Raw genomic sequence first — 55,818 nt, 5'->3', positions numbered from 1 at the left:
CGGGATCAGGCCCTCTTCGTCCGTGGGGTCCCAGTTGGAGCCGCTCATGTCGGCGCGCGTGAGGTTGGCCAAGAACAGCGAGGTGTGGTCCTCGGCGGTGACGTCGCGGAAGTCCGCGCCGGCCAGATCGGCCAGCGCGAAGTCCTCGTGCACGATGTCGGCCCCGGTGAACAGCGCCCGGCGCAGCGGCGCCGTGGCGAACGTCGTCGTCGTGGCCACGCGCGTGCCCGAGATCGTGGTGCCCGAGAAGTCGGCGTCGTTGAGGTTGCGCGCGCGCATGATGCTGTTGTCCAGCGTGCCGTTGGGCATCGACAGCTGCGGCGCCCACGCCGTGACCGCGGTGACGTCGGTCAGATCCGCCGTGTCGGCGTCCAGCCCGCCCAGCGCCGCGCCGTCGAGCAGGACGGCGTCGAGGCTGCCGCGCTGGAAGGCCGATCCCGTCAGGTCGGCGAAGCGCATCGACCGCGTGTGCAGGTCGGCGGTGGTCAGCGTGGCGCCGGCCAGGTCGCAGGAGTCCAGCGGCCGCACCGAATCGGCGTCCAGCGCCACGCGGGAGCAGTCGAACCGGCCCACGCGCCCGCGCCCGGGCCCCTTCTGCAGCGTCGCCACGGTCACGTAGCTGATCGTCGTGTGGCCACCGCCGGTGGCGAACGCCTGATGCTGCGTGGCGGTCAGCACGACCCGGTTGCCCGGCCGCATCGCGGCGAGCTTGTCCGGGTCGGAGATCGTGATGTCCGTCGCGCTGGGACCGATCACCGTCGGCGTGCTCACGTCGGCGACCGGCAGCTTGCGCAGCACGGTGGGCACGCCGGTCGTCCCGTCGATGGCCACCAGCCGCAGGTCGCCCAGGCGCATCTGGCGCGTGCCCGCGGACTGCGCGTCCCAGGTGATCTTCGCCTTCACCGTGCGCGCGCCCGGCCCATCGCCCAGCGACGCGTCGGTCACCGCGACGTACGGCGTGGCGCGCTCGGGGTTGTCGATCGGCTTGGTCGGCGCCTCGACCGCGCTGCGGCAGTCGCGCTGCGGATCGGCCGTCGACCCGGACGGGAGCGTCGTGTTGCACAGGTAGCTCCACTGCAGCGTCCCGTCGGTGATGCCGGTGGTCTGGCGCAGCTTGGCGTTGGTGAAGTCGGCGAAGTCCAGGTTGGCCTGGGGCAGCTGCGTGCGGCTCAGGTTGGCGTCGCGGAAGGTCGCGGCCTGGCCGTCCAGCGCGATCCACACGGCGTCGGTGGCCTTGACCCCGTTGAGACGCGCGTGGTCGATCGAGACGCCGTTGAAGTGCGTGTTGCTCAGATCGGCACCGGTCAGCTTGGTGCCGAAGAAGTTGGCCGCCGTGTCCTTGGAGTCCTGGTCGCTCTGCGCGCCCGCGGCGTTGAGCTCGGTCGCCTCCGCCCCGGCCAGCGACAGGTTGTCGAGGTTGGCGCGGCGCATGTCGGCGCCGTTGGCCCGGCCGCCGGCGAGGCTCGCGCCGGACAGGAACGCGTCCTGCAGCGTCGCGCCGGTCAGATCGGCGCGCTCCATGCGCGCGCTGCCGCCGGTCAGGTCGTGCTGGGAGACCTTCGCGTGGTCGAGGTAGGCGCCGGTCAGGTCGCAGTACTGGAGCTTGGCGCCCGGCTGGATCGGGGTGGCCGAGCAGTCGTCGGTGCCGATGTGGGGCTGCGGCGACCCGTAGGCCTGCACCTGGCCGACCTTCACGTAGGTCGGCTGCGTGAGCAGGCCGGTGTACGGCGGGTGCTGGCTGGCGGTCAGCACGACGCGGTTCCCGGTGCCCATCGCGGCCAGCCCGTCGGCGTCGACGGTCAGCTCGACGTCGCGCGTGCGGCTGCCGCTGGTCAGGTCCTGGCGCTTGGTGGCCAGCACCGTGGGCAGATGGCCCTGCTCGGTCACCGCGACGAGGCGCAGGTCGCCCTGGGTGATGCGCGCCGCGTCCGTTCCCGAGTCGATCCAGGCCACGGTGGCGGTGACCGTGGCCCCCGTCTTGGTGGGCTCCACCTTGATGCCCTCGACGCGTATACGCTCCCCGGCGGCGTGAGCCGGCGCGGCCACGATCGCGGTCGCCGCGAGCATCAGGCCCGCGATGACCATTCGGCGCGCCATCCTGGCCTGGCCTATGCAGCTTGCGTCCACTTCCACTATGTTACCGATCATCGTACGGAAACGCGCACATCGCACGGTGGCGATCGCCGCAGCACTCGTTGTCGCTGCGCTGGCCTCCTTCGCCACGCCCGCCATGGCCGACGAGGTCCCCAGCGGCTTCAGCTGGACCAACTACGGCCCCGAGCTGATGGCCACGTCCTGCTTCCGGGCCAACTCGTGCGTGGCCGTCGGTCAGGGCGGCGCCGTCCTGCGCTCGCCGGCGACCGACGAGATCCCGCTGGCCTGGACCTTCGTCGACATCTCCAACCCCAAGCAGCCCGACGCGCCCGTCGACTTCGTCGACGTGAGCTGCTCGGAGCTCAGCTGCATCGCGATCGCCAGCCCGGCCAACCCGAGCGACATCACCGGCTCGGCGATCTACCGCAGCCTCGACGGCGGCGAGACGTGGGCGCCGGCCGGCCCGCTGCCCCCGCAGGCGCCGCACACGACCGCGTTCGCCAGCGCGATCGGCTGTGATCCGGGTGAGGCCACGCTCGACACCCACGTCTGTTACGTGGCCGGCGTGCAGGGCGACGTCTGGCGCTCGACCGACGACGGTCAGACCTGGTCGGCCGTGCCGCTGCCCAAGACCGCACCCGCGACCAGCTCGTTCACCGAGGTGGCCTGCGCCAGCGAGGCGGCCTGCGTGGCCGCGGGCGGCGACACCGTGCCCAGCAGCGTCCTGCTCCAGGGCACCACCGTGACCCCGCTGAAGACGCCGGCCCGCATCCAGCGGCGCTTCGCGGCGCTGGCCTGCGACAGCGCCACGCGCTGCGTCGGCACCGGTGGCGTCGGCTACTACGCGCTGCTGAACATCGCCACGAAGACGTGGGGCACCGCGGTGCCGTTCCGCACGAACCCCGAGCTCAAGAAGCTCACGATCAAGTCGCTGTCCTGCCCGATCGAGGGCAGCTGCGTGGGCCTGACCGGCGACGGTCTGGCGCTGCGCAGCGACGCGCTGACCGACCCGACGCCGAACTGGGTGCGCCGCCCGGTCCCGCTGATCATCGGCCACCTCGGATGCTTCCAGACCACCTGCGTGGGCGTCGGCAAGATGGCCGCCTGGTATGCGACGTTCGACCTCGGCGGGCGCTTCCTGCGCGTCAACGAGGTGGCGAAGTTCGACGTCGCGCAGTGCTCCGCCGCGCTCAGCCCGACGTGCGTGGCCGGCGGCACGGAGAACGTGGGCCTGTCGCGCACCGGCGGCGAGCTGTGGACGCTGCCGATCGCCGACCGCGGCGCCTTCAACACGAAGTCCGTCAAGTGCACGGAGCTGTCGACCTGCCTGATCTTCGGGCAGTTCGAGGGCCTCTACACGACCGACTTCGACGCCTTCCGCCCACGCTTCGGCCCGGTCCAGTCGGCGACCGGCTCGGAGACCCAGCAGTGCGTCACCGACAACCTGTGCGTCGCCGTCAACGAGTCCGTCGTCTACACGACGTTCGACGGCGGCCTGACGCAATGGGGCTCCAACGCCTTCCCGAAGGTGCGCCCGAGCGCGATGGCCTGCATCCCCGAGCGCACGAACCCGGTGACCTGCATCGTGCCCATCAAGGACCTGATCCTGCTCGGCACGATGACCCAGGACGCCGCCGGCCGCCCCCACTGGGACTGGCGCTACACCAACGCCGACGCCGACAACATCATCAACGCCGTGGCCTGCAGTCCCGAGGGCTCGCAGTGCACCGCGGCCGGCGTCAACGGCATGGTCCTGACCACCACCGGCGACGGCAACGGGCTGATGGACTGGCGCGAGTTCACCGTCGTCGGCAAGCCCAAGCCGGGCGAGCCGGCCACCAAGCCGCTCTACACCTCCGCCAGCTGTCCGGCGGCCGGCTTCTGCCTGGTCGGCGGCGCCCAGGGCACGCAGTCGATCGTCGCCTCCACGACGAACAACTGGGCCGACTTCTCCTACGACCGCATCGGCGACCTGCGCGCCTCACCGGTGCTGTCGGGCTTCGGCTGCGAGAGCATCAACCGCTGCATCGCCGTCGGCAGCACCGTGCTGGTCGGCGTGCGCAACCCGCCGGCTAACGGGCCGAGCCGCTGACCGGGGCGGGCCGTCGGGCCCGCACCGTGACGCCCAGCGTGACGACGGCCAGCCCGGCGACCAGCAGCGGCGCGACCGCGTCGCCGGCGTGATCGGCCAGCGCGCCGCCGGCCGCTGAGCCCACGACCTGACCGGAGGCCCAGGCCAGGTTGACGAAGGCGAACCCGATGGCCAGGTGCAGGCCGACGGCCTCCGTGGCGTCGGCCAGCAGCGCGATCGCCGGCCCCCAGAACAGCGCCAGCGCCGCGGTCACCGCGACCATCGCGATGGCCAGCGGCGCGATCTGGTCGGGCAGCGTGAACAGCACGAGCGCGATCGCGCAGGCCAGCAGGCCGGCGCGGATCGGCACGAAGCGGCCGCGACGATCCGACAGGCGACCGACCCAGGGCGACATCGTCGCCTCGGCCGCGGCGCCGACCAGGAAGGCGGCGCCCACCACCACGCCGCTGGCACCGAGATCGTCGAGCCGCAGCGCGCCGACCACCGCGATCACGCCGAATGCGGTCGCGGGCAGCGCCACCAGCCACATGCCCAGGAGCACGGCCGGCTGGATGACGGCCCGGGCGATGTCGCCCAGCGGCTGGGGCGCGGACGCGGCGGGGGGCGGCGGCGTGCGCAGCGCCCACGCGGCCAGCGCCAGCGCGATCACCACGACCGAGCTGAACACGACCTCGGGCCCGGTGATCTCGGCGACCGAACCGACCACGGGCCCGAGCAGGCTGCCGCCGACCGCGGCGCCGAGCACGGTGCCGATCAGCTCACCGCGGCGCTCGGGCGGCGTGGCCCCGACCAGCCAGGTCAGCGAGCCGGCCCAGGTGAAGGCGCCGGCGAAGCCCTGCACCAGCCGCGCGGCGTCGAGCAGGACGATGTTCTGCGCGAACCCGAACACCAGGCTGGACACGGCCAGGAAGGTCAGCGCGACCAGCACGGTGCGCCGGGCGCCGAACCGCGCGGCCACCAGGCCCGCCGGGATCGACCCCAGCAGCGTTCCCGCCGGATAGGCCGCCGCGAGCAGCCCGGCCGATGCGTCCGACAGGCCCAGCGTGTCGACGTAGTGCGGCAGCAGCGGCGCGACGACCGAGTAGAACAGCGTGTCGACGAGCACGATCGCGCTGGTGAGCAGGACAAGGCGGCGCATGCGACCGCCCATCCTCTCAGGCGCGCGGCCGTCCTCGACCGGACGGCCTGTCGCCTTACAGCGTCTCGCGAACCTCCAGGGCGCCCTTGATGTGGCGACGGTCGCCGGCGGCGCGGGGCAGCAGGCGCAGCTCGCGCGCGAAGGACTGCGCCGCGGCCAGGTAGACCGCTTGGCGCAGCGTGACGCGCAGGGCGGCGGCGACGCGCGGTGTGGCCGGCTCGCTGCTCGGCGCCGGCACCGCGCGCACGCCGATCACCTCGACGTCCTCCAGCGCCAGCGTGGTCCGGCCGGCGGCGGCATCGCTGCGCTCGCGCGTGACCAGCACGTCGACCCGGCTGCCCGGCAGGATCGCGCCGGCGGTGCCGGTGGCGACCACGTCGACCACGCGCTGGCCCGGCCGCACGGGCGCGCCCGGCGCGACGTCCTCGCCGTGGTCGATCGCCGCGGGCGTCAGGTCCGCGCCCTGGGCCAGCGGAGCGGCGAGCTTCAGCCCGATCAGATCGCTGGGCCGGGCGACCGCACCGGCGGGAGCGAAGCGGGCCGGCACCCGGCGGACGGCCAGGTCGGCGGCCTGCAGCGGCCGGTCGGCGTCCAACGCGCGGCCCGCGACGACGACGTCCACCAACGGCCCCACCCGCCGCTCCAGCGCGCGCTCGCGCCCGGAGATGTCCGACGCGGCCAGCGCGGCCAGCAGCAGGGCCAGGCCGGCCAGGAGGATCGCTCGGCGGCGCCGGTTCATCGGCGGGCCCCGCCGGCCAGCACGCCATCCAGCGGCGCCGCGATCACCTGGAGCAGGTCGCGCCGCGCCGACGGCCGTCCGGCGCCGCGGGCCGGGACGTCGATCACCATCCGGCAGCCGCCGCCCGGCTCGCGGGCGATGTGCCCGCCGTGGTCGCGGGCGATGCGCGCGGCGATGGCCAGGCCCCGACCGCGCGCCCCGCGTCCTGCGCGCCGCCCGCGCACGAGCCGGCCCAGCGGCTGCGCCGGGCCGGCGCCGTCGTCGGCCACCTCGAAGCGCACGCGCCCGGCCCACGAGCGCGCGCTGAGCACGACCGGGCCGGAGCCGTGCTCCAGCGCGTTGCCGACCAGCGCTCCGAGCGCCTGGGCCAGGCGACGCCCGTCGCCCTCGACGGTGGCGGCGACCGCCGACTCGACGCGCAGCTCGCGCTGCGTCGGCCAGGCCAGCGGCGCCCAGCTCGCGCGCACGCGCTCCAGCAGGTCGGCGGCGACGACCTCGCCGCGCAGCGAGCCCGGTCGCCGTCCGGTCCGCGCCGCCTCCAGGTCGTCGAGCGCCAGCGCGGTCCGGTCCAGCTCGTGGTCGACCGGCGCCAGCCGCGTCCAGCCGCCTTGGCGCCCGGCGGCGTGCAGGCCCAGCCGAGCCGCGCACAGCGGTGCCCGCAGCTCGTGCGTGGCCCGCGCGATCCGCTCCAGGCGCCACAGCAGCCGCGCGCAGCAGGCCACGGCCACGACGAGCGCCAGCGTGGTGATGGCCAACGCGAGCATCACGCCGCCTCCGCCATCTGCAGGTCGAGCAGCCGGTAGCCGACGCCCCACACGTTGACGATCCAGTCCTCCCCGGGCCGCCCGCGCTCGCCGAGCTTGTTGCGCAGCCGGCAGGCGTGCGAGTCCAGCGTGCGCGTCGTCCCGAGCCGCTCGTGGCCCCAGATCGTGCGCAGCAGCTCGCCCTTGGTGAACACCCGGTAGGGATCGGCGGCCAGCATCTTCAGCAGCGCGAACTCCTTCTGCGACAGGCCGACGCGATCGCCGTGCAGATGCGCGGCCCGCGCGGTGGTGTCGACCACCAGCCCGCCCACCCGCCAGCGCCCCTGAGCGCGCCGCCCCTGCGTGCGCCGCAGCAGCGCCTGCACCCGCGCGCGCAGCTCCGGGTAGGAGAACGGCTTTATCAGGTAGTCATCGGCCCCCTTCTCGAAGCCGCGCAGCAGGTCCAGCTCGGCGGCGCGGCCGCTGAGCACCATCATCGGCGTGGCCGCCTCGATGCGCCCGGCGGCCAGGTCGGCGGTCCGCACGCGGCTGATCAGCTCCAGGCCGGATCCGTCGGGCAGGTTCACGTCGACCAGCACGAGGTCGGGGAACTTCTGCTCGATCAGGCGCAGGCCGTCGCGGGCGCAGTCGGCGACCAGCAGGTCGAACCCGTCGGCCGTGAGGTTGTCGGCGAGGAACGTCCGTGTCGCTTCGTCGTCCTCGACGACCAGGAGGGTGAAGGCGTCGCTCATGCCCGCCCTAGGTGGGCGCGCGTGAGAACTCGCCCCCCCCTGCGTCAGACGGCCAACGCGAGCCCGCGCAGCCGCGCGTGCAGCCAGTCGATCGCCAGCTCGTGCTCGGGCTTCATCAGCACGCTGCGCAGCACCCGCGCGCCGTCGGCGTCGCGCGCCACGTCGGCGCCGAACATGTCCGCCGACAGGCGCAGCGTCGACAGGTACACCGGGTCCTCGGGATCGGCCATCCCGGCGGCCAGCATCGCCTCGCCGGCCGCGTCGATCTGCGACAGCGACGCCCGGCGCGGGTGGTAGCAGACGATGTCCAGCTCGGGCTCGACCACCAGCGCGAGCGCGTCGTCGTCGCGCAACCGATCGGCCAGGTCCAGCGCGGCCCGCCGGCAGGCGGCGAGCATCGCGCCCAGCCCGCCGTCGGCGACCAGCGGGAAGACCTGCAGCGTCAGCCACAGACCCGCGGCCGCGGCGCCCGCGCGCGAGCACTCCAGCGAGATCTCACCGAGGTGCAGCTCGTCGGAGGAGAAGTACGTGTAGGGCGAGTCGTGCTTGTACAGGCGCCCGACCGCGGGGTCGGCGAACAGCACCGCGCCGCACCCGTAGGGCTGCAGCCCGTGCTTGTGCGGGTCGACGACCACGCTGTCGCAGGCGGCGATCGCCGCGAAGGGCGCCCCGCCGAGCAGCGCGTAGAAGCCGCCGTAGGCCGCGTCGACGTGCAGCCGGACGCCGTAGCGCTCGCGCAGCGCCAGCGCCTGGTCCACCCGATCGACCGCGCCCAGGCCGGTCGTGCCCGTCGTCAGCACCACGGTTCCCACGCCGCCCCGGCGACATTCGGCCTCGACCGCGTCCAGATCGATGCGCCCGAGCGCGTCCGCGGGGACCGCGCGCGACTCGACGCCCAACACGCCACACATCCGACCGTGCGTGTAATGCGCCGCCGCGCTGTGCACCACGGCCTGGCCCGGAGCGAGCTCGCGGGCCACCCACAGCGCTTCGAGGTTGGCGATCGTGCCCGACGACGTCAGGTGGCCCAGCGACGGCGAGGCGAAGCCGAACATCCCCGCCAGCTGCTCGACGACCTCGACCTCCAAGCCGCTCGTGCCCGGCCCGCCGTCGAGCGCGTGGTTGTTCGGATTGACCAGCATTGCAGCGAGATATCCCGCCGCCGCCACCGGATGCGGGGGCTTGAGCATCTGGCCGGCGAAGCGCGGATGGAAGAACGGATAGTGGTCGGCCATCCGCCCTTCGAAGGACTCCCAGGCCGCGGCCAGGGCCACTGCGTCGGGCGTGGAGGCCGGGTGCGGGGCGACCGCGCCGAAACGTTCCTCCCACGCCTCGATCATCGCCTCGGCCTGTGCCAGCATGCGCATTCGGCAGGACCGTAGCGGGCGCCGAGTGCAAGTTCGCGCCCATCCCTGGTCCTGAGGAAGGATTTAGAAAGAATGCCGCGACGGTTCATGGACACACAGCGACGCGGCAACTACGACTCCGGCGAAGACTTCGTTCTCGAATACGGAGAGCTCCGATTCACCTTCAACGAGCGCGACTTCCAAGAGCGCTGCGAGCAGGCGGCGATGAAGCTCGGCTTCGTCGGCGGCCGGCTGGGTGATCCCGAGCTCGAGGACCTGGTCAACCTCGCCGTCAACGGCGAGATCCCCGACCCCACCTCCGCCCTGGGCGAACACGTCAACGACTGCTGGCCCGAGCTCGTCGGCCCGGCCGATCGCAGCCTCGTGCACTGGCTGCGGCGCCTGGTGTTCCGCAGCGCCTGGCTGGACCAGCGCGTGAAGGAGGGCGAGCTCGATGTCTGCTTCGACATCGACTCGCACACCTTCGCCTACATCCAGCCCGAGCGCGACGGCGAGCCGATCGAGCTCGCCCCCGAGCCCTCCTGGGGCCGGGTCGCCTACGTGCCCCGCTAGCTGAGCTGCTCACGGACCTGCTGAACAGGGCAGGGCCGCGTATTTGATGGATGTGTCCGGCCCCGACCGGAGGCTGAGAGGTGCGACCCACCACAGCCCAAGAAGGGACCGGACACATGACAGACCGTAGATGTCGCTATGCGATGGCGGCGAGGATCGAGATGGTCCGCCGCCGCCAGGCGGGCGAGTCGTTGCGGCAGATCGCCGCGGCGGTCGGGTGTTCGCCAACCACGGTCAAGACGATGTGTGACCGGTTCGGCCAAGCCAGCGAGGCCGAGAGGGCAGATTTCTCGTGCTTGGCGCCGAGGCGGCCGGTTCCGCTGTCGTGTCCTTGGGCGCTGACGGCGGCCCAGGAGCGCGAGATCCTCGACGCGCGCCAACGCACGAACTGGGGGCCGATGCGCCTGGCGTTCTTGACCGGCCGTCACCGCTCGACGAACTGGAAGGTGCTCAGGCGCCACGGCGTCAGCCGCCGACGCCGCAGCGAGCGGGCGACCGTTGGCAAGCGCTATGAGTGGACCCAAGCCGGCGCCTTGTTGCACATCGACGCGTTCTCGGCAGCGAAGTTCGATGAGCCCGGGCATTGGGCGACCGGTGATCGCTCCCAGGCCCAGCGCTCGCGCGGGGCGGGCAAGACGGTGGTCATCGGAGTGATCGACGACCACACCCGCCTGGCCTACTGCGAGCTGCACGCAGCCGAGAACAAACACACCGTCTCAGCCACGCTCAAGCGCGCCGCGGCCTGGATGGCAGAACAAGGCTGCGGCCCCGTCCAGGCGGTGATGAGTGACAACGCCAAGTGCTACTCCGAGAGCCACCAGTTCGCCCAAACACTGCACCAGCTCGGTGCCCGCCACATCCTCACGCCGCCCTACACCCCCCGCTGGAACGGCAAGATCGAGCGCTTCTGGCAAACCCTGGACACCGAATGGGCCCACAGCCGCGTTTGGCCCAACAGCACCCAACGCGACCGCGCCCTGTCATCGTTCATCCGCTTCTACAACCGCCAACGCCCACACTCAGCCGCCGGCGGCCGACCACCCATCACCCGCGTTCAGCAAGTCCGCGAGCAGGACAGCTAGCCGAGCGCCGCGGCGCGCGCCTGCGCGATCGCGTCCGCCCCGGCCGCGCCGACCAGCAGCTCCGGCCGCAGCGTGCCCGAGGCGACCAGGTCCAGCGCCGGGAAGCGGCCGGTCGAGGTCAGCGTCACGTCCAGCGCGATGACCGTGGTCTCGCCGCCGACGGGCTCATCGGCGGTGGCCACGATGGTCAGCGAGCCGCCGTCGACGATGTCGCGCGCCGCGGCGAGCGTGCGCCGGGCGACGCCCGGAGCCAGCGCCGACAGCGAGTCGATCAGCACGACCGCGTGGCCGCCGCGGGCGGCGATGCGCTTGGCCGTGTCGATGGCGCGCTCGATCGCGCCCGCCTGGGCGTCGGCCGAAGCGGCCAGCGTGAGCGCGGCCACCGGGGCGGGCTCAGACGCCTTCCACTCGGTGATCTCCTCGGGGCGAGCGCCGGCCAGCACGACCGACAGCTCGACGCCCTCGACCTTGGCCAGCGCACCGGCCAGGCGGCGCAGCGCCTCGGTCTTGCCGGCGCGCGCGGCGCCGGTGATCGTCACGCGCGAGCCGCGACCCAGCGGGGTCAGCCACTCGATCGCCTTCAGCGTCGCGTCGTCGGAGCCCAGCGAGAAGCGCTGCGTCGGGAACTGCGCGGCGAGCTCGTCGAACGGAGTCCCCTCCGACACCTCGTCGGCCGGGCGGCCGTTGATCGTGTCGATGCGGATCAGCGACGGGTAGCGCTCCGAGCGGCGCGGGGCGCGCACCGGGCCGGCGACGATGTCGCCGGAGACGAGCTCGCAGCGGCGCACCTGGGCGGCCGACACGTAGACGTCGTCGTCGCTGGGATCGGGCGGGCTGACGCGCAGGAAGCCGGAGCCGTTGCCGAGCAGCTCGACGGTGCCCTCGGCGACCTTGTCGGTGCGCTCCTCCTCACCGTCGCGGTCGCGGTCGGCGCCGCGATCGCCGCCGCCGCCGCGGCCACCCTCGGAGCGGCCACCTTCGCCGCGCCCACCTTCGTCGCGCGAACGCGAGCGACGCGAACGCGAGCGACGCGACGGGCGCTCCTCGGCGTCCTCGTCGGTCGTGCCCTCCTCGGCGACCGGCGTGGCCGCCTCGGCGGCCTCCTCCTCGGTCTCCACGTCGGCGTCCTTCTTGCGCCGCGACCGGCGGGCGCGCGCCGGCTTGGGCGTCTCCTCGGCGGCGTCCGTCCCGGCGTCCGCGGCGGCCGGGGCGGGCTCGCCGCCCTGGCGCTCCACGATCGCGTTGATGATGTCCGCCTTGCGCAGGCGGCGGAAGCCGTCGATGCCCAGCTCTCGGGCGATGACGTGCAGGTCGGCGAGCGGGCTCTCCTCGAGGGCAGAGCGGTCGAGCACGGCCATGATGATGTGACTCCTTGGGTTGGTCGGTAGGCGTCCGGCCGCGTTGGGGCAGCGGCCGGCGACGTCTCTCAACCTAGCGGATCCGGATGACCCGTCGTTCCGTGGTGACGTTGCCCGCCTCGTCGGACGCGCGCACCGTGACCGTGTAGCGGCCCTTGCGGTAGACGTGCTGGGCGCTGCGTCCGACCTCGCTGCGACCGTCGCCGAAGTAGATCGTCGGCGTCTCGCTGCCCGACAGCGTGTCGATCGCCCGGACGCGGATGTCGACGGGGCGCCCGGCGCGCTGGCTCCCGCTGAAGGAGATCGTCACGTGCGGCGGATCGGGGTCCAGGCGCACGAGGCGGGTCGGCGTCGCGGACGTCTGGTCGCGCAGGTCGCGAGCCACGATCCGGTACAGGTGGACGCCCGGATCGAGGTTGAGCGACGCGGTCGGGTAGGAGGTGTTCGTCGTCTCGGCCACCGGCTCACCGTCGACCTCGAGCGTGTAGACGAGCTTGCCCCACGTCTCCGTCGGCGCGTACCAGGACAGGCGCGCGGGCGGCGTCGAGTACCAGCGCGAGTTGGACGCGGGCGAGAAGCCGCCGGGCTCCTGGTCGTTCATCGTCGCCACCAGGCGGCGGTCGGCGCCGCTGCCCTGCATGGCCACGATCGCGCCGTTGAAGTAGCGGTCGCCGGCCACGAACACGCCGGCGTTCCAGTCCACCGGGCCGAAGTCGCCCTTGGTCAGCGTGATCTCGCCGCCGAACGCGATGCCGGTGATCTGACGGCCGTGGATCAGCCCGTCGTTGCCCGGCCACAGCGCGATGCCCTGCTTGTCCTCGGAGTAGAAGACGGGTGCGCGGCCGGGCAGCGGCACCGGCACGGAGTCCAGGCGCGAGGGGAACTGGTTCCACTCGCCCTTGGCGTTGACGCCGCGGCCGAACAGCACGCCCGACAGGTGCGGCGTCACAGCGAACCCGGTGCCACCACCCGCGGCGGCGACGCTCGGCGGCCCGACGTCCTCCCCCGGCCAGTCCTGCCCGTCGACCGGGACCGGCGGCTCGAACAGCGAGCCGCGCATGCGCCGCGCGATGCCGCGCGTGCGGGTCACGCCGCCGTCGACGAAGGCCTGGCGGAAGACGACCTGCGCGAAGCTGGAGTCCGACTCGATCACGGCCATCGGCGCGTCGGCGTCGCCGCCCGGGCGGCCGTCGAGCACGCCGACGCTCAGGTCCGCGGGCGCGGGCGAGAGCTTGGAGCCGTCGATGCGCCGGGCGATCACGTGCGAGCGGCCGCTGGCGTCGACCTCACCCCAGGTGGCCAGCGCCAGGCCCTCGGCCGAGACGCTGATCGACGGGCGCAGGTTCTGCTGGGCGCCGGCGACGTCGGCGGGATCGAGGTCCAGCGGCCCGTCGACGGCCGAGAACGAGGTGGCCCCGCGAGGCATGCGCGCGGCGTACACGTCCTGTCCGTCGGACCAGGCGATGTAGGCGTTGTCGTTGTAGCCCATGTCGATGTCGGGCAGCCGCGCGGGGCTGGCGATCGCCTGCGGGCCGGTCCAGGCCGCCGTGGCGTTGGGCTTGACGTTGACGACGAGCGTGTCGTTGACGATCCAGGCGACGACCAGCTCGCCGTTGGTGCCGGCCGCGATGTGCGGATCGGAGGCCTCGGCCTCGAAGGCCGCGTCGACGCGCTCGGGCGGCTGCCAGGCGCCACCGGCCAGCCGGGAGACGAACACGTGCGGGACACCCACGTCGGCGCGCAGGTAGGCGACGCCACCGTTGCCGTCGGCCGCCGCGATGTCGACGCCACCGACCGACAGGAGGTCCGCGCTGGGACCGTCGATCACCTCACCGGGGAAGAAGCCGGCGTGCGCGGTGGCCGCAGGCAGGGCAAGCGCCGCGAGCAGCGCGATGAGGAAGCGTCGTGACAAGAGACAGGGTGGAAAGACGGTGCCAGGCCTGCCAACCCCTGGGCCGGCCCGAAGTAGCGGACCACCCTAGTCGAGCGACCCGACGATTCCTTCCGCTTCGGCCTCCTGCATGAAGCGCTCGATCTCGGCGTCCACGCGGGCCGGGTCCCACCGCAGCTCGGGCGCCAACGCGGCCGCGACCCGCCCCGCCGTGGCCGGGTCGGTGACCGCGCGCGCGGCCAGCAGGCCCAGGCGCGTGCGGCGCAGGAGCACGTCGCCCAGCGACCGCGCCTGCTCGGAGCGCGCGGCGTAGACGACCTCGGCCAGCAGGTCGGGCAGGGCCGCGACGACCGGCTGGGCCAGCTCTTCGCGCTCGGAGGCGATGGTCAGCACGGCTCGCGCCGTGTAGCCGTAGCGGCCGGCCAGCGCCGCGTAGGCGTCGGGCGCGACGCCTTCCACACGCGGCAGCTCAGCGGCCTCGACGGCCTGCCCGAGCGGGATCTCGTGCGTGCGGCAGGGCGCGTCGCGCGCGTCGCGATCGACCAGCCGGTCGACGGCCATCTTGGCCATCCGCCGCCAGGTGGTCAGCTTGCCGCCGGTGATCGTGATCATCGACGAGGTCTCGTACAGCTCGGCCTTGCGCGAGATGTCGACCGACTTCTTCGGGTCGCCCGAGGAGATCAGCGGGCGCACCCCGGCGTAGGCGCCGGTCAGGTCGGCCGGCGTCAGCGTCGTGTCGAAGAACCCGTTGACCGCGTCCAGGATGTACTCGATGTCCGTGGGGTCCGGGCTGATGAAGTCCAGCTCGCCCTCGTAGTCGTTGTCGGTCGTGCCCAGCAGCGTGCGGCCCAGCCAGGGCAGCGCGAAGATCGTGCGCCCGCCGCCGGCCGGCACGATCGCGCCGGCGTTGAGCGGGAGCGTCTCGTGCGCGAGCGTCACGTGCGTGCCCCGCGACGGGCGGATGTGCGGGATGTCGGCCTCGTTGCGCAGCTCGCCCGGCCGCAGCCGATCGGCCCACACACCGGTCGCGTTGATGACGTTGGCCGCCCGGATGCGCAGCGGCGAGCCGGTCTCGGTGTCGATCGCCGCGACGCCGCCGTCGACCAGCTCGGTCACCTCGACCCGGTTGGCCATGACCGCGCCGAAGCGCTCGGCCTCGGCCAGCACGGTCAGCACGAGCCGGACGTCGTCGGTCTGGCAGTCGTAGAACAGGTAGCCCGAGGTCGGGTTGCGCGAGGCCAGCGCGGGCAGCAGCTCGGTCACCTCGGCGCCGTCGATCACGCGGTGCCGGTCCGGGCTCCAGGACTCGGCGAACTCGCCGCGGCGCCGGCGCCCGCGCGACATCACGTCGTAGAGGTTCAGGCCGGCCCCGATCAGCCGGTCCGGGCGCGCGCCGTCGAACGCGGGGACGACGAGCTTGAGCGGGTGCACCAGGTGTGGTGCCAGCGTGACCATCAGCTGGCGCTCCATCAGCGCCTCGCGCACGAGCCCCAGGTCGAAGTTCTGCAGGTAGCGCAGGCCGCCGTGCACGAGCTTGGACGAGCGGCTGGAGGTGCCCGCGGCGAAGTCGCGCTTCTCGACCAGCGCGACCGAGTATCCGCGGGTGGCGGCGTCGAAGGCGCAGCCGGCGCCGGTGATGCCTCCACCGACGACGACGAGGTCGAACTCCTCGCTGGCCAGGGTCTCCAGGGCGGCGGCGCGGGTGATCACGTGTGAGAGGGTAGGTGGCGGGCCAGGCGGGTCGCGAGCGCCATGATCGTGATCTGCGGGTTGACGCCCAGCGACGACGGCACGGCCGAGCCGTCGGCGACGTACAGGCCGGGCGTGCCGCGCACCTGCAGGTCGCCGTCGAGCACGCCGCGGACGGGATCGGCGCTGGCCCGCGCGGTGCCCAGCGGGTGGAAGGCCATCAGCGTCAGGTCGCGCGGGCGCACGCGCGCGTCGCGCAGCGGGGCCGTGTCGCCGTCGCGCAGCGGCGGCACGCCGGCCACGGGCACGACGACCTCGCGCGCGCCGGCGGCGAACCAGATGCGGGCCAGCAGCTCCAGCCCCCGCTGGAACCGCAGTGCGTCGGCGGGCGCCAGGTCGTAGCGGATCAGCGGTCGCCCGAGCAGGTTGCGCACCCGCCCGCGCGCGGTGTCATGGACCATCACGCCGAACTGGGCCAGGCGGCGGGCGTCGAGCATCAGCTGGCGATGGGCGGCCCCGTGCTTGGGGATCGACATGGCCAGGTAGTCCGGCGGGCCGGCGATGCCCTCGAGCATGATCCCGTCGTCGGCCAGCGCGTCGACGTAGTAGCTCTGCGGCACCCCGTCCCACAGGTGCACGTCCGTGTCGAAGCGGGCGCGCGCGGCGGTGGCCGGGTGGATCGACAGGTTCTGCCCCAGCGGGCCGCGGCCCAGGCGGTTGCGGGCCAGCAGGACCGGCGTGTGGATCGCACCCGCGGCGAGCACCACCCGGGGCGCGTCGACGCGCACGCCGCCGCCCTCCACCCCGGTCACCGCGCCGCGGCGATCGGTGTGCAGGCGGGTGATCCGCACGCCGGTGAGCAGCTCGGCGCCCGCGGCCACGGCCTTGGGGACGTAGGTGGCGCCGACGTGCTGCTTGGCGCCGGCCGGGCAGCCGTAGGCGCACACGCCGGAGCCGACGCACCCGCGCACGTTGCGGCGCAGGTAGCCGCCGCTGAGACCGAGCGCCTCGGAGCCCTGGCGGACCAGGTCGGCGTTGCGGCCGGCCAGCTCGGGCGGCACCTCGGTCACGTTCAGCTCGGCCTCGACCCGGTCGAAGTCGAGGTCCAGCTCCAGGCCGTCGTCGACCCGCCAGGACTCCAGCACGCGCTCGGGCGTGCGAAAGCAGGTGCCGGAGTTGACCAGCGTGGTCCCGCCCACCGCGCGTCCGAGCGGCAGGACGATCGGCGGCGTGCCCACGGTGGCGATCTGGCCGGCGTCGCGGTAGAGCTCGACGAGCATGTCGCGCGGACGGGCGGTCAGCGTCTCGGGCGGATGCCATTCGCCCTCCTCGAGCAGGACGACGCGCAGGCCGGCCTCGGCCAGCTCCTTGGCCGCGACGGCCCCGCCCGCGCCGGTCCCGATCACCGCGACGTCGGCCGTCAGGCGCCTCATGCGCGCGCCCGGACCAGGACGGCGTCGGCGTCGTAGCCCAGGGAGAGCGCCGCCGCGTCCTCGCCGTAGTAGGCCAGATGGGCCAGGCCGCGCAGGGCCTGGGCGAGCGGGAAGCGGTCGAGGCGGTCCAGCACGCCCCGGCGCGCGTCCGCGTCCAATCGGCGAAAGCGCGCACCGAGCGGCAGGGTCAGGGCATCGAGGACGAGCAACGCACCGGTGATCCCAGCGGCGTTCAGCCTCGGCGAGCGGTCGAGCAGACGATCCAGGAACGCCGGCGCCCCGTCCGGGGTGAGCGGCGGCAGCGGCGGTCCGGGCATCACCGCGGCGTCGATGAGCGCGGCGAACACGTCGCGCGCCCGCGCCCGCAGCGCCCCCACCGGCCGTGTGGCATATGGCCGCCGCTCAGCGGCGGGAATGTGCCACTCGGTCATCGCAGCGCGTCTCGCTGGACGAGCGCGAGCGTGCGGGTCGCTTGGCGCGCGGCGTCAGGGTCGCGGGCGGCGATGGCGTCAGACGCGGCGGCGTAGAGCGGGGCCAGCAGCTCGTGGCCGGCGGTCACGCGCAGCTGCTCGGCGTGCGCGAAGTACGCGCCGCGGATCGCGTTGAGGATCAGGACGAAGACGAGGTTCCCGGCGGCGAGCGCCAGCTCGGAGACCCAGGCGAAGTCGACCTCCTGCGCGGCCGCGGCGTCGGGCGCGTCGGCGATCGCCCGGGCCAGGGATCCGAGCCGCTGCGCCTGCGCGTCGTCGCGGCGCTGGGCGGCCAGCGCCCCCAGCTCGGCCAGCATCAGCGTGCGCGCCTCGAGCACGTCGCCGAGCACGGCCCGGTCGATCGCGCCGTCGCGCAGCAGCAGCGGCGCCAGCACGTCGAGGGTCCCCCGCTCGCGCACGTCGGCGACCACCATCCCCGCGCCGTGGCGCACCTCGACCAGCCCCATCTGCTCCAGCCGCTTGAGCGCCTCGCGCAGCGCGGTCATCGTCACGCCGAGGTCGGCGGCCAGCGCGCGTTGGCCGGGCAGGCGCTCGCCCGCGGCGTACCGGCCGCCGAGGATCGCCTCCAGCAGGTCGTTGAAGACCCGGTCGGCCACCTGCGGGCGAGTGTTCGGAACAGTCACGTCCGACCACCTACCCAACTGTTCCGAACAGTTAACTCACAGGACGCAGATCAAGCCGTTCTCGGCGGCCAGCTGGTGCAGGTCCGTCGCGGCCGGATCGTCGCTGGCGCGCGCTCGGGCGCGGCCGGCGGCCGTGCCGGCGAAGTGGTAGCCCAGCGGCTCGGTGACCAGCAGGTCCCCCGGCGTGCGGCGCACGCCGACGTCGGCGAACGGCGGCAGCTCGTCGTCGCGGTTGGTGCCGGCCGGTCCGCCGCTGGCGGGCAGGTAGACGCGCCCGTTGCGGGCCGACCACGTGTCCCACAGCCGATCGATGTTGTTGTGATGCAGCCAGAACACCGGGTCGTTGGGCGAGGTGGCCAGCGCCATCGTGCCGCTCTGCTCCTCGCCCTGCCACTCGAACAGGCCGCCGACCACGACGTGCACCGAGTTGTGGCTGTCGACGCCCGGCCCGCCGGCCTCGATCGAGTTGCGGAACGACTGCCCGAACGGCGCGAAGTAGTCGAACGGGTCGGCGTCGTAGGCGGGCCGGTCAAGGATCGACTGCACGCCCGCCGTCGAGGGCAGCGAGATCCCCGGGTAGGTGTTGAACGCGCGCACGATCCAGCGGTCCTCCGGCGGCTGGTCGACCCCGGCGATGAACGGCGAGATGCCGCCCGCGTCACGCTCGTACAGGCGCCAGTTGCCCCGGCGGAACGGCCCGTCGGTCACCGCGTACCCCTGCGTGGGGTCGCCGTTGGGTCCCATCAGGTCGTCCGCGAAGACCGCCGCCGTGCTCTGCGGATCGGTCCAGTCCCAGTAGGGCAGGGCGATCGGCCGGCCGCTGACCAGCTGCAGCGCGTTCTCGAACTGCAGCAGGAACTCGCGGTGCCAGGGCAGGAAGGCGGCGGACTGGTGCGCGATCTCTCCGTCGAAGGCCTGCTGGTGCCACTCGACGAACTGGTCGTAGAAGGGCAGGTGCGCGTCGTAGGGCGACGGTGTCTGCTTCAGCTTGTGCAGCGCGGCGACGAAGTCGGCCTTCTCGGCGGCCGTGAGGTCCTTGGCGTCCTGGCGCACGCGCGTGGGCCAGTCCTTGGACGACGTCTCGCAGTCGGCGGCCACGACGTCGCCGGCATCCACGACGGCGACGTCCTCGCCGGGGCCGCAGTGGATCTCGTCGCCGCCCTCGCCATCCTCGGCCAGGATCCGGTCGTCGCCGGCGCCGCCGTGGAAGTCGTCGCGGCCGGCGGTGTCGACCAGCACGTCGTCACCCGGTCCACCGCGCAGCGTGTCCGCGCCCGGGCCGCCGTTGAGCAGGTCGTCGCCGGCGCCGGTGGCCAGCACCTCGGCGCCGGGACCGGCCCGGCGTTCGTCGTCGAAGGCGGCCTGGGCGACGCCCGCGGGGACGAGGCAGAGCGCGCAGGCCAACAGGGCGGAGCGGATCATGGTGGCGGCAATCTAGCGGCGCGCCGGAAAGCGGTGCGCAGAACGATGCGCGTCTCGGTGTCGGCCACACCGCAGTCGCGCTTCAGGCGCCGCAGGAGCGCGTCGAGCTCCGCCGCGTCCCGGCACAGCACGCGCAGCTCGTAGTCGGCCCGGCCGGTCAGGTGCGCCGCCTCGACGATCGCGGGCAGCGGCTCGATGGCGGCCTCGAAGCCGTCGTTGTCCTGCCCGGCGGCCATGCGCACGTCGATCACCGCCTCGATCGTGCGTCCCTCGGCCACGGGGTCGACGATCGCGGTGAAGCCGACGATCACGCCGTCGCGGCGCAGCCGGCGCACGCGGTCGGCCGCCGCGTTGGCCGACAGCCCCACGGCCGCGCCCAGGTCGCGAAACGAGGCGCGCCCGTCGCGCTCGAGCAGGCCGAGGATCTCGCGGTCGATGTCGTCCATTGCTTCGCTTTCCTCAGTCAGTGCCGATGCAGGCTTGCATCCTCGCAGTGCGGGCCGGTTCGATCCAGCGCCATGCTCTCGGGAATCGCCGCCGGCCTCGCGGTCGCCATGCCGCTGGGCGCGATCGGCGTCCTCATCGTCGAGCTGGGCGCGCGCGCCGGGTGGCGCGCGGGCGCCAGCGCTGGACTGGGCACCGCGCTGTGCGACGCGCTCTACGCGACGCTGGCCGTCGTGGCCGGTCGGGCGATCGCCGCCGCGCTGGACCCGATCCAGCGCGCGCTGACCATCGCAGCGGCGGCGCTGCTGGGAGCGATCGGCCTGTGGATGATCGTCTCGCCCCTGCGCGCTGCGCCGGAGCGGCCGCTGCCCGCCCGGCACCGCCTGACGCTGCGCTTCCTGGCCCTGACCGCCGTCAACCCGCTGACCGCGGTGGTGTTCGCCGGGCTCATCGCCGGCGATCCCGACCGGGCCAGCGGACCGGCGTTCGTGGTCGGCGTGTTCGCCGCCTCGCTGGCCTGGCAGTGCACGCTGGCGGCGCTCGGCGCGATCCTCCACCACCGGCTGCCGGCCAGCGCGCAGCGCTGGACGCGGGCGGTCGGCGGCGGCGTGGTGGTCGCTCTGGCTGTGGCTACGGCGTGGTGACGCTCGCCTCGCGGCGCGCCACCTCGGCGCGCACCGCGGGCGCGACCTCGGTGCCGAACAGCTCGATCGAGCGCATCACGGCGGCGTGGTCGACGGTGCCGACCGAGAAGTGGTTGAGGTAGCGCTGGTTGCCGAACAGCTCGTGGATGTGGAGGATCTTCTCCGTCACCTGCGTGGGCGTGCCCAGCGTCATCGAGCCGCCCGGCGCCCGCATCGCGTCGAACTGCGCGCGGGTCATCGGGGGCCAGCCGCGCTCGCGGCCGATCTGGCTCATCGCCTGCTGGTAGCTGGGGAAGAACGCGTCGACCGCGGCCTGCTCGGTGTCGGCCACGAAGCCGTGCGTGTTGATGGCCACGGCCTGGGGCTCCACGCCGGCCTGCTCGGCGGCCCGGCGGTAGAGGTCGACCAGCGGGACGAAGCGGTCGGGGTTGCCGCCGATGATGGCCACGGTGACCGGCAGCCCGAGCACGCCGGCCCGGATGACCGACTGCGGGTTGCCGCCGACGCCGATCCAGATGGGCAGCGGATCCTGCACGGGCCGCGGGTAGACGGGCTGGTCGACGAGCGCCGGGCGGAACTGCCCCTCCCAGGTGACGCGCTCGTTGTCGCGCAGGGCGAGCAGCAGCTGCAGCTTCTCGACGAACAGCTCGTCGTAGTCCTCCAGGTCCAGGCCGAACAGCGGGAACGACTCGGTGAACGAGCCGCGACCGGCGATGATCTCGGCGCGCCCGTCGGAGAGCAGGTCCAGCTCGGCGAACGACTGGAAGACGCGCACCGGGTCGTCGGAGCTGAGCACCGTGACGGCGCTGGACAGGCGGATGTCCTGCGTGCGCGCGGCGGCCGCGGCCAGAACGGGCACGGGGTCGGAGACGGCGAAGTCGGCGCGGTGATGCTCACCCAGGCCGTAGACGTCGAGGCCGACCTGATCGGCGAGCTCGATCTCCTCGATCAGGTCATGCAGCCGCTGGCGCGGGCTGACGGACGGATCGGTGACCTCCGCGAAGCTGACGATTCCAAGTTCCACAACAGGCATGATAGCCAACCCGTTGCGCGTGCAACTACTGCTCGGTGCGGCTGTGCTCCCACTTGGCCCGCTCGCGATCGAACGAGGCCCAGTCCATCGGGCCGTCCGGCCCGGCCGACGGGCTCTGCACCGGCTCACCGCCCCCGTCGTCGTCATCGAACCGGCGCAGCAGCACCCACACGATCACCGTGAGGGCGACGAACAGGCCGAACAGCGCGAGCACGGCGAGGAGCGCAGGCACTCCTCGACCGTACTCCTCGACCGGCAGGACTTCCAGGAAAGCGCTACAGCTCGCCGAGCTCGGTGACGATCTCCTGCACCGAGCCCTTGGCGTCGCCGAACAGCATCGCGGTGTTGTCGGCGTAGAACAGCGGGTTGTCGATGCCGGCAAAGCCGCTGCTCATCGACCGCTTCAGCACGATCACGCTGCCCGACCGGTCGACCTCGAGGATCGGCATGCCGTAGATGGGCGAGCTGGGATCGTCGTTGGCGGCCGGGTTGGTGACGTCGTTGGCGCCGATGATCAGGGACACGTCGGTGCGCGGGAACAGGGGGTTGGCCTGCTCCATCTCCTTGAGCTGCTCGTAGGGCACGTCGGCCTCGGCCAGCAGCACGTTCATGTGCCCCGGCATGCGCCCGGCCACCGGGTGGATGGCGAAGTTGACCTCCACCCCGCGCTTCTCCAGCTCCAGCGTCAGCTCGCGCACGGCGTGCTGCGCCTGGGCGACGGCCATGCCGTACCCGGGGACGATCATCACCGAGGAGGCGTAGGCCATCTGGACCGCCGCGTCCGACGCGCTGGTCGAGCGCGCGGTGCGATCGACGCCGTCGGCGCCCGGGCCGCCGCCGGTGGTCACGACCCCGCCGAAGCCGCCGGCCACGATGCTCGGGATCGACCGGTTCATCGCCTGGGCCATCAGGTTGGTCAGGATCGAGCCCGACGCACCGACGATCATGCCGCCGACGATCAGCGCGACGTTGTCCAGGGCCACGCCGGCCGCCGCGGCGGACAGGCCGGTGAAGGCGTTCAGCAGCGAGATCACCACGGGCATGTCCGCGCCGCCGATCGGCAGCACGACGAACAGGCCGAGGATCGCGGCCGACAGCAGGATGATCACGAAGACGATCCCGGAGTCCACCCCGGTGGCCACCGCGACCGACAGACCGACCGCGACGGCCAGCAGCGCGACGTTGATCGCCTGCTGGAAGGGCAGCGCCACCGGGCGGCCGCTGATCAGCTCCTGCAGCTTGGCGAAGGCGACGATCGAGCCCCAGAAGGAGATCGAGCCGATGATCGCGGCGAACAGCGACGCGATCACGATGTACAGCGGCTCGAACGCGAAGCCGTCGCTGGCCCGGAACTCGGCCCACGAGATCAGCGCGATCGCGCCGCCGCCGACGCCGTTGAACAGCGCCACCATCTGCGGCATCGCGGTCATCTTCACGTTGCGCGCCGCGGGGACCGCGACGACCGTGCCGATGATCAGGCCCAGGATGATCAGCACCCAGTTGCTGCCCATCCGCTCGTCCAGCAGCGTCGCCACGACCGCGATGGCCATGCCGACGGCGGCGATGCGGTTGCCGCTGACCGCGGTGCGCGGACCGGTCAGCCGGCCCAGGCCCACGATGAACAGCACGAAGGCGACGATGTAACAGACCTTGATGAAGTTCGGGTCCTGCAGGAAGACGGCGAACATCAGGCCTGGCCCTCGTCGGTCGCCTCAGCCTTGGCGGCCGCCTTCTTGGGGTCCTTGCCCTTGAACATCTCCAGCATCCGGTCGGTGACCAGGAACGCGCCGACCACGTTGACCGTGCCGAAGATGATCGCGATGAACAGGATCACCTTCTGCAGGAAGTCGCCGGCCTGCGAGCCGATCACCAGCAGCGCGCCGACGAGCACGATGCCGTGGATCGCGTTCGTGCCCGACATCAGCGGCGTGTGCAGCGTGTTGGGGACCTTGCTGATCACGTAGTAGCCGACGAACCCGGCCAGGATCAGGATCGTGAGGTTCGTGAGGAACATCAGGCGCTCGCCTCCAAGGCCTTCTTGACGCCGGGGTGGACGACCTCGCCGTCGCGGGCCACGCAGGCGCCGGCGACGATCTCGTCCTCGAAGTTCAGGTTCAGCTGACCCTCGTCGCCGATCACCAGATCGAGGAAGGACAGCAGGTTGCGCGCGTAGAGCATCGACGCGTGCTGGGGCATCGACGCGGGCAGGTTCAGCGGCGAGACGATCGTCACGTCGTGCTTGACCACGGTCTGCCCGGGCTCGGTCAGCTCGCAGTTGCCGCCGGTCTCACCGGCCAGGTCGATGATCACGCTGCCCGGGGCCATGCCCTCGACCGCCTCGGCGGTGACGAGCTTCGGGGCCGGGCGGCCGGGCACCAGCGCGGTCGTGATGACCACGTCGAAGCCCTTGATCGCGTCGGTCAGCGCCTGCTGCTGCTGGGCGCGCTCGTCCTCGGTCAGCTCGCGGGCGTAGCCACCCTCGCCGGCCGCCGAGATGCCCAGGTCCAGGAAGGCCGCGCCGAGCGACTGCACCTGCTCGGCCACCTCGGGACGGACGTCGTAGCCGGTCGTCTTCGCGCCCAGGCGCTTGGCCGTGGCCAGCGCCTGCAGGCCCGCCACGCCGGCGCCCAGCACGAGCACCTTGGCCGGCGGGATCGTGCCCGCGGCGGTCATCAGCATCGGGAAGAAGCGGGGCAGCTCCTCGGCGGCCAGGATCACCGACTTCAGGCCCGCGACGTTGGACTGCGACGACAGGCCGTCCATCGACTGCGCGCGGCTGATGCGCGGGATCGCCTCGACCGCGAAGGCCGTCACGCCGGCGTCGGCCAACGCCTTCACGCCCTGCGGACCGCCCAGCGGGTTCAGGAACCCGACCAGGACCGAGCCGCTCCCGAGCTTGGCGATCTCGGCGCTGCTCGGCGGCGCCACCTTCAGCACCACGTCGGCGCCCCAGACGTCGTCAGACAGCTCCGCCCCGGCCTCGGCGAACGCCTCGTCCGGGATCAACGCGCGTGCTCCGGCGCCCGGCTGGACCCGTACCTCAAGGCCCTTGCCGACCAGCCGCTTGACCACTTCGGGAACGAGGGCCACGCGCGTCTCGCCCTCACCCGTCTCCTGTGGAACCCCCAGTCGCATTGGGCGGGAAACCTAGCCGATGGGCGGGTTGGTTGACTCGCGAGTCGACGGCAGAACCCCCCAAACGACCTGAAATCGCATCCGAAAACGCTCCAAAGCGGCGAGCAGCGCTGGACCGAAGGCCAGCGCGAAGGCGAAGCTGCCCACCGCGTGGGTGATGTTGAAGGGCAGCGCGGTTCCGGAGACGACCACGTACTCGCCCCACGTGTGTCTGCCGAACGTCGTCCACGTCGACAGGTCCATGATCGCGCCGAAGCCCAGGCTGGCCGCCGCGCACCACAGCGCCAGGGGGATCCGGCCCAGCGGCTTCCCACCCGTCACCGCCGCCAGGCCCGCACCGAGGACGCCGACCAGCCCCCAGGCGACCATCTGCCACGGCGTCCACGGCCCCTGCCCGAAGAACAGGTTCGAGGCCAGTGCGGCCACCGCGCCGACCGTGAAGCCGGGCGCGGCGCCGAGCGCGAACCCGGCGATCAGCACGATCGTCGTGGTCGGCTTGACGCTGGGCAGGGGCGCGAAGGCGATCCGGCCCAGCGCGGCCAGCGCGGCCAGCGTGGCCACCAGCGCCACGACCTTGGCCGGCGGGTGCTGGCGCTCGTACCACCAGAAGCCGAAGAACAGGCAGATCCCGAGGATCACCAGGGCGGCCAGCGTCCAGCTCAACGGTGCGACCTCTCCGCCGCGGTGATGAGCGCCGCGCCCTCCTCGGGCGTCAGCGCGCCGCACACGCGCGCGGTCTCGGTGGCGAAGTACCAGCCGCCGGCCAGCACGTCGTGCGGGTCGCCGTCGGCGATCAGCTCGCCCTCACCCATCAGCACGACCCGGTCGGCGAACAGCACCGCGAACTCGGGATCGTGGGTGGCCACGAGCACCGCCGCGCCGTCTTGGGCGTAGTCGCGCAGCGTCTGGGCCAGGTGCCCCTTGTGCAGGCGATCCATGCCGCGGGTCGGCTCGTCCAGGCACACGGCGGCGGGACGCTGATCGCCGGCGGTGACGATCGCCAGGGCCAGGCGCTGGCGCTCGCCGCCGGACAGGTCGCGCGGATGACGGTCGGCCAGGTGGTCGAGGCCGTGGCGGCGCAGGGTCTCCAGGTCGAGCTCGTGGTCGACGCGGTCGGCGACGATCACGTCGCCGGGATGCTGGAGCAGCAACGCGACGCGCCCGGCCGCCCGCACCTTCCCGCGGGTCGGCTCCAGCAGGCCGTTGGCGTGACGCAGCAGCGTCGACTTGCCGGCGCCGTTGCGACCCATCAGCGCGACGCGCTCGCCGGGGGCCAGCGCGAGGTCGATCCCGCGCAGCACCGCGCGACCGCCCCGGCGCTCGAACCACAGGCGCTCGAAGCTCAGCGCGGCGTCGCGCCGCTCCCGGCGGCCGAGTGGCGATTTCGTCCCCGTGAGCGGGTTCAGATCGCCACTCGGCGCCAGGCCGCGCTCGCGCAGCGCGTTGCGGGCGGCCTTGACGCCCGCGGGCAGCGGGGTCAGCCCGGCCAGCGAGAACATCCGCGCGGCCGGCGTGGCCAGCGACGGCTCGTTGGCCATCGCCCAGGCCAGGAACTCGGCCGGAGGTGCGTCGCAGGCCACCGCCCCGTCGACCAGCGCGACGACGCGGTCGGCCGCCGGCAGGCAGCGTTCCAGGCGATGCTCGGCGATGACGATCGCGGTGCCCCACTCCTCGTTGAGCCGGCGCAGCAGCCACACCAGCTCGTCGCCGGCCACGGGATCGAGCTGCGAGGTCGGCTCGTCGAGCAGCACCAGACGTGGGCGCCCGGCCAGCGCCGCGGCCAGCGCGACGCGCTGCAGCTCGCCACCGGAGAGCTCGCTGGTCGGCCGGTCCAGCAACGGCGCGATGCCCAGCGCCAGTGCCGACTCCTCCACCCCGCGCGCGACCGCGGCGGCCGACCAGCCCTGGTTCTCCAGGCCGAAGGCGATCTCGCTGCGGACGTTGCCCATGACCGTCTGGCTCTCCGGGTCCTGGAACAGCGTCCCGGCCACCGCGGCGATGTCCGACGGGCCGTGCTCGCGCGTGTCCAGCCCGCCGACGGTCAGGCGGCCGTCGAAGTGCCCGCCGTGGAAATGCGGCACCAGGCCGCAGGCGGCGCGCAGCAGCGTCGACTTGCCCCAGGCCGACAGCCCACAGAGCACGACGAACTCGCCCTCGTCGATCTCCAGGTCGACCGCGCGCAGCGACGGCCGCGTGGCCCCGGGATAGGTGTAGGTGACGCCCTCCAGGCGCAGCAGCGTCATCGCGCGATGCCCCGCCGGTCGAGGAACGGGGCCAGGCCGGCGACGACCAGCCCGATCGCCACGAGCACCGCGTCGATGCCGCCGTGCAGCTCGACGCGCGGGTAGGCGTCGAAGCCGGCCAGCCCGCCGGCCTGCGCCCCGATGGCCAGGGCCACGAGCGCGACGCCCGAGAGCGCGAAGGAGACGTCGTGGCGCGACCAGGGCGCGCGCGTGGGCGCGGGCGGCGCGGCGCCGCCGTAGCCGCGCACCTCCAGCGCCGCGGCGACGTCGCCCGCGCGATCCAGGGCGCCCGACGTGACCGCGCGGACCAGGGCCAGCTTGGTCGCGGGCCGCCCGGGCCGGCAGCGCTGGCCGTCGGCCAGCCGCCGCGCATCGTCGGCCAGGACGCCGACCAGCCGGGTGGCCAGCGTCGCGGTCAGCGCCGAGCGGAAGCCGAAGCGGCGGAACAGGCGCAGGACGCGATCGGGGTCCACGGCGCAGAAGTACAGCGCGCTGCAGGCGATCAGCGCGATCGCGCGCAGCCCGGTGACCGCCCCGTAGGCGATCGCCTCGGCGGTCACGTCGAACTCGCCGATCGGCCCCCAGCCGCCCAGCCGGGCGACGACGGTCAGCCCGTCGCGGCTGATCAGCGGGTTGATCAGCGCGAACAGCACCCCGATGGGCACGCCGACCAGCAACGTGAAGCGGCCGACCTCGCGCCCGACGCCACAGGCCAGCGCGGCGATCAGCGCGATCAGCAGCACCGCGGCCAGGACGAGCGGATGCCAGGAGATCAGCGCCGCCAGGGCGAGCGCGGCGCACCACAGGCAGGCGACCGACGCGCGCGCCGCGTGCAGCGGGCTCGCGCGGCGCCGGAAGGTCACGACGGCGGCGCCTTGCGCGCGTCGACGGGCAACGGGATGCCGGTGGAGTCGGCGACGGCCAGCGCGTAGTGCCGGCCCAGCGTCCCCTCGTCGAGCGCCTCGATCGCCTGCTTGACGCCGGCCGTGTCGGTGCCGGTGATGAACCACGTCGGCGGCTGGTCCTCCCAGCGCGTGGCCGCGATCAGCCCCGTGCCCGGCCCGAGCGTCTGGCGCACCTTGCCGGTGGCGTCGATCAGATCCAGCTCGCTGCCGGCATCGGTGAACTTCGCGAAGACGCCCGAGGCGCCTGGCCCCTCGTCCATCTGGCGCCCGGCGCGGTCGAAGCGGATCTGCGACCACGGCCCCACGAGCACCCGCACGTTCGTGTTGCCCCCCTCGGTTCCGACCAGGGACTTGAACGCCCGCACGCCGACCGAGTCGAGCTTGTCGGCGACCGCCTGACAGTTGCCGTCCTCGTCGCCCTCGACGCACTCCACGCGCGTCGGCCACGTCTTGCCGTTGTTGCCGTGCAGGAACGGCTCCGGGTAGGACCCGACCACGGCGGGCACGCGCTGCGCGGCCCCCCAGTCGCGGCGGTCCCACCAGAGGCGATCGCCGGAGCGGACCTTCACGTCCGCCGCGCCCTTGTCGGACTCGACCCCATTGACGTAGTAGAACCAATCGACGGGACGTCCGCCTTCGCGCCCGCCGGCCAGGCCGTCGATCGACTGCACGAAGCGCCCGCCGTAGCGGGTGTCGACCTGGAAGTTGCGCTGCAGCATCCGCATCACCGTCTCGGCGCCCTCGACCGGTCCCGGCCCGACCTGGCCGATCGTCTGGCTGCCGTAGTCGCGGGTGACCAGCAGCGTCACGTCGCCGTCGGTGGACTCGCCGGAGCCCAGGCCACAGCCCGCCAGCAGCAGCGTGCAGGCGACGGCGGCGGGGGCGATCAGGCGGGTGAGCATCGCGGTCGAGCGTAGTGGCGCGATACGGTGCGGGGCGCGATGACGGTCAACCTCACGCGCATCTACACGAAGCTCGGCGACGGCGGCGAGACGCACCTGGGCGACATGAGCCGGGTGCCCAAGAACCACCCCCGCATCGAGGCCTACGGCCAGATCGACGAGCTCAACGCCCAGATCGGCCTGACCCGCGCCGTGGGCGATCTGCCCGAGCCCTACGACGAGTGGCTGGGCCACGTCCAGAACGACCTGTTCGACTGCGGCGCCGACCTGTCGGTGCCCGAGGACCCCACGTCCGAGCGGGAGCGCCTGCGCGTCCTGCCCGAGCAGGTCGCCTGGCTGGAAGAGCGCTGCGACGAGGTCAACCAGACGCTCGAGCCGCTGAAGTCGTTCGTCCTGCCCGGCGGCACGACGGCGGCCGCCTACCTCCACGTGTGCCGCACGATCTGCCGGCGCGCCGAACGCCGCACGATCGAGGTGCCCGAAGCCAACGCCGAGGTCGTGCGCTACCTCAACCGCCTGTCCGACCTCCTGTTCATCCTCAGCCGCGGCGCCAACGCCGGCGGCGACGAACCGCTGTGGCAGCCGGGCCGGTTTCGCTGATTCGCGGTACGGTCCCGGCACGATGAGCTTCCCGCAGACGCATCACACCAACACGGGGCGCCCGGTCCAGGTGGACCAGGCCGACGACGGCCGCATCACCTTCGCCGACGGCGACCTGCAGTTGGCGACGCTGTCGCACTCTGGTGAGGACCGCTGGGTGCTCGTGCTGCCCGACGGCGAGACCACGCAGCTCCCCGGTGGCGCCGATGCGCCGCCGATCGAGGAGGTCATCGTGCAGATCGACCTGCACGAGGACGAGGACGACGACGACAGCGGCGTCGACGACTGACCATGGTCGCCTCGATCCTCGTTCGCACCGCTGCCTTCGGCGCCTTCCTGGGCCTCGGGATCGCCTGGATGGCCGATCACGACCAGGTCCTCGCGGTCCTGTGGGTCGCCTCGTTCGTGGTCGCCGCGTTCGTGACCATCTGGTACGCGCTGACCGATGAGGCGCGGGCCGGGCTGTCGCAGGTCGGCGACGTCGTGCCCTGGCCCTCCAAGGACTTCCGCGACTACCTCTAGGAGGCCGGGGTCGGAGCGGCGTCCGCCGGCTCGGCGGCCAGCCACTCCTCCAGCGGGCGGGGCTTGCCGATCGAGTAGCCCTGGGCCAGGTCGACGCCGAGCCCGCGCAGCATCTCGATCGTGGCCTGGTCGTCAACGTACTCGGCGATCGTGCGCTTGCCCAGCCCGTTGGCCACGCGCACCAGGCTGGAGATGATCACCCGGTCGACGCTGCTGGAGGCGCAGTGGCGCACGAACTCGCCGTCGATCTTCAGGAAGTCGAACGGCAGGTGCTTGAGGTAGTAGAAGGAGCCGAAGCCGGCGCCGAAGTCGTCCAGCGCGAAGCGGCAGCCCAGCGCGGCCAGGCGGTCGGCGAAGGCCCGCGCCCGCGGGATGTTGGAGACCGCGGCCGTCTCGGTCACCTCGAAGATCAGCGAGCAGGGATCGACGCCGGTGCGGGCGAGCTCGCTCTCGATCGTGTTCAGCAGGTCGGGTGAGCCGATCGAGCTGCCCGACAGGTTGACCTCGAGCACGAGCTTGCGGTCGGCGTGCGTGGCCAGCGTCTGGATCGCGCGTCGCACGACCCAGTCGTCGATCTCGGTGACCAGCCCGAAGCGCTCGGCGATGGTCAGGAAGCTGCCGGGCGGGATCAGGTCGCCGTCGGGCGAGATCATGCGCAGGAGCAGCTCGTGGTGCACGATCCGATCGTCGGCCAGGTCGAGGATCGGCTGGGCCAGCATCGTGAAGCGGTCCTCTTCCAGCGCGCTGCGGATGCGGTCCATCCAGGCCAGCCGCGCCTGGGTGCGCGACGTCGCCCGATCGCCCGGGCGGTACAGGCCGTAGCGGTCGCGCCCGGCCTCCTTGGCGTCGTACATGGCCAGGTCGGCGTCGACCAGCAGCTGCTCGCCGCGCTCGACGCTGTCGCTGAACAGCGCGACGCCGACGCTGACGGTCGTCGTCCACGCGCGCCCGCCGAGCATCCGGCGCTCGTCGCGGATGGCCGAGACGAGCTTGCCGGCGACCGCGCGCGCCTGCTCCTCGTCGGCCTTGGGCAACAGCACCGCGAACTCGTCGCCGCCGAGCCGGGCGACGCGGTCGCTGTCGCGCACGTGGTCGCGCAGGACGTCGGCGACGGCCATGATCAGCGCGTCGCCGGCGTGGTGGCCGAGCGTGTCGTTGACGGCCTTGAAGTGGTCGAGATCGAGGATCAGCAGCGCGCCCTCCTCCCCGTAGCGCTTGACGTGCGCGAGGTGGGCGTCGACGGCGCGCTCGAAGGCGCGGCGGTTCTCCAGGCCGGTGAGCGGATCGTGGTCGGCCAGGTGCTGCAGCTGCTCCTCGAAGCGGCGCTGATCGGAGATGTCGAGGATCTGGGCCAGCACCATGCGCTCCTGGCCTTCGGCCGCGCCCAGCTCGGTGGCGTGGACCGCGACCCACAGGGCGTGGCCGTCGGCGTGGATCGCCCGCTTCTCGTAGCTGCTGCGGATCGCGCGGCCGTCGAGCAGGTCCCCGAGCTGATGGCGCTCGGACTCGACGTCGTCGGCGTGGGTGGACTCGGCCAGCGGGCGGCCGGTGAGGCTGTCGGCGTCGACGCCGAGGATCGCGCCGAGCGCCTCGTTGGCCTCCAGGAAGCGACCCTCGCCGTCCAGCAGGGCCATGCCCACGGGCGCGTCCTCGAAGGACCGGCGGAAGCGCTCCTCGGCCTCGGCGCGGGCGGTGACGTCCATGCCGACGACGAGCGCGCCGCCGGAGTCCTCCAGCGGGAGCACGCGCAGCCACATGGTGCGCCCGGTGGCGCTCTCCAGGAAGTCGACCGTCGTGCCCTGGCCGGCCAGCGCGCGCTCCAGCAGCGGGATGATCTGGGCGTCCTGGTCGCTGGCCACGAGCTCGGTGACGTGGCAGCCCACGATCTCGGCGGGGTCGAGGCCGCGGGCCAGCAGCAGCGCCCCGTCGGCCTTGACCACGTTGAGGTCGCGGTCGTAGCGCAGGACGAAGAGCTCGTCGATGTTGTCGAGCATGAGCTGCTGGGCGGACTCGACCGCGTCGCGCTCGCGCTCGCGCGCGGCCGCCAGCTCGCGCGCGGCGGCCTCGGAGCGCACCGCCTGCGCCGTGAACAGCGTGAGCAGGACGGTGACCAGCGAGCCGACGATCACGGCCAGCCAGCCGAGGCCGATGCCGCCACGCCCGCCGGCGCGCGTGGCGATCGTCCAGTCCTGACCGGCGACGTTGATGCGGCGGACCGTCGCGCCGGAAGCGGCCGTGCCGATCTGCACGACGTCCTTGCCCGCGGCGGTGATCGTGACGTCCGTCCCGGAGGCCAGCGAGCGGGCCAGCGCCGCGCGCAGGTCGGCGTAGCGGAACACGCCGACGCCGAATCCGATCAGCGCCCTGGCGCGCGCGGTCGGGTTGTCCAGCGAGGCGCCGTCGCGGTAGGCGGGCGCGTACAGGACGAGGCTGGTGTCGCGCGTGACGGGCATGACCACCGGCGCGGTGGCCTGGGTCCAGCCGGTGCGCGCGGCGCGCCGCAGCGCCTCCGCCTGCCCGGGGAAGCTGTTCGCGTCCAGGCCGACGCCGACGTGGATCGGCGCGGGCGCGAGGTGCGTCAGGACCGCGTACTCGGGTCGCACCGCCGCCGGCGCCAGGCCGGTCCCCTTCAGCTCCTGCAGCGAGGCGCCCAGGCCGCGCTCGACCGCCGCCCGCTGAGCGTCGGGCACGATCGCCACCCAGCCCAGCGCGGACGCGCGCTGGCCGCCGAGGAGCGGACGCGTGAAGACGGCGAACTCCTGGTCGGTGACGTCGTCGCTGGCGGAGAACAACCCGCGCAGGCTGTCGACGCGGTACTCGAGCCCGCGCACCAGGTTCTGCACCACGCCGGCGGTCTGCACCGCCGCCTCGTCCTGATGGCGCGTCGACCGATCGTGATCGCGCGAGAATCCCGCCCAGGCCATCGCACCCGTGATGGCGATCAGGGCCGAAGCCACGATGAACGGCAGGGGACGGCGCGTGAGCCACGTCAGCACATGTCGTAGATCGGCATTCGATCTTGCGCTCTTGATCGGTTGGCGCAAACGCCTTTGCCTGCCGGTCGACGTGCGTGCGCGTCGCGATTCCCGCGCCGTTGTCCGCTCACGTCCGCATAGCGACCGTAAGCGGACAATCGCCGCCATGAGAGGGTTCTCGTGTGGAGCTGTTGATCGGTGCCGTCTGCCTCGTCAGCGCCGCGGCCTGCCTGATCCTCGCCGCGGTCCTCGACGCGCCGCTGCTCGCCGTCGCCGGCGTCGGGTTCCTGGCGATCGTCGCCGCGTCGCACTACGTCGGCGTGAGCGACCCGATCACGGGCGGGCTCGTCGTGATCTGGTTCGCCGTGAGCGTCGTCTTCGGCGTGATCAACGCCCGGTCCGACGAGCGCGGCACGCCGTTGGAGTTCGCGCGGTCGGTCGCCCGCGACCACGGCCACGATCCCGACCAGATCGCGTGCGGCCCCGAGTCCGACGGCGAGACGCAATGCTCCGGCGACGGCGAGGTGATGATCATCACCCGCTCGGGCAACGGCTACAGCGCCGAGGGCGCGTACTTCAGCCGGACGATGCCCTGACGCCGTCGGGTCGGGCGAGCTCGGCGGCCCTCCCCCAGAACGACAAAACCCCCGATTGGATCGGGGGCTTTGGGAGTACCGCTACGGGGATTCGAATGGTGTCCCGAGCCCGATGCGAACGGCGATTTCGCTTACCGGTCGCCCTCGTGAACCGCTCCCAACCGCTGCTAACCGCCGGGATAGGACATGCATTGTCGCGCCGTTGTCGCGCGCCGCCTGTCTCAGCCTGACGCTGCGGATCGCGATCTGGGCCCGGCTATCACGATCAGTCTGAGGGTCCCGGCGAGTCCCCGTCGTCGGTCTCGGTCGGCGGCTGGTCCGGCGGGCTCAGGAAGTTACCGACCAACTCCCACATCGTTGGCTCGCCCGGCGCATTCGGCTGCGGCACGACCGCACCTCGCTTCGCCAGATCGAAGACGGCCTCCCTCGCGTGCCACAACATCCCTCCGGGCACGTCCATGGCCTTCGGCCCATACGCCTTCGTCACGATCACCGTCGCCGCTAAGCCAACGATCACGACGTACTGCGCCAAGTCAACGGTCGGGAACATCGCCTCAAGCTCAGAGTCATCGGAGTCGAGCACCGGTCCCTGGCCGAGACCTGGTTTGGGGTGGACGAGCTGATGCCGAAGCTTGAACAGCTTGGTGAGAGTCTTGACGACCAGGTCGCCGTCTGAGAACAGCGGCTCACCCGCGAACTCGGCGGCGATCGCGGTGTACTTCTTGACGGTGCTCGCGCTGTCGGCTTCCTTCAGCTTGCGCTTGCTGGGGGCCACGGCGGCCAGGTACTCGTTGATGTACGCCTCAGCCGCGAGAGCGGAGAACAGCGCGCTCGTCCGCGCCTGCGCGAACCGTTCCGCTGCCGCCATCCTTTGCATGACCGCCCAGCCGAAGCCTTCCTTGGGCACGTCCGGGCGCCAGGGTCGGTACAGGTGCGCTGGATCGCACGCGGCATGTAGGGCTTCGGCTGCTTGTCGCAGGTAGTCGCTGGCCAGGTTGCGCGGCCGGCCGAGCGGGTCAAGCTGGTCATCCATAAGCAACGATCACTAGGAGGTGCCGCGACTTCGAACGCGCAGCACGGCGTGGATCGTGGCCAGGTAGACGTAGAACAACCAGCGATGCCAGACCGCGTGGTCGTAGTTGCGCTTCTGCTGCGGGTCGTTATGGCGCAGCGCGAACTTGTTGGCGATCTTGAACAGATCGCTCTCGTCGGAAGTCAGCATCGTGGCGTTCACGTCCGCCCTGAGCGCCTCCAGGACCCCGGCGAGCTCGACCACTGCCGTACGCCGATCGTCGTCCTTGGCGTCGCGGTTGACGAACGCCCGCTTGGCGGACTCGATCCGCGCGGTGATCGCGTCGTGGTCGGTGCCGGATGGGACCTCTGCCTCCATGAGCGGTCGGAACTCGTCGGGCGTCGCCTGGATCACCTCTCCCGAACTCGACAGCTCATACGGCGGATCGCAGAGCTTCAACACGTCGTCGATCTCTTCGCGGTACTCCGCCCGACCGGCGGCCTGGTCGAAGACGCTGTAGTGCGTCCCGCAGTTGGCGAACGAGTGCACGCGGCCATGGACCGGGAGGGAGACAAGATCGAACAGGGCCTCGACCATGTCGAACAACGCGTCGCGCGTGTACGGCTCGTCGAAGATGTTGCTGGCGTCTCGGTACGGCCACATACTCTCGCGCCCAATGGACCGGATGAAGTACGCCTCCGGATCAGACCCGACCCGGCCGGGGACGACTCCGTCGTCGACGCAGCGATATCCGAACGCCTCCTGGAAGTAGTCGCGACTGAGGAAGCCGTCCCAGACGTTGAAGATGACCTTCCGTAGCGCGTCGTCGCTGAGCTGCCCCGCGCAGGGACCGCGTCCATGGCGCTCGGAGTAGTAGGGCCGTCTCGGTTGGCTCGGCACAGGACGAGCCTAATCGCGCCACCGGTCCGGAGATCGTCTGGAAGCGATGATGCCGCGCGGTTTCAGGCCGCGCGCTGGAGAAACGCGTCGAGGAGGTCCGCTGCTTCCTCTTCGTTCCCCGGCATGAGGTGGCCGTACAGGTCGAACGTCACCGTGATGCTCGAGTGGCCCATGTAGGTCTGGAGCGCCTTGGCGTTGACGCCGGCGGCGATCATCAGCGAGGCGTAGGTGTGGCGTGCCTCGTGGAGGGTGATCGGGTTGAGACGTGCGAGATCAGGCGCCGCCTCGTTGAATCGCGCCCAGGCTGCGAGCGCGCGGGCCCTCACGGTCGACGGATAGAACGATTCGTCGGCGGTCATGCCGAATGCCAGGTCGTCACCGCGACGGCCGGAGTCCGCGAGGTGCTCACGCAGCGGCGCCCGTAGGACGGCGGCGATCGGCACGCGCCGGCGTGCCGCGTCGGACTTGCCGCCGTCCTGCTCGCCTTCGTCGTCGTCCCAGGTTCGCTCGACGCGCACGACGCCGGCGGCCAGATCGATGTCCGAGACGCGCAGGGCGCGGAGTTCGCCGCGACGGAGGCCAGCGTACATGGCCGTCGCGAACAGTGCGCGCTCGGGGAGGTCGAGTGCGGCCAGCAGCGCGGCCGCCTCGGCCGGCGAGGCGATGCGCTCGCGTCGGCGCCGCGCGGTGGGCAGCTCGAGATCGGACGCCGGGTTGGTCGGGATCTCCTCGCGCTGCGCGAGTCGGCGGAAGATGGCCTGGGCCGGGTTGATCGTCTTGACGACGGTCGCCGGATCCATGCCCTCCGCGAGCAGCTCGTCGACGAACCGTTGAAGGTCACGGCGGCGGACTTCGCTCACTCGCAGATGGCCGAGCGCCGGCTTGACGCGGAGCCGCAGGCAGCGCTCGTAGCCCCGCACGGTGCTGGGCTTGTAGCTCTTGCCGCTCCGTGACCGGACGGCGCCACTGCCGGCGCCAGCGATGAACTCGTCGGCGGCCTGCTCGAACGTCTTCGGGGACGGGTCGGTGTCGAGCTGGCCACGTTCGATCGCGGTGATTGCGTCTCGACGCCACTGCTTGGCACCGCTGAGAGTGCGGAACGTCTTGCGGACGCGCTTGCGCGTTCGGTTGTCCCAGACGTTCGCCTGGTAGGTCGGCGTGCAATTGCACCGGGCGCCGAGCCATGACCGGCACTGCTTGGAGTGGCGGATCGCCACGCCCTCGGCGGGCGTAGCCTTCCGGCTGCTCATGGAGATTCTCCTCCGTGGGCCACGCCCCCGGCTGTTGACGCAGCGCGGGGGCACCTTTGTTGATTGATCGGAAGTCTACGGGCGCCTTCCGACAGGACCGAGTTCACAGGGGGTGCTCTGCGGCGCGCGACGCCCACCGCTCCAGTTCCGGAACCGGCACGAGCCTCAGCTTGCCCCTGCGGATGATCCGCAGCTCGGGTTGGACGTGACGCTCGAACGAGTCCAGCGACATGCCGAGCGCGGCTGCCGCTTCGTCTCGAGTCAAGGCCACTCGCGGAACCGGCGCGACAAGTCGGACACGGCGGCCGTCGATGTTCGCTGGGTCCGTTCGGCTGTCCTCGAAGGCGGCCATATCGCACGGACGGCCCGGACGCGGAATCACCCGCTGCGATTGGACGGATGGCCGAAACGCTGGTGGCCTCATCGCTCTGGCACGGAGGCAGGGGCGCGGTCCCGGGTCGGCGCGCGGTTGAGCTCAGCCCGCGAGCGATCGAGCTGGCGCGCGGCCACCGCGTGCGCGCGCAACGCGGCTGGATCCTTGGGTCTCGGCCCTAGGCCGTCGACGGTCTTTGGGACCGCAGCTCCATGGGATTGGCGGTAGCCCTCGATGGTTCGGGCCCCGCGGTCCCAGGCGCGTTGGCTGGCGAGGTCGTTGACGGGACGCGGCCCGAGTTCGCCGGTGACGTGCGAGGGCGGGTCGATGACGACCATGCGCACGGCCTCCTGGCGGCGGACCGCCTGGCGCCGGGTCAGTTCGCCTTCGACGGCGACCAGGCGGGCGGCGTCGAAGGCGTGGTCCGCGAGCCATTTGTCGCGGTCGCCGTGGCTCTTGACCGCGTCGGCGTGCTCCAGCTGGAGCTGCTCCAAACGCCGTTGCCATGTCGCGATCGCATGCTGTTGCCCGTCACGCGCCGCCCGCAGGGTCGGCCGATCGCGGCGACGGGCGTCGCCGATGCGTCTCTCGGTGGCCGCCAGCTGGTCGGCGGCGGCTGTCATCTGCTCGCGGGCCTCTGCGATCGCCTTGTCGAGACGGTCGGCCTCGTGTGATCCAGGCGCGGTGGCCAGCAGCTCGCGCAGTCGCGCGGCACCGCTGTAGAGGTGCTCGTCTGGTGTCAGATGTAGTTCGCCTTGGGCGGCAGCGTCGACGGCCAGGTCCTGGGCGCGCGTTGCTCCTAGCGCACGGATCAGGTTCCGGAGCGGGTCGCTCGGCGCGATCTCGTCTGGCCCCGGATCGGGCACGGTGACGTAGAAGCGCGTTTCGACGCGGTGGCGGCTGGCCGCGACGTAGCCCCACTCCTGGTAGACGTCTTCGCTGGCCAGGACGTAGCTGCGCTGGACCGTGCCGCCCTGGATGCCGTTGGCGGTGATCGCGTAGCCGTGGTCCAGGTTCGGGGTGCGGTCGCGCCACCCGCTGACGTAGTCGGCTGGCAGGAGCGCGTGGTCGCCGCCGTCGAGACGGATGGCCAGGGAGTGATCCTGGTGGATGGCGATGATCGTGCCACGACTGCCGTTGACCACGCCCAGGCGCGGCGCGTTGGTGCGGGTGACGATCCGATCGCCGACGGCGAACGCGCGCTCATCGATGCGCAGCTCGTGGCTGGCCAGCCGTCCGGCGGCGCGCATCTCGACGCGGGCGAGCTCGTTGAGCTCGCGGACCTCGCTGCGCCGCAGGGCGATCATCGCGACGTTCTCGATGCCCTCGGCCTGGGCGCCGTCCCACCAGTCGGCGACGAGCGCTTGGCGGGTCTGCTGCACGTCCGGGGCGACCGCGATGCGTCCGCGACGGCGCAGCGACCGGACCAACTCGTCAGGCCGGCCGGATCGCTGCGCGTCGAGGACGCGGCGGTCCTCGGCGTTCTGCTGGCGACGGTTCTCGTGGAGCTCGATCGCGTCGAGCCGTCGGGCGAGTCCGCGGAAGCCGCCGCCGGCGTCGATCTCCGGCAGCTGTTTGTCGTCGCCGACCAGGACGAGCTTGGCGTCCGCCTGGCGGGCGTGATCCCCCAGCGTGGCCAGGGTGCGGGTGCCGACCATGCCGGCCTCGTCGACGATCAGGACAGAACCGCGTGGGAGACCGCCGTCGCGGTCGATGTCGATCAACACGCGCGCGACCGTCGTCGCCCGCACACCGGAGTCGCGCAGCTCCTTGGTCGCGTAAGAGCCCAGTGCCGTTCCCTGCACCAGCACGCCGGAGCGTTCCCAGGCCTCGCGGGCGGCGTCCAGCGCCGTCGTCTTGCCCGCACCCGCCTTGGCCAGAACCACCTGCACGCCGTCGCCGGAGGTGGTGAGCGCGCGGACCATCGCGCGCTGCTCGTCGGCCAGGTAGCCGCGCGCGGCGATCGCAGCCTCCACAGTCTCCGTCTGGGCGAGTCCGACGCTCTCGCCGACCCGATCGGCGGCGCCGTCGATCAGCCGTCGCTCGGTCTCCAGCATGCCCGGCGTCGTGTACCGGTCCTCGACATCGCAGACCCGCGTGCCTGCGCCCGTGCGGATGACCTGGCCGCGCCCGACCGGTGCGTGCTCGCCGTCGACGCGAATGACGAGGTCAGAGGCCAGCCATCGATCGGTCAGCTCCTCGATCCGGCTGACACTCGCGCCCGCCGGATGCAGCTCCGCCCAGGCCTGCAGCACCTCGCGGCGCGTGAACGTCGAAGCCTGCGCCGTCAGGCCGGCCTCTCCCGCCATGAACGCCGCCGCGTCCTGCACCTGCTCATCGAAGAACAGGACCGGAGTGCGACCGAGAACGTCGGCCAGGATCTGCGGCTCGAGGCCATGCTCGACGGCGCGCGCCTGCCAGCGCTCGTAGATCGTCGACTCCTGCACGCCGTAGTCCTTCGCCCGCCGAGTCGCCAATGCCGCGACCTGAGCTGCCTGCGCGCTCGTCGCTCCCTGTAGGGCCATCGCCTCGACGATCTCCGCACGGCGCTGGCTGAAGTGCGCGATCACCTCGCCCGGAATCCCCTGGATCTCCGCAGCACCGTTGATCACCCCACCCCACTCCACGGCCAACTCGCCGACAAGCTGCTCACGTAACGCCGCCTGATAGAGGTAGCCCGCGGTCTTGGCGTGGGTAAAGAGCGGCGCCGCATGCAGCGCCGTCCAACGACCATCCGCGCCTTGGGCCAAGTTCGCCGCGACGACGTGCGTGTGCAGCTGCGGATCCCCGGCCCGCGACGTCCGATGCCGATACTCCGCGGCGACGAGGCCGCCCGCGTGCTCCTTCACCACCCCGGCCTTCCCGCGCCGGACCTGCACCGCCTGCCGCTCCAGATAGCCCAGCGCGTCACGCACCGCCCGCTCATGCGCTTGCACGACACCTGCGCGCACCTTCTCGTCGCCCACGGCGAAGAGCACCGACACCGACTTCGGCGCCGAGAACGTCAGATCGAACCCCTGCACCGACGTCCCACCAACCGCCCGCAGCAGCTCCCCGGACACCGGGTGGCGCGCATCAACCAGCAACTCCTGCAGCTCAAGACCGCCAACGCTCCCCTCGATGCCCATCGCCCGAGCACCCTCACCGACCCACTGGCCAGCCGACTCGCCCCGCCCCGAGTAGTAGTCCTCCCGCCCCGACGCCACCGACTGCTCGTAGTACCGAGCGCTGTCAGCCCCGCCGGTCAGCTTCCCGATACTCAGCACTTCGCCTGCCGGCTTGCGTCCATAGGGACGAGACGGCGTCAGAGCAGTCGCACCCCCGCCGGGTGCAAGTGTGTGCGCGGGTTAGTCGTTGGTTGTTCGGGCTGATGGGCGCGGGCGGGTCGGGGAGCCTGCGGCGTAGGTCGTGATGGCGTCGAGGGTGCGGTGTTGGCGCCGGGTCACTGGGCGATAGATGATCGCCAGCGCTTGCGCCGTCTGTGGCGGATGCGCAGGCCGTGACAGATGGGCAGGTGGGCGTCGGCGTGGGGCCCGCGTTGAGTCAACGGCGGTCGGATCATCCGAGGCGTACGAGACCCTTGCGTCCGATGACGGTGACCAGCGTGAATGTGGCTTACCGACCGGTGCGTGTCGGATGTCTCGTCAGAGAGGGCGTCATCGATGACGTCGTCGCCGCTGCTGCACTCAACACGATGGCTTGGGGCGGGATGTTCAATCCACTCATCCCTGTCGGGTCGAACATCGAAGCCGCTTGTGCCGACGTTGAGCGGACTCGGGTCGACGCCCTTCACGCAATCGGGCCGAGCGACGAGATCACGGCAGTCGTCGAACGCAACCGACATCTTCGTTTCCCACCTGCCGGCGCCGACTCGCCGTTCACCATTCGTGGGGAACAGCTCGGCGTCGTGACAATCCCGCTGCTCGTACGGCACTATCACGATCGCTTCTTTCGTCATCCAAATGAGCCGTCCCGTTGCGTCCATCTCGCGTGGGAGGCCGACGACGTTCTAGCGACGCTGTTCACGGTCGTGTTCGGCCAGTATCCGTTGTCCTCCCCGGGGCCACGCTGTCGACGCGCGTTTATCGAAGGTCTCCGGTCCAAAGAGGTTGAACTCGTCGACGGTCCGAGTGCCGAAATCGTGGACGGAGTTACCCCGATCCTGTTTACCGCGGACTCACTCAGATCGTGGGCAACGGCGCCGGAGAGTGGCATCTACATCGGGGATGCAGAGGCCTTCTCGGACCTAGTCGCATTCTGGAATCTCCGCGCCGCGGGAGCAAACGTTGCCTTCTGGCCGCACGCCGACGGCACGAGGATGGCGGCGTACTGTCGCGACTACCTGCGTAGATCGGCACCGCGCCGGACGGACACTGGGGCACCGAGTCCGATCACGATCTGGCACTTGGACGCCGTCGAGAACCCACCCGAGCTGTCCGGGCCCCTCTCCGAGATCGTCGAAGAGATCGGGGGCGTACCAGTCTGGCATCGCATGCGTCACACGAGCGACGTCGGCGTGCCCTGGGCGCTCGTGTCGACGGACTCGCAAGGCGTCCTTGCGACGGTCGAGGCGGACCAGTACCGGACGCAACGGATGATCCTTCCACTGCCCGATAGTCCGTACGGGCGCGACCGGTCACGGCACTACTGGCACGAGCATTGGCTGGCTGTTCTCAGCACCTACTCCAGTCTCGAGCGCTCGGGGTACACCTTTGAGATCCCGCCGGTGTCGGCACTCACCGAATGGGCTTCGCGCACGATGCGCCCCGCTGGCTCAGTGCGGGTGCACGATCCAGGTCTCGCCGTCTTCGCCGACCCAGGCGACACCAGCCTGAGCCTTCGCCTGGTGTCCGAATCGGAGATCGTCGAACAGCTCCTCCAGACAGCAGACATCAAGTCCAGACTAAGCGCGGCTGGTGAGGCTTGCCGGCGCATCATCGATCAGATGGAGGGGCTCTACGGGTGCAGGCTCCTTCGGTTGCCTGGCTTGAGAAAACTCCTTTGGGCGTCCGAAGACGCCGTTCATCGGAAGGACGCGTTGCGCACCATCGAGGACAAGGGCTCCTTCAGCAAGTACAAGAACGTCGATAGCGCGGGCGGCGTCTTTCAGACGCTTCTCGATCGTGGCGTGTTCCAAGTTGGGCTCCACATGCAATGTCCGTCGTGTCATGTCACCAGTCGGTTCCTCCCGAACACACTCGATGTTGAGGTTCGGTGCCCGCGGTGCGGTTCTACCTTCCTGCTCGCTTCGCAGGTGCACGGCGCCGTATGGAAGTACCAGCCGTCCGGATTCTTCGCGACGCACCGAGAGCACGGTTCAATACCGGTGATCCTGACGATGATGCGTCTAGACGATCCGCTCGCGGACGAACGCCAGATTGTTGTCGCGAGCCATAACCTTTCGGGCCACGAGATCGACTGCGAAGTCGACCTAATCGCACTCTCGACGGACCGCGACGGGACGGTTGCGATGGCTGTCGGCGAATGCAAGGGCGGCAATGAGCAAATCCAAGCGACGGATATCGAGGACCTCGGCCGGGTCGTAGAGAAGATGCAGGGAGCCGGCATCGACTGCTATGCGCTCTTCGCTACCACGAGGCCAGCCTTCAGCGCCGATGAGTTGGCACTGTTCCACCGATATCGCGTCGGCTCGACCGACTCCGGCAATCCACGGCAACGGGATCCCATCCTGCTGACTTGGCGAGAACTCGGGACGCTCTGGCCAGGCGGCCTGGGGCATCGTCTCCCCGCGAACTTCGGCGAGCTCGCACGCCAATCATCGGCTCAGTACCTGAGCGAGAATCCCCCGGAGCTTCCGGATCTCGATGAGCTCTTGATCTGACCGCCGCGAAAGGGGGCCCGCCCAAGCGACGCCCTTGATCAGCACGGCGCGTTAAGGGACTCAGGCACCTCGGAGCTCTGAAAGCACGGTGGCACCGCGCCGATTTGGCCGATAATCATCCGCCTGCAGAAGTTCACGAGCACGCACTTGCCGTCACGCCGCGCTCGACGTCGCGAATCGGGCAGCCATCGATCGTCAGCAGCCCGACTTCAGATGCGATCGCGCAGTCGTCGGTCGCGGCCGTAGCCGGCCACGACGGCGAGGATCAGCAGCCCGAAGATGATCTGGTTCGTGGCCTGGTCGACATCGTTGCCGACCAGGATGGTGGTCAGCACCGTCAGGGTCAGCGCGCCGACGACCGTGTGGGTGTAGTCGCCGCGAGCGCCCATGATCGTCGTGCCGCCCACGATCACCGCGGTGAGGCCCTGGAACAGGTACGGGTCGCCCATCGACTGGTCAGCGCCGCTGAAGCCCGCGAGCAGGATCCCGACGAGGGTCGCTATCACCGCCGAGGCGGCGAAGACGCCGATCCACACGCGGCCCGTGTGCACGCGGGTGAGGCCGGCCGCGCGCGGGTTGGCGCCGGTGGCGTACACCTGACGCCCGGCGATCGATCGGTGCAGCACGAGCGCCATGACGACCGCGACGACCGCGGTGATGACGACGACCGGCGGGATGTCGATGCCGAAGGTCGTGGACGCCGGTGAGCTGATCTTCGTCAGGAACGTCGGCGCGGTCCCGGTGAGCGACCCCTTCGTCCAGGCGATCGCTCCGCCGGCGGCCAGCGCACCCATGCCGAGCGTGACGATCAGCGGCTGGATGCGGTTGCTGTGGCAGATCCAGCCGGTGGCGGCACCCATGACGGCGGCGATGCCGGCGGGCAGCAGGATCGCGGTGAGCGACGACCAGCCGTGAGCGCCGTGCAGCTCGCTGACGAGGATCGCGCCGAGCACTATGAAGCCAGGGATCGACAGGTCGAGCCCGCCGAGGATCATCACGAGCGTCTGACCCAGCGCAGCCAGCGCGAGCAGTGCGCCGAGCGTGAGCATGCTCTTGACGTTGAACCACTGCCCGAAGCCGTCGATCGTCGCGGCGCCGTAGATGAACACCACGAGAAGCGCGACGGTCTGCGCGAGCGGGAAGCGGCGTTGGGCGGCGGTGAGGGCGCTCATGCGGTGGCCACCTTCGGAGAGGCGTTCTGCAGCCGGGCGCCGACGACCACGCCGACGATCAGCAGTCCGCCGTAGACAACCTGGTTCCACGTCGCGGACACGCCACCTGCCGCGAGCGCCGTCTGCATCTCGTAGATGCAGACCGCGCCGAGGATGCTGCCGAGCAGCCCGCCCCGACCGCCGCCCAACGGGGTGCCGCCCAGCGCGACTGCGGCGAGCGCGACGAGCGTGTAGGAGGCGAAGGTGCCGGTCTGCGTCGAGAGGACGAGGGCAGTCAGAGCGACGCCGGCGACGGCGGCGAACAGCCCGCCGAGGGCGTAGGCCGCGACGCGGACCGCGGTGACGTTCACGCCCGCGCTGTAGGCCGTGGCGTCATTGCCGCCCACCGCGTAGAGCACGCGATGGAAGCTGGTGCGCGACAGGACGAGCCAGATTGCGACGGGGATCGCCATGAGGATCAGCGCTCCCGGGATCGGTCCGACCTGGTCGCCGAGGTCGCTGAGCCATGCCACGCCGGTAACGGTCTTGGGGCTGGGGGCGATCTTCAAGGCGACGCCGGCGAGCACGAAGAACGTGCAGAGCGTGGCGATCACCGGCTGGTAGCGCAGCACCGCGATCAGGACGCCGTTGATGGCCCCAACGGCGGCGCCCAGCGCGAGCACGATGAGGATCGCGACGACGGGCGATCCGAGTCCGGAGTGCGGCAGCAACCACGCGACGAGCACCGTGTTGACCACCACGGTGAGCGGTCCGACGGAGATGTCCAGCCCGCCGCCGCCGGAGATGATCGCGGGCGTGGAGGCCATCGCCACCAGGGCGAACGGGGCGAGCGTCGCCAGTTCCGTGGGCCAGTTGCCGGGCTTGCCGAAGGTCGGCTCGCTGATCACGTTCACGACCAGCAGCACGACCGCGAGCGCGAGGGCGAACATGTACGGTCGAGTGCGCAGTAGCTCACGCACGGGCGGCCTCCGGGTCCTGGCCGAAGAAAGCGCCGACGATCGCCTGGCGCGACAGGCCGGTGCGGGGGATCTCGCAGAACGGAGCGCCTTCGCGGAAGACGAGGACACGGTCCATCAGCTCGACGTGCTCGTCGACCTCTGTGGACAGCATCACGATGGCCATGCCGGATGCGGCCAGCTCGAGCAGGACGCGGTACAGGTCGCGCTTGGCGCCGAGATCGACGCCGCGGGTCGGGTCGTTGAGCAGCAGCACCTGTGGATCGGTGGCCAGCCAGCGAGCCACGACGACCTTCTGCTGATTGCCGCCTGACAGCGTGGTGATCAGGTCGTCGGGGCGGCCGAGCTTGATGCCCAGCGCCTGCACGAACGGCGCGAAGCGCGCCCGGGTGCGCTTGGGCTGGATCAGGCCGGCCCGCGTGTCGCGCCGGTACGTGGGCAGCGCGAAGTTTTCGAGGATCGACTTGGACTCGAACATCGACTCGGCGCGGCGCTCCCGCGGGACGTAGGCGCCGCGGTCGCCCGCGGCGGTGGCCAGCGCCCGCAGAAACGCGTCCTGCCCGTGGCCCTCCAGACCGGCGAGGCCGACCAGCTCGCCGGCGCGCACCTCGAAGTCGTCAACGCGCAGAACGACGTCGCCGGGCGTGCGTTGCATCCGCTCGCCGAGATGGTCGGTCAGCTCGTCGGCGCCGGTCATGAGTCGCACGAGCTCGGCGACCGAGGCTTCCCCGCGGGCGAGCGTGGCGATCGTCTCGCCTGAGCGCATGACGGTGATGCGGTCGCTGATCTCCTCGACCTCGTCCATGCGGTGGGAGATGAAGATCACCGCGACGCCGTCGCACGCGCGTCGGCGCAGCGTGGTGAAGAGCCGGTCGCGGGTGGCGACGTCCAGCGCCGACGTGGCCTCGTCGAGGATCAGGACGTGCGGGTCTCGCACGAGCGCGCGGGCGATCCCGCAGGCCTGACGGTCCGACAGCGACAGCCGCTCGACCGGCGCGTCGAGGTCGACCGGGCGGCCGAGCAGCTGCTCGAGGACCTCTCCGGCCCGTCGGCGCTTGTCGGCGTCGGCGTGCGGCGCGCGCACCAGGCCCTCGGTGCCCAGCCAGACGTTCTCCAGCACGGAGCGGGCCTCGACGACCAGGACCTCCTGGAAGACCGTGGCGATGCCGGCATCGATGGAACCGCGCGGCGAGGAGAAGCCGTCGATCGGCCGGCCCCCGACCTGCACGGTGCCCGCGTCGGGACGATGGACGCCCGCCAGGATCTTCATCAGGGTCGACTTGCCCGACCCGTTCTCGCCGACGATGCACAGCACCTCGCCGGCGGCGAGCTCCATCGAGGCGTTGCTCACAGCTCGCGTGGGCCCGAACGACTTGGCCACGCCGCTGACGCGCAGCGCGATGCGCGCCTCGGTCGCGGCTGTGGTCTCCTGGGCCGTCGTCATGCGCCGATCTCGACCAGCAGCTCGTCGCGGCCCGGGGCCGCGTCAGGCAGGACGCCGAGCTCGCGACGAATCTCGTACAGCAGGTCGACGCCGACCTCCGCGGCGCGGACATCAGCGGGCACGACATCGAGCAGCGCCGCTGCGCCACCCGGATCGAAGCCGGCCTGCGTCATCACGGCCAGCGCCTCGTCACGGCTCGCAGCGGCCACCCAGGCGGCCGCGTCGGCCAGCGCCGCGAGGTAGCGGCTCAAGCCGTCGTGGAGCTCGTCCAGTCGTGAGGCGCGAACGGCCACGCCGATCCCGGGGAAGTCGGGCAGTGCATCTTCCACGGTGGTCAGGCGACGGCAGCCGAGGTCGAGCGCCTGGGTGCTCCACGGGGGCCCGAGGAGGCCGGCCGCGGCCTGGCCTTGGGTGATCGCCTCGAAGCGCTGGTGGATGCCGCCTGCGGCGTGAAGCGCGTAGTCGTCGTCGCCGAGGCCGTTGTCGCGCAGGATCTTGCGCAGCGCGATCGCGAAGCCGGTGTCGACGGCGTCCACGGCCAAGGTCTGCCCGCGCAGCGACGCGAGATCAGGCAGGTCGTCGCGGGCGACCAGGTCGAGGACCGTGGTGCGCTCGACCTGCCCGACGATCCGTAGGTCGTCGCCGGCGGCGTCCCAGGCCAGGAGGTTGTCGATCGCGGTCAGGGCGACGTCGCAGTCGTCGCTCATGATGCGCTCGCGCTGTTCGGTCGAGGAGCGCGTCCGGATCGTCTCGACCTGGACGCCGTGCTCAGCGAACAGGCCGCGCTCGTCGGCGATTGCCTCGACGCCGGGCGCGACGAACTCGATGACGCGCAGGCTGGTGCTCGGAAGGTGGTTCATCACAAGGGCGGCCCGGGCGGTGCGAGGTGTGTGACCCTCGCACCGCCGATGGGCCGGTGGGCCTAGTAGGTCGCGGTGCCCTTCATCGCGAAGGGGAACTTGCCGAGGATGTCACCGCGGACGGTGAACGATCCCTTGATGCCCTTGTACTTGCCGCTGCCCTTGGTGATCGTGCCCTTGCCGGTGGCCACGGTCCCCTCCAGGGCGGTCGTGTAGGTGTAGTAGATCGTCCCGCCCGGGACCTTCCAGTACCCGACGCTCTTGGGCGGCGAAGTGGTGCTGTGGCCGGTTCCGGTGCCGAACGTGCCGGTGACCTTGGAGTTGACCTCGTAGTCGGGAGGTCCGGACGACTTCCCGTTGTCGGTGATCGAGAACTTCACCGTCTTGGCGGATGCGACCGTCGGGACGATCAGCGTCACGGCGGCGATCGCCGTCGCCATCAGAACGGCAACGGACCTGCGCGAGAACACAGACACGGCTCTCCTCCTGTGCTGGTGGTTGTGTGTGCGTCAGTTGGCCTTGGGCGCGGCGCCCTTGGCGAACATCGAGTTGAGGTAGTCGTCGGTGAACCAGCTGTCGGGCGGTCCGTCAGGCTGGCCCGGAGTGGTCAGCGACCACGACTTGTCGGCCCACTGGTCGAGGTTCTCATCCGTGAGCAGCGGGATCTCGGCAACCATGCTCGAGAGCTTCGGGCCCTGCCCCTCGAGCATCCGCAGCGCGACGCTGCCGGCGGCGTCGCCCAGGGCCGTGGGCCCGAATGCCGTGCCCACACCGTGGTAGCTGTCGCGGTTGTTGATCCAGTACCCGACGCCTCCCTTCGTCGGGCCGATGTCGGCGACGATCGGCATCGGGCGCCCGCTCTGCTGGAAGGCGCCCATGATGCCGTCGGTCATCGTGCCCGCCTGGAGGACCCCGTCGACCTTGCCGGGGTGCGTGGCCAGGTACTTCAGGGTCTCGGACTTGGCGTTGGCCGACAGGTAGTTGCCGTACACCTCGCCGACCGTCTTGGCGTCGGGGCAGTTCTTCAGCGCGGCCTTCTGCCCGGCCGTGGCCTCGGTGTCGGCCGGCGATCCAGGGATGCCACCGACCTGCAGAATATTGCCCTTGCCGCCGAGCATCTGGAGCAGGCGAGCGCTGGCCTGGGCGTTGGCGAGCGTCAGGTTCGGACCGACGTTGATGGCCTCGGGCGACTCGATCGCGTTCTGGACGCTGATCGTCGGGATGCCCTTGTCGGCCCCGCGCTTGACCGCCTCGATGAACGCGGGCGCGATCAGCGGCTCGAGGATGATCAGGTCGACGCCCTCGTTGACGAAGGCGTTGTAGTTCGCCAGCGCGTTGGGGATGTTCACGTCCGCGCCCATCGTGCGGAACTCGACGTCGCTGACCAGCGGGCTGGACTTGAGCTTGTCCACGACGGCCTGGCCCATGTCGTTCTGGAAGCCGGCGGTGGCCGGACCCCACACGACGCCGACCTTGTACGGGGGCGCGCCCTTGGGCTTCCAGTCCGCCCACGGGCTCTTCTGAACCGCGTACGGGTAGCCCTGGTAGGCGGCCTGCTGATCGGCAGGGAGTTGCGCGACCACGCCGTCGGGGTCCTTGACCGCGGCCATCTGCAGGCTCCCGCAGCCGGTCTTCGGCGGCGTCAGCGAAACGGTCTTGGCGTCCGACGCAGAGCCACCGCTCGTGCCCTGCGACACCGATCCACCGCCACAGGCAGTGAGGCCCAGCACGACGATGGCGGCCGCGACCGGGGCCGAACGGCGAGCGATCTTGCTCATGTCTCCTCCAGCGCGGGAAGTCGCGCCATCTCTCCTCATACGAAACGGAGCGTATCAGTCGATCAAGCGGCTCGCAACGTCCCGTATCGAAACGGAATGCGCGAAGAGGGCGCGGCCGCGAAGCCCGCGCGCGCCTACAGCGAGGTCGCCGCGGCAGGCGAGGCCAGCCCGGCGAAGGCGGCGTCGATCGCCTGCTCGGCGTAGCTCTCGTCCAGCTCGCGGTGCGCGAACAGCAGGCGCAGGTAGACCGGCGAGTAGATCATCTCGACCATCAGGTCGACATCGACGTCGGAGCGGATCTCTCCGGACTCGACGCCGCGCTCGAGCAGGCTGTGGATCGCCTGGCGCCGGCCATCCCAGAAGCGCTCGCGGAAGTCCGCCAGCGTGGAGTCGTCGTACTGCCCCTCGGCGATGATCTGCGCCACCAACCGACCCTCAGGTCCGGCGTACTGGCGGATGAGCGAACGCAGGTGCACGACCAGCGCGTCATGCACGGAGAGGTCGTCGGGGATCGGCGTGTTGACCAGGTGGTGCTCGACGAACGCGTCGATCACGACGGCCGCCTTGCTGGGCCACCAGCGGTAGATCGTGGTCTTCCCCACGCCGGCCCGCTTGGCGATCGCCTCGATCGACAGCTTCTGCACCGTCGTCTCCTCCAGCAACGCGACGGTCGCCTCGAGGATCGCGGACCGACTCGCTTCGCTCCTGGTCGCCATGCGACAAACGATACGCAACGGATCGGTGGTTTCCACTTGACGATGCGATACGATACGGCGCGATTCAAACGGAGGAGAGTCGCAGAATGAAGTTGGGACGCATCACGAGAACGGGGCTCGACGGCCCCACGCCGCGCCTGGTCGCGGTGCATCCGGACGACGGCCGCGTGGTCGACCTGGCCGCGGCCGAGCGCCTGCGGCTGCTGGACCAGGGCGCGACCGCCGAGGCCTCCCGGCGCGTGAGCGACGCCATCTTCCCGCCCAGCATGTCCGACGCGATCTCCCTCGGCGCGGTGTTCCTGGCCGCGGCTGAGCGGGCCGACGCCACAGCAGCCGACGACGCGACGCTTGACATCAACGCGGTGCAGTGGATCGCCGCGCTGGACCCGCCGGTGATCCGTGACTCGCTGACCTTCCCGCTACACATGAAGCAGTACGGAGAGGCGCTCGGAGTCGGGGCGCCCAACCCGCAGCTCTTCCGCACACCCGGGTACTTCAAGGGCTCGACCGGTGTCGTCTACGGCCACGACGAGGAGATCCCCTTCCCGTCCTTCGCGCAGAGGCTCGACTACGAGCTGGAGCTCGGCTTCGTCGTCGGTGGCCGCGGGCGCAACCTCACGCCCGAGCAGGCCGAGGATCTGCTGTTCGGGCTGACGATCTTCAACGACTTCTCCGCGCGCGACATCCAGGCTCGCGAGATGGGCGTCGGTATGGGTCCGCAGAAGTGCAAGGACTTCGCCTACGGCATCGGCCCGTGGATCACCACCATCGGCGACCCGGACCTGCCGCCGCTGGATCAGCTGTCGATGAGCGTGCGGGTCAACGGGGAGCAGTGGGCCACCGGGATCAGCGAGGGGATGATCTACTCGGCCGCCGAGCTGATCGCCTACGTCTCGATCGGCGATGTCGTGCAGCCCGGCGACATCATCGGCTCGGGCACCGTCGGCAACGGATCGGCGCTGGAGCTGGGCCGCCACCTCAACCCGGGCGACACCGTCGAGCTGGAGATCGAGGGCGTCGGCGTCCTGCGCAACCGCTTCACCGAGCAGCCCGAGGAGTACCCGTGGTGGCCGCAGCCGCGCGAGAACCCCTTCGAGGCGGTGGCGTCGTGAGCGACCAGACCGCCGCGCGACTGTCGCTCGCGGAGGACCTGCAACTGCTGGAGCCGGTCCGCCGCGTCGTCACCGGGCACGACGACGAGGGCCGCTCGATCATCGTCAGCGACGGGCCGGCCCCGCACAGCAACGCGCCCGCGACGGTGCCCGACCTCGTCGCCCGCGTGATGTGGATCACCGACTCCGCGCCGGCGTCCAACGCCGGGCGGGAGGACGCCGCGCCGGCCGGGATGGTTCCGCCGATCGGCCCGCCCGAGAACGGCACGATCTTCCGGGTCGCCGACTTCCCGCCCGACAGCCGCTACGACGGCATCGACATCGCGCAGATGTTCCGCGAGATCGGCGGCGCGGACGCTCACGCTGCGGGCCAGGACGCCGAGAGCGACCCGCGCCACTTCTGGTTCCACAAGACCCAGACGATCGACTACGCCATCGTGCTCGAAGGCGAGATCTGGGCGCTGATGGACGTCGGAGAGTGCCTGCTGCGCCCCGGGGACGTGCTCGTCCAACGCGGCACCAACCACGCGTGGTCCAACCGCAGCGACCGCCCGTGCCGCATGGCGTTCGTCCTCATCGACGCGCTGCCCGATGCCTGACGCGCGCCCGCCGATCATCACCTGCGCCCTCACCGGCGGCTACCACGACAAGGCGACCACGCCGGCGCTGCCCGAGCAGCCCGACGAGATCGTCGCCCAGGGCGTCGCCGCATGGGAGGCGGGCGCCGCGGTGCTGCACGTCCACGCGCGAGACCCCGACGGGCGCAACACGACCGACAAGGAGGTCTACCGCGAGATCCACACGCAGCTGTGCGCGCAGACCGACGCGATCGTGCAGCTGACCACCGGCGGCGGACTGACGCAGACCTACGAGCAGCGCCTGAGCACCGCGCTGATCAGCCCCGAGATGTGCTCGCTGAACATGGGCCACGTCCTGTTCTTCACGCGCGACGGCCGCGCCCTGATGCTCGACAACCCGCGGGCGCAGATCGAGTGGTTCGCCCGCGAGATGCTCGACCGCGGCGTCAAGCCCGAGCTGGAGGTCTACAACCCGACGATGCTCGAGGAGGTCGAGCGCCTCGTCGACTCCGGCCTGCTGCAAGCGCCCCTGAACGTCGGCCTGGTGCTCAACGCGCCCGGGCAGAGCGCCGCGCGCGGCACCTGGCAGAACCTCGCGCACATGGTCTCCCGGTTGCCCGCCGGCTCCAACTGCAGCGTCATCGGCATCGGCCGGGCGCAGTTGCCGCTGACCACGATGGGTCTGGCCATGGGCCTGAACATCCGGGTCGGGCTCGAGGACAACGTCCGCTACAGCCGCAGCGAGATGGCCCGCGACAACGCCCAGCTCGTCGAACGCGCGGTGCGCATCGCCGCGGAGCTGCAGTTGCGTCCCGCGACGCCCAGCGAGGCGCGCGAGATCCTCGGCACCCGCGGACGCCGCGACGGCCAGCTGCCCGACGCCCTCGTCGCCCACGAGCAGCCACTCAACGACCCGCCGCTGGACATGGAGCGCGCCGGCGATGAGTTCTCCTCCGTCTGAGGCGCCGGCGGACGCGCGCCCGCGCACGCTCGCCCAGCTGCGCGAGATGGCGCGCGGCCGCCGTCCGGCGCGTCTGGCCGTCGTGTGCGCGAACGACGGCGTGGCGCTGGAGGCGGTCGCCGACGCCGTCGACCTGGGCATCGTCACGCCCGTCCTCTACGGCGACCTGTCGGCGATCGCGGCCAAGGCTCCCGTGGGTCTGCTGGACCGCTGCGAGGTGGTGCCCGCCGACGGCCCCGAGGGCGCGGCCGGGCAGGCGGCCCGGGCGGCAGGCGCGGGCGAGGTGGACGTGCTCATGAAGGGCGCGCTGCGGACCGATCAGCTGCTGCGCGCCGTCCTGGCCCGCTACGCCGGCCTGCGCACCGACCGCCTGCTCAGCGACGTCGCGTTCTACGAGGACCGCCTCCAGGGCGACGCGCGACTGGTCGGCATCACCGACGGCGGTCTGACCATCGCCCCCACGTTGGCCGACAAGCGCGACATCGTGCGCAACGCCGTCGATCTGCTCCACCGGCTCGGCTTCGCGCGCCCGCGCATCGCGATCATGAGCGCCACTGAGGTCGTCACCCAGGCCGTCCCCTCGACCCTCGACGCCCAGGCGCTCAGCGCGGAGGGAGCGCACGGCGACTTCGGCGAGTGCGAGGTGTTCGGTCCGCTCGCGCTCGACAACGCGCTGCTGCCGTCGGCGGCCGTGGCCAAGGGCATCGACCACCCGGTCGCCGGCCACGCCGACTGCCTGGTCGCCGCCTCCATCGAGGCCGGCAACCACCTCGGCAAGGCGGCCAAGTACCTGGGCCAGAGCGTCCTGGGACACGTCATCGTCGGCGCGAAGGTGCCCGTGCTGATCCCATCGCGGGTCGAGAGCGCGCAGGACAAGCTCACATCGATCGCGCTAGGCGTGATCTGCAGCAGCGATGCCTGACCCCCTGATCCTGGCCATCAACCCCGGGTCCAGCTCCACCAAGGTCGGCCTGTTCCGCGGCGCACGGCAGTCCGCGACGGCGAGCGTCGTTCACGCGGAGGATCAGCTGGCCGCCTTCCGCGGGCGGCCGATCCTCGACCAACGCGAGATGCGCGCCGCGGCCATCCGAACCTGGCTGGACGAGCAGGAGGTCGACCCGGTCGAGCTGACCGCCGTCGCCGGCCGTGGCGGCCTGCTGCCGCCGCTGCCCAGCGGCACCTACCGCGTCGACGACCGGATGCTCGAGCTCCTGGAGCGCCACGAGCGCGGTGAGCATGCATCGAACCTCGGAGCGGTGCTCGCCGCCGAGCTGGCCGGCTCGGCGGGTGTCGACGCCTACGTCGTCGACCCCGTCGCGGTCGACGAGTGGCCCGCGCACGTGCGCCTGTCCGGTCATCCGGCGCTGCCGCGCGAGTGCCTGTCACACGCCCTGAACACCAAGGCCGTGGCCAAGCGCCACGCTCGGGAGATCGGCCGCAGCTACGAAGATCTCCGGCTGATCGTCGCCCACCTGGGCAGCGGCATCTCCGTGTCCTCCCACGCAGCGGGCCGCATGATCGACGTGACCAACTCGCGCGAGGAGGGCGCGTTCTCCCCTGAGCGCGCCGGCGGCGTGCCCGCCGTGGCTCTGGTGGAGCTGTGCTTCAGCGGTCGCCACGACCGCCGCGCCGTGGAGGACATGCTGTTCCGCGAAGGCGGCCTACTCGCGTACCTCGGAACCCGCGACGTCTCCGAGGCACTGCGCCGGGCCAGCAGCGGCGACCCAGACGCGACGCTCGTGATGGAGGCGATGGTCCACCAGATCACCCGCGAGATCGCCGCAGCCGCCGCGCCCCTGCGCGGCCGCGTCGACGCGATCCTGCTGACCGGAGGCATGGCGCACGCCGAGCAGCTCGTCGCCGCGATCAGCGAACGCGTCGACTGGATCGCGCCTGTTGGCGTGTACCCGGGCGAGGACGAGCTGGTCGCGCTCGCCGAAGGGACACTGCGCGTCCTCGCCGGCGACGAGGACGCGCAGACCATCTAGCTGGTCACGGACCGACGCAGCGGTTGCGCTGCGTACCGAGCCCGGTGATCTCGCCTTCGAGCACGTCGCCGTCGCGCAGGAACCGCCCGTAGTGCGTGCCGTTGCCGGCCGGCGAGCCGGTCATCACCACGTCGCCGGCCAGCAGCTGGATCTCGTCGGAGAGGTACGCGATGAGCGCGGCGACGTCGAAGATCATGTCTGCGGTGCTCTCGTCCTGCATCACGTCGCCGTTGAGGCGTAGTGTGATCGTCAGGTCCTGCGGATCCTTCACGAACGCCGACGGGACCACGTACGGCCCCAGCGGCTTGAACGTCGGCGCGCACTTGGACCGCAGCCAGTCCACGGAGACCGGGCCCGCGTCCTTGCGCGGCACGAAGTTGCGCGCGGTGAGGTCGTTGACGATGGTCCAGCCGGCCACGCACGAGAGCGCGTCCTCGCGACCGACGTGCCGGGTGTCGCGGGCGATGACCGCGCCCAGCTCGAGCTCCCAGTCGGTCTGGTCGCTGTCGGCGCGCAGCTGCACGTCGTCGTCGGGTCCGGTGATCGAGGACGGCAGGCCGGCGAAGACGAGCGGGACGCCGGAGCGTGCGCGTTCGTCCATGACCGCGGTCACCTCAATGCGGATCTCCTCCGGCGTCATGTCCGGGCGCGATCCGGCCTGCGAGTCGACCATCAGGTCGATGACGTGCGTGCGGTAGTTCATTCCCGCACCCAGCAGCTGGCGAGGAACGATCGGCACCAGGCGGCGGAGGTCGGCCTCGGCCTGGGCCGGGGCGTCCTCGAGCGCGTCGGCGATCCGCCGGATGTTCGCGTCCCAGTCGTCGAGCAGGCCGGGGATGCCGGTGTCCTGCCAACCGGGGAGCAGCTCGCTCACAGCGGCGACGCCGCCGTGGAAGACCGCGCCGGTGAATGGGCCGTCTTGGCCTTCGAAGCGGCCGAGGGCGAAGTCCGTCATGCGGCTCCTGCCGTCGTGGTCAGCGGCGACGTGAGGCCGGCGCGCGACAGGCTCGCCTCCGTGGCATCGATCTCGTCCAGCTGCTTGAGGATGTGGCGCGGGGTGGCGTCGCCGTTGACCTTCTGGAGGAACGGCGTGTGGTCGAAGACGAGGTCGCGCAGGACACGCACGGGCGCGGGTGTGTGATGGAACATCTTCCCGAGCTGGCGGGCCTGCTCGGTCATCTTGCGCGTGTGCGGCTTGCGCCAGTCCTCGTAGCGCTGCAACGCCGCCTGGACCTGGTCGCGGTCGGCGATGTCGGCCTCGGCCAGCGCGGCGGCGAGGAAGTACCCGTCCTCGATCGACATGCCGGCGCCGTACGCGGCGTACGGAGACGTCGGGTGGCAGGCGTCGCCGACGAGCGTGACGCGGCCCTGGGACCACTGCTTCAGCGGCGGCCGGTCGCGGATCTGCCAG

At 71.6% G+C, this 55,818-nt stretch carries 52 protein-coding genes (2 of these 52 running past the window's edge); 14 read left to right on the top strand and 38 right to left on the bottom strand.

Features of this window, described 5'->3' with window-relative positions:
* Window positions 1–2,097: the 5' portion of a pentapeptide repeat-containing protein gene (locus ACZ5UI_RS03700; RefSeq protein WP_464194337.1), read on the bottom strand. It extends 81 nt beyond the left edge of the window; 2,097 of the gene's 2,178 nt are visible here — the first part of the coding sequence; it begins with the start codon at window positions 2,095–2,097; its stop codon lies off the left edge, out of view.
* 76 nt (window positions 2,098–2,173) lie between these two features.
* Between ACZ5UI_RS03700 and ACZ5UI_RS03695 the strand changes: the two genes are divergently transcribed.
* Complete coding sequence (locus ACZ5UI_RS03695; RefSeq protein WP_464194335.1) at window positions 2,174–4,186, top strand: WD40/YVTN/BNR-like repeat-containing protein; 2,013 nt, start codon at window positions 2,174–2,176, stop codon at window positions 4,184–4,186.
* Here the strand turns inward: ACZ5UI_RS03695 and ACZ5UI_RS03690 are convergent.
* From ACZ5UI_RS03690 to ACZ5UI_RS03670, 5 genes are read right to left on the bottom strand one after another with little or no spacing between them, the layout of a single operon-like run.
* Window positions 4,167–5,324, bottom strand: coding sequence for an MFS transporter (locus tag ACZ5UI_RS03690; RefSeq protein WP_464194333.1), 1,158 nt, complete (start codon window positions 5,322–5,324; stop codon window positions 4,167–4,169). The two genes, ACZ5UI_RS03695 and ACZ5UI_RS03690, sit on opposite strands and share 20 nt — an antisense overlap.
* A 55-nt stretch (window positions 5,325–5,379) precedes the next feature.
* Window positions 5,380–6,063 (bottom strand): Flp pilus assembly protein CpaB, encoded by a 684-nt coding sequence (cpaB, locus tag ACZ5UI_RS03685; protein WP_464194331.1) that lies wholly within the window; start codon window positions 6,061–6,063, stop codon window positions 5,380–5,382.
* Window positions 6,060–6,827 (bottom strand): sensor histidine kinase, encoded by a 768-nt coding sequence (locus ACZ5UI_RS03680; RefSeq protein WP_464194329.1) that lies wholly within the window; start codon window positions 6,825–6,827, stop codon window positions 6,060–6,062. The genes cpaB and ACZ5UI_RS03680 overlap by 4 nt, the downstream gene beginning before the upstream one ends.
* Window positions 6,827–7,558, bottom strand: a complete 732-nt coding sequence (locus tag ACZ5UI_RS03675; protein ID WP_464194327.1) for a response regulator transcription factor — start codon at window positions 7,556–7,558, stop codon at window positions 6,827–6,829. Before ACZ5UI_RS03675 ends, ACZ5UI_RS03680 begins: the two co-directional genes overlap by 1 nt.
* 44 nt (window positions 7,559–7,602) lie before the next feature.
* On the bottom strand, window positions 7,603–8,925 hold the full coding sequence (locus tag ACZ5UI_RS03670; RefSeq protein ID WP_464194325.1) for a pyridoxal phosphate-dependent decarboxylase family protein: 1,323 nt from the start codon (window positions 8,923–8,925) through the stop codon (window positions 7,603–7,605).
* Window positions 8,926–9,012: 87 nt separating this feature from the next.
* Between ACZ5UI_RS03670 and ACZ5UI_RS03665 the strand changes: the two genes are divergently transcribed.
* Together ACZ5UI_RS03665 and ACZ5UI_RS03660 are read left to right on the top strand one after the other, a co-directional pair.
* Window positions 9,013–9,477: a hypothetical protein gene (locus tag ACZ5UI_RS03665; protein ID WP_464194323.1), complete on the top strand. Its 465-nt coding sequence runs from the start codon at window positions 9,013–9,015 to the stop codon at window positions 9,475–9,477.
* A 143-nt stretch (window positions 9,478–9,620) separates the two neighbouring features.
* Window positions 9,621–10,559, top strand: coding sequence for an IS481 family transposase (locus ACZ5UI_RS03660; RefSeq protein WP_464188931.1), 939 nt, complete (start codon window positions 9,621–9,623; stop codon window positions 10,557–10,559).
* On the opposite strand, the gene ACZ5UI_RS03655 is transcribed toward ACZ5UI_RS03660, so the two are convergent.
* From ACZ5UI_RS03655 to ACZ5UI_RS03620, 8 genes are all read right to left on the bottom strand, one after another.
* Entirely contained in the window at window positions 10,556–11,917 is a 1,362-nt protein-coding gene (locus tag ACZ5UI_RS03655) for a Rho termination factor N-terminal domain-containing protein (protein WP_464194321.1), read from the bottom strand. The two genes, ACZ5UI_RS03660 and ACZ5UI_RS03655, sit on opposite strands and share 4 nt — an antisense overlap.
* A 73-nt stretch (window positions 11,918–11,990) precedes the next feature.
* Window positions 11,991–13,829, bottom strand: coding sequence for a PKD domain-containing protein (locus tag ACZ5UI_RS03650; protein ID WP_464194319.1), 1,839 nt, complete (start codon window positions 13,827–13,829; stop codon window positions 11,991–11,993).
* Window positions 13,830–13,895: 66 nt separating this feature from the next.
* Window positions 13,896–15,518, bottom strand: coding sequence for a glycerol-3-phosphate dehydrogenase/oxidase (locus ACZ5UI_RS03645; RefSeq protein WP_464194317.1), 1,623 nt, complete (start codon window positions 15,516–15,518; stop codon window positions 13,896–13,898).
* On the bottom strand, window positions 15,515–16,930 hold the full coding sequence (locus tag ACZ5UI_RS03640) for a GMC family oxidoreductase N-terminal domain-containing protein (RefSeq protein ID WP_464194315.1): 1,416 nt from the start codon (window positions 16,928–16,930) through the stop codon (window positions 15,515–15,517). The genes ACZ5UI_RS03645 and ACZ5UI_RS03640 overlap by 4 nt, the downstream gene beginning before the upstream one ends.
* A complete protein-coding gene (locus ACZ5UI_RS03635) occupies window positions 16,927–17,361 on the bottom strand; it encodes a hypothetical protein (RefSeq protein WP_464194313.1) in 435 nt (144 codons plus the stop codon). Before ACZ5UI_RS03635 ends, ACZ5UI_RS03640 begins: the two co-directional genes overlap by 4 nt.
* Complete coding sequence (locus ACZ5UI_RS03630; RefSeq protein WP_464194311.1) at window positions 17,358–18,044, bottom strand: FadR/GntR family transcriptional regulator; 687 nt, start codon at window positions 18,042–18,044, stop codon at window positions 17,358–17,360. The genes ACZ5UI_RS03635 and ACZ5UI_RS03630 overlap by 4 nt, the downstream gene beginning before the upstream one ends.
* 36 nt (window positions 18,045–18,080) lie before the next feature.
* Window positions 18,081–19,466, bottom strand: a complete 1,386-nt coding sequence (locus ACZ5UI_RS03625) for a tyrosinase family protein (RefSeq protein ID WP_464194309.1) — start codon at window positions 19,464–19,466, stop codon at window positions 18,081–18,083.
* Window positions 19,463–19,912, bottom strand: coding sequence for an Lrp/AsnC family transcriptional regulator (locus ACZ5UI_RS03620; RefSeq protein ID WP_464194307.1), 450 nt, complete (start codon window positions 19,910–19,912; stop codon window positions 19,463–19,465). The genes ACZ5UI_RS03625 and ACZ5UI_RS03620 overlap by 4 nt, the downstream gene beginning before the upstream one ends.
* A 72-nt stretch (window positions 19,913–19,984) precedes the next feature.
* Between ACZ5UI_RS03620 and ACZ5UI_RS03615 the strand changes: the two genes are divergently transcribed.
* On the top strand, window positions 19,985–20,554 hold the full coding sequence (locus ACZ5UI_RS03615; protein ID WP_464194305.1) for a LysE family transporter: 570 nt from the start codon (window positions 19,985–19,987) through the stop codon (window positions 20,552–20,554).
* Here ACZ5UI_RS03615 and ACZ5UI_RS03610 read toward each other — a convergent pair.
* From ACZ5UI_RS03610 to ACZ5UI_RS03570, 9 genes are read right to left on the bottom strand one after another with little or no spacing between them, the layout of a single operon-like run.
* Window positions 20,541–21,578, bottom strand: a complete 1,038-nt coding sequence (locus tag ACZ5UI_RS03610) for an LLM class flavin-dependent oxidoreductase (RefSeq protein WP_464194303.1) — start codon at window positions 21,576–21,578, stop codon at window positions 20,541–20,543. The two genes, ACZ5UI_RS03615 and ACZ5UI_RS03610, sit on opposite strands and share 14 nt — an antisense overlap.
* Window positions 21,579–21,612: 34 nt before the next feature.
* Complete coding sequence (locus tag ACZ5UI_RS03605) at window positions 21,613–21,819, bottom strand: hypothetical protein (RefSeq protein WP_464194301.1); 207 nt, start codon at window positions 21,817–21,819, stop codon at window positions 21,613–21,615.
* Between the two features lie 43 nt (window positions 21,820–21,862).
* Window positions 21,863–23,275: an NAD(P)(+) transhydrogenase (Re/Si-specific) subunit beta gene (locus tag ACZ5UI_RS03600; protein WP_464194299.1), complete on the bottom strand. Its 1,413-nt coding sequence runs from the start codon at window positions 23,273–23,275 to the stop codon at window positions 21,863–21,865.
* Window positions 23,275–23,601, bottom strand: a complete 327-nt coding sequence (locus ACZ5UI_RS03595; protein ID WP_464194297.1) for an NAD(P) transhydrogenase subunit alpha part 2 — start codon at window positions 23,599–23,601, stop codon at window positions 23,275–23,277. The genes ACZ5UI_RS03600 and ACZ5UI_RS03595 overlap by 1 nt, the downstream gene beginning before the upstream one ends.
* Window positions 23,601–24,722: a Re/Si-specific NAD(P)(+) transhydrogenase subunit alpha gene (locus ACZ5UI_RS03590; protein ID WP_464194295.1), complete on the bottom strand. Its 1,122-nt coding sequence runs from the start codon at window positions 24,720–24,722 to the stop codon at window positions 23,601–23,603. The genes ACZ5UI_RS03595 and ACZ5UI_RS03590 overlap by 1 nt, the downstream gene beginning before the upstream one ends.
* 12 nt (window positions 24,723–24,734) lie before the next feature.
* A complete protein-coding gene (locus ACZ5UI_RS03585; protein ID WP_464194293.1) occupies window positions 24,735–25,385 on the bottom strand; it encodes an ECF transporter S component in 651 nt (216 codons plus the stop codon).
* Entirely contained in the window at window positions 25,382–26,965 is a 1,584-nt protein-coding gene (locus tag ACZ5UI_RS03580) for an ABC transporter ATP-binding protein (RefSeq protein WP_464194291.1), read from the bottom strand. The genes ACZ5UI_RS03585 and ACZ5UI_RS03580 overlap by 4 nt, the downstream gene beginning before the upstream one ends.
* Complete coding sequence (locus ACZ5UI_RS03575; protein WP_464194289.1) at window positions 26,962–27,828, bottom strand: energy-coupling factor transporter transmembrane component T; 867 nt, start codon at window positions 27,826–27,828, stop codon at window positions 26,962–26,964. The genes ACZ5UI_RS03580 and ACZ5UI_RS03575 overlap by 4 nt, the downstream gene beginning before the upstream one ends.
* Window positions 27,825–28,772: a DUF4430 domain-containing protein gene (locus ACZ5UI_RS03570; protein WP_464194287.1), complete on the bottom strand. Its 948-nt coding sequence runs from the start codon at window positions 28,770–28,772 to the stop codon at window positions 27,825–27,827. The genes ACZ5UI_RS03575 and ACZ5UI_RS03570 overlap by 4 nt, the downstream gene beginning before the upstream one ends.
* 39 nt (window positions 28,773–28,811) lie before the next feature.
* On the opposite strand from ACZ5UI_RS03570, the gene ACZ5UI_RS03565 reads away from it, so the two are divergent.
* Genes ACZ5UI_RS03565 through ACZ5UI_RS03555 form a run of 3 tightly spaced genes read left to right on the top strand, consistent with a single transcriptional unit; the run spans window position 28,812 to window position 29,894 of the window.
* Window positions 28,812–29,372 (top strand): cob(I)yrinic acid a,c-diamide adenosyltransferase, encoded by a 561-nt coding sequence (locus ACZ5UI_RS03565; RefSeq protein ID WP_464194285.1) that lies wholly within the window; start codon window positions 28,812–28,814, stop codon window positions 29,370–29,372.
* Between the two features lie 22 nt (window positions 29,373–29,394).
* On the top strand, window positions 29,395–29,661 hold the full coding sequence (locus tag ACZ5UI_RS03560; protein ID WP_464194283.1) for a hypothetical protein: 267 nt from the start codon (window positions 29,395–29,397) through the stop codon (window positions 29,659–29,661).
* Window positions 29,662–29,663: 2 nt separating this feature from the next.
* Window positions 29,664–29,894, top strand: coding sequence for a hypothetical protein (locus tag ACZ5UI_RS03555; RefSeq protein WP_464194281.1), 231 nt, complete (start codon window positions 29,664–29,666; stop codon window positions 29,892–29,894).
* Here ACZ5UI_RS03555 and ACZ5UI_RS03550 read toward each other — a convergent pair.
* A complete protein-coding gene (locus ACZ5UI_RS03550; protein ID WP_464194279.1) occupies window positions 29,891–32,851 on the bottom strand; it encodes a bifunctional diguanylate cyclase/phosphodiesterase in 2,961 nt (986 codons plus the stop codon). The two genes, ACZ5UI_RS03555 and ACZ5UI_RS03550, sit on opposite strands and share 4 nt — an antisense overlap.
* A gap of 200 nt (window positions 32,852–33,051) precedes the next feature.
* Here ACZ5UI_RS03550 and ACZ5UI_RS03545 point away from each other — a divergent pair, with 200 nt between their 5' ends.
* Complete coding sequence (locus ACZ5UI_RS03545) at window positions 33,052–33,465, top strand: hypothetical protein (protein WP_464194277.1); 414 nt, start codon at window positions 33,052–33,054, stop codon at window positions 33,463–33,465.
* Window positions 33,466–33,730: 265 nt separating this feature from the next.
* On the opposite strand, the gene ACZ5UI_RS03540 is transcribed toward ACZ5UI_RS03545, so the two are convergent.
* The 5 genes from ACZ5UI_RS03540 to mobF all read right to left on the bottom strand — a co-directional run bounded on the left by ACZ5UI_RS03540 (window position 33,731) and on the right by mobF (window position 40,206).
* The gene (locus ACZ5UI_RS03540; protein ID WP_464194275.1) at window positions 33,731–34,498 is read right to left on the bottom strand and encodes a hypothetical protein; all 768 of its coding nucleotides are present in this window, start codon (window positions 34,496–34,498) and stop codon (window positions 33,731–33,733) included.
* Window positions 34,499–34,510: 12 nt separating this feature from the next.
* Window positions 34,511–35,377, bottom strand: coding sequence for a hypothetical protein (locus ACZ5UI_RS03535; RefSeq protein ID WP_464194273.1), 867 nt, complete (start codon window positions 35,375–35,377; stop codon window positions 34,511–34,513).
* A 62-nt stretch (window positions 35,378–35,439) separates the two neighbouring features.
* Window positions 35,440–36,627, bottom strand: coding sequence for a tyrosine-type recombinase/integrase (locus ACZ5UI_RS03530; protein ID WP_464194271.1), 1,188 nt, complete (start codon window positions 36,625–36,627; stop codon window positions 35,440–35,442).
* A gap of 103 nt (window positions 36,628–36,730) precedes the next feature.
* Entirely contained in the window at window positions 36,731–36,979 is a 249-nt protein-coding gene (locus tag ACZ5UI_RS03525) for a hypothetical protein (protein WP_464194269.1), read from the bottom strand.
* A 68-nt stretch (window positions 36,980–37,047) separates the two neighbouring features.
* The gene (gene mobF / locus ACZ5UI_RS03520; protein ID WP_464197755.1) at window positions 37,048–40,206 is read right to left on the bottom strand and encodes a MobF family relaxase; all 3,159 of its coding nucleotides are present in this window, start codon (window positions 40,204–40,206) and stop codon (window positions 37,048–37,050) included.
* Between the two features lie 383 nt (window positions 40,207–40,589).
* Between mobF and ACZ5UI_RS03515 the strand changes: the two genes are divergently transcribed.
* The gene (locus ACZ5UI_RS03515) at window positions 40,590–42,842 is read left to right on the top strand and encodes a TFIIB-type zinc ribbon-containing protein (protein ID WP_464194267.1); all 2,253 of its coding nucleotides are present in this window, start codon (window positions 40,590–40,592) and stop codon (window positions 42,840–42,842) included.
* Window positions 42,843–43,051: 209 nt separating this feature from the next.
* Here the strand turns inward: ACZ5UI_RS03515 and ACZ5UI_RS03510 are convergent, their stop codons facing one another.
* The 7 genes from ACZ5UI_RS03510 to ACZ5UI_RS03480 all read right to left on the bottom strand — a co-directional run bounded on the left by ACZ5UI_RS03510 (window position 43,052) and on the right by ACZ5UI_RS03480 (window position 49,768).
* Window positions 43,052–44,014 (bottom strand): ABC transporter permease, encoded by a 963-nt coding sequence (locus ACZ5UI_RS03510; RefSeq protein ID WP_464194265.1) that lies wholly within the window; start codon window positions 44,012–44,014, stop codon window positions 43,052–43,054.
* Complete coding sequence (locus ACZ5UI_RS03505; RefSeq protein ID WP_464194263.1) at window positions 44,011–44,973, bottom strand: ABC transporter permease; 963 nt, start codon at window positions 44,971–44,973, stop codon at window positions 44,011–44,013. Before ACZ5UI_RS03505 ends, ACZ5UI_RS03510 begins: the two co-directional genes overlap by 4 nt.
* Complete coding sequence (locus tag ACZ5UI_RS03500) at window positions 44,966–46,414, bottom strand: sugar ABC transporter ATP-binding protein (RefSeq protein WP_464194261.1); 1,449 nt, start codon at window positions 46,412–46,414, stop codon at window positions 44,966–44,968. Before ACZ5UI_RS03500 ends, ACZ5UI_RS03505 begins: the two co-directional genes overlap by 8 nt.
* Complete coding sequence (locus ACZ5UI_RS03495; RefSeq protein ID WP_464194259.1) at window positions 46,411–47,274, bottom strand: ABC transporter substrate-binding protein; 864 nt, start codon at window positions 47,272–47,274, stop codon at window positions 46,411–46,413. Before ACZ5UI_RS03495 ends, ACZ5UI_RS03500 begins: the two co-directional genes overlap by 4 nt.
* Window positions 47,275–47,336: 62 nt before the next feature.
* Entirely contained in the window at window positions 47,337–47,714 is a 378-nt protein-coding gene (locus tag ACZ5UI_RS03490; RefSeq protein ID WP_464194257.1) for a hypothetical protein, read from the bottom strand.
* A 69-nt stretch (window positions 47,715–47,783) separates the two neighbouring features.
* Complete coding sequence (locus tag ACZ5UI_RS03485) at window positions 47,784–49,052, bottom strand: substrate-binding domain-containing protein (protein ID WP_464194255.1); 1,269 nt, start codon at window positions 49,050–49,052, stop codon at window positions 47,784–47,786.
* Between the two features lie 134 nt (window positions 49,053–49,186).
* Window positions 49,187–49,768, bottom strand: a complete 582-nt coding sequence (locus tag ACZ5UI_RS03480) for a TetR/AcrR family transcriptional regulator (protein ID WP_464194253.1) — start codon at window positions 49,766–49,768, stop codon at window positions 49,187–49,189.
* 86 nt (window positions 49,769–49,854) lie between these two features.
* On the opposite strand from ACZ5UI_RS03480, the gene ACZ5UI_RS03475 reads away from it, so the two are divergent.
* Genes ACZ5UI_RS03475 through buk form a run of 5 tightly spaced genes read left to right on the top strand, consistent with a single transcriptional unit; the run spans window position 49,855 to window position 54,407 of the window.
* Complete coding sequence (locus ACZ5UI_RS03475; protein WP_464194251.1) at window positions 49,855–50,880, top strand: fumarylacetoacetate hydrolase family protein; 1,026 nt, start codon at window positions 49,855–49,857, stop codon at window positions 50,878–50,880.
* Complete coding sequence (locus ACZ5UI_RS03470; protein WP_464194249.1) at window positions 50,877–51,479, top strand: cupin domain-containing protein; 603 nt, start codon at window positions 50,877–50,879, stop codon at window positions 51,477–51,479. Before ACZ5UI_RS03475 ends, ACZ5UI_RS03470 begins: the two co-directional genes overlap by 4 nt.
* On the top strand, window positions 51,472–52,419 hold the full coding sequence (locus ACZ5UI_RS03465; protein WP_464194247.1) for a beta-keto acid cleavage family enzyme: 948 nt from the start codon (window positions 51,472–51,474) through the stop codon (window positions 52,417–52,419). Before ACZ5UI_RS03470 ends, ACZ5UI_RS03465 begins: the two co-directional genes overlap by 8 nt.
* A complete protein-coding gene (locus ACZ5UI_RS03460) occupies window positions 52,400–53,341 on the top strand; it encodes a phosphate acyltransferase (protein WP_464194245.1) in 942 nt (313 codons plus the stop codon). Before ACZ5UI_RS03465 ends, ACZ5UI_RS03460 begins: the two co-directional genes overlap by 20 nt.
* Window positions 53,334–54,407, top strand: a complete 1,074-nt coding sequence (gene buk, locus ACZ5UI_RS03455) for a butyrate kinase (RefSeq protein WP_464194243.1) — start codon at window positions 53,334–53,336, stop codon at window positions 54,405–54,407. Before ACZ5UI_RS03460 ends, buk begins: the two co-directional genes overlap by 8 nt.
* A 4-nt stretch (window positions 54,408–54,411) precedes the next feature.
* Here the strand turns inward: buk and ACZ5UI_RS03450 are convergent, their stop codons facing one another.
* Both ACZ5UI_RS03450 and ACZ5UI_RS03445 read right to left on the bottom strand, forming a co-directional pair.
* Window positions 54,412–55,362 carry a fumarylacetoacetate hydrolase family protein gene (locus tag ACZ5UI_RS03450; RefSeq protein WP_464194241.1) on the bottom strand — a complete coding sequence of 317 codons (951 nt, stop codon included), beginning with the start codon at window positions 55,360–55,362 and terminating at the stop codon, window positions 54,412–54,414.
* Window positions 55,359–55,818, bottom strand: partial view of an FAD-dependent oxidoreductase gene (locus ACZ5UI_RS03445; RefSeq protein WP_464194239.1) — the end only. The gene runs 788 nt beyond the window's last position; the window shows 460 of its 1,248 coding nt (coding positions 789–1,248); its start codon lies off the right edge, out of view — the gene reads right to left on this strand; the stop codon is at window positions 55,359–55,361. Before ACZ5UI_RS03445 ends, ACZ5UI_RS03450 begins: the two co-directional genes overlap by 4 nt.

This window comes from Conexibacter sp. JCM 18997, assembly GCF_055391915.1.
This window is presented reverse-complemented; position numbering and strand designations above follow the sequence as displayed.

Excerpts from the sequence above, each read along its gene's own strand:
- ACZ5UI_RS03450 (WP_464194241.1), bottom strand. The coding sequence starts at position 55,362 with ATGACGGACTTCGCCCTCGGCCGCTTCGAAGGCCAAGACGGCCCATTC.
- ACZ5UI_RS03670 (WP_464194325.1), bottom strand. The coding sequence starts at position 8,925 with ATGCGCATGCTGGCACAGGCCGAGGCGATGATCGAGGCGTGGGAGGAA.
- ACZ5UI_RS03460 (WP_464194245.1), top strand. The coding sequence starts at position 52,400 with ATGAGTTCTCCTCCGTCTGAGGCGCCGGCGGACGCGCGCCCGCGCACG.
- ACZ5UI_RS03515 (WP_464194267.1), top strand. The coding sequence starts at position 40,590 with ATGACGGTGACCAGCGTGAATGTGGCTTACCGACCGGTGCGTGTCGGA.
- ACZ5UI_RS03680 (WP_464194329.1), bottom strand. The coding sequence starts at position 6,827 with ATGCTCGCGTTGGCCATCACCACGCTGGCGCTCGTCGTGGCCGTGGCC.
- ACZ5UI_RS03690 (WP_464194333.1), bottom strand. The coding sequence starts at position 5,324 with ATGCGCCGCCTTGTCCTGCTCACCAGCGCGATCGTGCTCGTCGACACG.
- ACZ5UI_RS03490 (WP_464194257.1), bottom strand. The coding sequence starts at position 47,714 with ATGGCGACGGCGATCGCCGCCGTGACGCTGATCGTCCCGACGGTCGCA.
- ACZ5UI_RS03600 (WP_464194299.1), bottom strand. The coding sequence starts at position 23,275 with ATGTTCGCCGTCTTCCTGCAGGACCCGAACTTCATCAAGGTCTGTTAC.
- ACZ5UI_RS03560 (WP_464194283.1), top strand. The coding sequence starts at position 29,395 with ATGAGCTTCCCGCAGACGCATCACACCAACACGGGGCGCCCGGTCCAG.
- ACZ5UI_RS03570 (WP_464194287.1), bottom strand. The coding sequence starts at position 28,772 with ATGCTCACCCGCCTGATCGCCCCCGCCGCCGTCGCCTGCACGCTGCTG.
- cpaB (WP_464194331.1), bottom strand. The coding sequence starts at position 6,063 with ATGAACCGGCGCCGCCGAGCGATCCTCCTGGCCGGCCTGGCCCTGCTG.
- ACZ5UI_RS03565 (WP_464194285.1), top strand. The coding sequence starts at position 28,812 with ATGACGGTCAACCTCACGCGCATCTACACGAAGCTCGGCGACGGCGGC.
- ACZ5UI_RS03480 (WP_464194253.1), bottom strand. The coding sequence starts at position 49,768 with ATGGCGACCAGGAGCGAAGCGAGTCGGTCCGCGATCCTCGAGGCGACC.
- ACZ5UI_RS03540 (WP_464194275.1), bottom strand. The coding sequence starts at position 34,498 with ATGGATGACCAGCTTGACCCGCTCGGCCGGCCGCGCAACCTGGCCAGC.
- buk (WP_464194243.1), top strand. The coding sequence starts at position 53,334 with ATGCCTGACCCCCTGATCCTGGCCATCAACCCCGGGTCCAGCTCCACC.
- ACZ5UI_RS03665 (WP_464194323.1), top strand. The coding sequence starts at position 9,013 with ATGGACACACAGCGACGCGGCAACTACGACTCCGGCGAAGACTTCGTT.
- ACZ5UI_RS03525 (WP_464194269.1), bottom strand. The coding sequence starts at position 36,979 with ATGGCCGCCTTCGAGGACAGCCGAACGGACCCAGCGAACATCGACGGC.
- ACZ5UI_RS03495 (WP_464194259.1), bottom strand. The coding sequence starts at position 47,274 with ATGAACCACCTTCCGAGCACCAGCCTGCGCGTCATCGAGTTCGTCGCG.
- ACZ5UI_RS03620 (WP_464194307.1), bottom strand. The coding sequence starts at position 19,912 with ATGGACGACATCGACCGCGAGATCCTCGGCCTGCTCGAGCGCGACGGG.
- ACZ5UI_RS03595 (WP_464194297.1), bottom strand. The coding sequence starts at position 23,601 with ATGTTCCTCACGAACCTCACGATCCTGATCCTGGCCGGGTTCGTCGGC.
- ACZ5UI_RS03625 (WP_464194309.1), bottom strand. The coding sequence starts at position 19,466 with ATGATCCGCTCCGCCCTGTTGGCCTGCGCGCTCTGCCTCGTCCCCGCG.
- ACZ5UI_RS03635 (WP_464194313.1), bottom strand. The coding sequence starts at position 17,361 with ATGACCGAGTGGCACATTCCCGCCGCTGAGCGGCGGCCATATGCCACA.
- ACZ5UI_RS03675 (WP_464194327.1), bottom strand. The coding sequence starts at position 7,558 with ATGAGCGACGCCTTCACCCTCCTGGTCGTCGAGGACGACGAAGCGACA.
- ACZ5UI_RS03555 (WP_464194281.1), top strand. The coding sequence starts at position 29,664 with ATGGTCGCCTCGATCCTCGTTCGCACCGCTGCCTTCGGCGCCTTCCTG.
- ACZ5UI_RS03475 (WP_464194251.1), top strand. The coding sequence starts at position 49,855 with ATGAAGTTGGGACGCATCACGAGAACGGGGCTCGACGGCCCCACGCCG.
- ACZ5UI_RS03500 (WP_464194261.1), bottom strand. The coding sequence starts at position 46,414 with ATGACGACGGCCCAGGAGACCACAGCCGCGACCGAGGCGCGCATCGCG.
- ACZ5UI_RS03465 (WP_464194247.1), top strand. The coding sequence starts at position 51,472 with ATGCCTGACGCGCGCCCGCCGATCATCACCTGCGCCCTCACCGGCGGC.
- ACZ5UI_RS03660 (WP_464188931.1), top strand. The coding sequence starts at position 9,621 with ATGGCGGCGAGGATCGAGATGGTCCGCCGCCGCCAGGCGGGCGAGTCG.
- ACZ5UI_RS03590 (WP_464194295.1), bottom strand. The coding sequence starts at position 24,722 with ATGCGACTGGGGGTTCCACAGGAGACGGGTGAGGGCGAGACGCGCGTG.
- ACZ5UI_RS03615 (WP_464194305.1), top strand. The coding sequence starts at position 19,985 with ATGCTCTCGGGAATCGCCGCCGGCCTCGCGGTCGCCATGCCGCTGGGC.
- ACZ5UI_RS03655 (WP_464194321.1), bottom strand. The coding sequence starts at position 11,917 with ATGGCCGTGCTCGACCGCTCTGCCCTCGAGGAGAGCCCGCTCGCCGAC.
- ACZ5UI_RS03580 (WP_464194291.1), bottom strand. The coding sequence starts at position 26,965 with ATGACGCTGCTGCGCCTGGAGGGCGTCACCTACACCTATCCCGGGGCC.
- ACZ5UI_RS03530 (WP_464194271.1), bottom strand. The coding sequence starts at position 36,627 with ATGAGCAGCCGGAAGGCTACGCCCGCCGAGGGCGTGGCGATCCGCCAC.
- ACZ5UI_RS03485 (WP_464194255.1), bottom strand. The coding sequence starts at position 49,052 with ATGAGCAAGATCGCTCGCCGTTCGGCCCCGGTCGCGGCCGCCATCGTC.
- ACZ5UI_RS03510 (WP_464194265.1), bottom strand. The coding sequence starts at position 44,014 with ATGAGCGCCCTCACCGCCGCCCAACGCCGCTTCCCGCTCGCGCAGACC.
- ACZ5UI_RS03640 (WP_464194315.1), bottom strand. The coding sequence starts at position 16,930 with ATGAGGCGCCTGACGGCCGACGTCGCGGTGATCGGGACCGGCGCGGGC.